Here is a 57,198-nt window from a genome sequence, read left to right as displayed (position 1 = left end):
ATGGGGTCGAGCGCGGCGCGCGCGGTCTGGATGAGCTCTTCCTGCCCCTTGTGGTTGGGCTTGACCACGCCCTTGGCGATGCCGTCGACGACGACCGACTGGAGCTGGTCGGGCTTGAGCAGCGGGTTGGACTTGGCCAGCGTGTCCACGTTGAGCAGCGAGGAACGGGCAGGCGGGAAGAACTGCGCGAGCTTCGCCGAATTCGCCGAGTTCGTGAAATATCCGAGGAAGTCGGTGGCGAGGTCGGCCTGCGGCGACTTCTTCACCACACCGATCCCCGCCTGGCCGATCACGGAGTACTCGCCGGCGGGGCCGTTCGGCAGCGGCATCAGCGTCCAGTCGAATGTGGCGTCCTTCAGCAGGCCGGCGCGGGAGATCTGGGTGATGACCATCGCCGCGTCGCCCGCGTAGAAGTCGACCGTCGTGCCGGGGCCTGGCAGCGCCTTGTCCGTGAAGATCGACTTGTGCAGGAACGTCATCGCCTCAACCATGGCCGGCTGGTTGAACCCGCAGGTCACGCCGTCGTCGCTCCACGCCTTGGCGCCCCAGCCGTTCCACAGGCTGGCCAGGTTGGTCCAGTTCTTGTAGTCCCAGTCGCCGACGACCAGCCCGGCCTTGCCCTTCTTGGCCACCGCCGAGGCCGCGGTCATGGCCTCCTGCCAGGTCCAGCCCTTCTCGGGGACCTTCTGCCCGGCCTCGCGCAGCAGGTCGGTGTTGACGAACACGCCGAACGGCGAGGTGGAGAACGGGTAGGCGTACAACTCGCCGTCCTTCTCCCACAGCCTGGTCGCGGCGGGCACGAGCTCGCCGGTGTTCTCGATCTTGCTCTTGAGCGGCGCGAGCGCGCCGGAGGACACGAAGTCGGGCGCCGAGCCCTCCAGGATCCAGGCCAGGTCGGGCGCCTTGCCACCGGCGATCTGCGTGGTGAGCGTGGTGGTGTAGCTCTCGATCGGGATCGACTCGAAGGTGACCTTGGCCTTGGTGTAGCCGGAGGCGATCTCGTTGAACAGCTTCAGGTGGTCCTCGTTGGCGGTCCAGATCGACATGCGCAGCGTCGCGGGACCGGACGGCTGCGCCGCTTGCTGTCCGCCGCCCCCGCAGGCGGTGACAAGGGTCAACAGGGCAACAGTGGGGATCAATGCCCTCATGGTGAATCTCCCTAATAACCGGTGACGTCGGGCCAGCGCAGCTCGACGCCATCTCGGGTGAGTCTGTGCTGGAAGTCGGCGAGAAGGGACTCGCTCTCTCGTACGGCGTGCGGCGTGGTCTCACGGTCCAGGCAGAACGCCGCCAGGGCGCCCACGGCCTCGCCGATGTTCCACTCGACCGGGTGCAACCGGTAGGCGCCGTTGGTGATGTGGGTGGTGCCGATGTTCTTGGAGGCGGGCAGCAGGTTGGTCGCGCGGCGCGGGATCAGCGCGCCCAGCGGGATCTCGAACGGCGAGCTGGCCACGTCGATGTAGTTGTCGCCGCCGGTCGAGGGGTGCAGGTCGATGCGGTACATGCCGACGCCGACCGAGTCGGGGTAGCTGACCGCGCCCTTGTCGCCGCGGACGGCGAGCGACAGGTCCTGCTCCACCACCGTGTAGAGGGCCTTGATGCGCCGCGACTCGCGGATGTAGGGGGCCTGGGCGAGCCCGTCGGCGCTCCCGGTGACGTCGCCCCGCAGCCGCAGCCCGGGGAACCCGGCCTCGGTCTGCATCCAGTACAGCACCGAGCGGGACAGCTCGCGCGCCGCCTTGAGGTGCCGCTCGGCGTCGGGCACGTCGATGACCGGCCCCTCCAGGTAGTCGATCATCGGCCAGTTCACCAGCGTGATGTCGCTGGCGTAGGCGCCCTCGGTGAAGTTCCTGCGGGCGGCGATCCGCCGGAAGGTCCACAGGTTGCCGTCGCCCGGGTTGACCCGCTGGTCCGCCTCGACGAGCAGGGGGTCGTCGTCGGGGTTGGGGGTGAAGGCGCGTTCCATGATCTCCAGCGTGCGCGGGTGCGGGCAGCGCCACGACAGCAGCCGGTCGCCCCAGAACGGCGGCTGGTACTCACGCCAGAAGTCGTAGGTCTCCGGCTTGTCGATGGTGTGGTCGCCGTCGACGTGGTCGATCGCGAAACAGACCGAGACCGCCTGCATGTTGAGCGGCTGCGCCTCGGCGGGGGCGCTGGGCTCGTCGGTGTCGGCCTGCGACTCGAACCCGGTGACGTACTCGGTGCCGGTCAGCGGCAGCAGTTCGCCGGTCTCGGTGGCGTCCAGGATGAACGGGGCGCTCGCCCACACCTCCCGGCCCTCGCCGCTGAGCAGCACCGCGCTGACCCGGTCGCCGTCGCAGGAGGCGGCGATCGGCCGGTAGGGCTGCAGCACGCGCAGCCGCCCCGAGCCCCGGTAGGGCGCCAGCATCGACTCGATCACCGCGACCGCGACGCGGGGCTCGTGGCAGAGCCTGCTGACGTGCCCGCCGCCCGGGTTCAGCTCCCGTTTGGCCCTGGCCGCCGCGGTGAGCGGGTAGTGGTCGCGGTAGTACTGGCGGATGCCGTCGCGCAGCGCCCGGTAGCTCGCCGTGACGCCGAACCGTTCCACCCATGAGTGCTCGTCCGGGGGCACCGCCTGGCTGGTCAACTGGCCTCCCAGCCAGGGGTGCTCCTCCGACAGGAGCACGGTGCGGCCGGCCCGCAGCAGGGCCAGCGCGGCGGCCACGCCGCCCAGCCCGCCGCCGACGACGACCGCGTCGGCCTTCATCTCAACCACGTGGGAGTTACCTTCCGATCAGTGTGGAGCCCTCGATCAGCTCACAGGGCAGCAGTTCCTGAGGTGTCCCGCCGGTCTCCAGCACCGTGGTCAGCAGCTCGACGGCCCTTCGGCCCATCTCGCGCCGCGGGATGACGAAGCCGGCGAAGTCGATGTCGGAGTGCACCGGCCGGGTGGCCGAGCCGAGCGTGACCACGGACAGGTCGCCGGGGATCGCCACTGCGCGCTCCGCCGCCGCCTGCACGAAGACGACCGCGTCCGCCTGCTCCTCGAAGAAGGCGACCGTGGCCCCGGTCGCGCGGACGGCGTCGAGGCTCGCCTGACGGCCGACCTGGAGCCCCTCGACGCCCAGGTCGGCCACCGCCGCGCGGAAGCCGCTGTGGCGATCGGCCCAGGACTCGGCGCCCTCCCCCGCGCCGACGTAGACGAGCCTGCGGTGCCCGAGCCGCACGGCCCGCTCCACCAGCACGCGCGTGACCGACGGATAGTCGGCGCCCACGTAGGGGACCGGCCCGCCCGCGTCGTCGCGGCGGCCCACCGACACGAACGGGATCTGGTCGGCGATGAGCCTGGCCAGGTCGTCGCGGTCGACCGTGCGGCCCAGCAGCACGCACCCGTCGGCCAGGCGGACGCGGCTGTCCTCGTTGAAGATCCGCCGCTTGTTGCCCGAGGCCCGCGCGCTGGTGAACAGCAGCAGGTCGCACCCGACCTCCTCGGCGCACTCCTCGATGCCGACCAGGAACGGGTGGTAGAAGTCGGCGCTGGTGGCGGGGAAGACCGCCTCGTAGGTGAAGACGCCGAGGATGCGGTTGCGGCCCTCGGCCAGCCTGCGGGCGGCGGGATCGGCGATGTAGCCGGTCTCCCTGATCACCCGCAGCACCCGCTGCCGGGTCTCGGGTGAGATGCGCACCTCGCTGTCCGCGCGGTTGTTGAGCACCAGCGACACAGTCGTCTGGCTCACTCCCGCCATGCGGGCGATGTCCTGCTGGGTTAGGCGTCTTGCCACGATCCGTCTCCTCGGATAATGCGCATTAGCGACGAGTGTGGAACCTCACCGAGCGCGGCGTCAAGAGGTGATAGCCCAGTAATAATTCGCATTACCAGGAAAACGACCGGCTAACCGCCCTTGGTGAAGTGCAGCGACCAGTGGGGGTTGTCGGCGGTGTCGAGCTGGGCGAGCAGGCGCGCGGGACGGCCGGCCTGGTCGATGATCGTGACCCGGTCGTCCTGGTAGATCAGCAGGTGGTCCTCGTTGAACCAGCCCCACAGCACCGACCCGGCGGGCAGCGGCACGCGGGCCTGGCGGGCGCCGGTGGCGGTGTCGAGCAGGCAGGCGGCCGCGGCCTTGCCGGGGCAGATCGCGGCCAAGCGCCGCCCCGACGGCGAGAACCACTGGTCGGTGTTGTCGGGCGCGACGGCCTCCCGGTAGGTGCGCAGGAGCGCGCCGTTCAGCCCGTACGCCCCGACCTCCGTCTTTCCCGCCCGCCTGGCCACGCCGGTGCCGTCGGGAAGCCACACGTAGGAGGAGTTCGTGCCGGTATCGGGGGTCTCGACGCGGGTGAGCGTGCTGCGCCGGGCGGCGACGTCCACGACGACCAGGCCCACGACCTCGTCCTCGGTGGAGGCGGTCAGCAGCAGCCGCCTGCCGTCCCTCGACCACTCGGGCGACTTCACCAGCAGCGGCGGGTTCACGGTGGGGACGGAGAAGCGGGTGCCGTTCACCCGGTCGGTGAACTTCACCTCGTTCGGATTGTCCGGCGCGTACTGCGGATAGGCGTAGACGGCGGCGAGCAGGCGCCCGTCGGGCGACAGGACCGGGTCGCGGTACTCGTCGAGCCGCTGGAAACCGGTGCTCCCCCTGTCGCGGACGTACGCGGGCCTGCCGATCTTGCCCTTCTCCTCGAAGGCGAACGAGGTGATCCTGATCGGGTCGGAGGGGTGCTCGTGCAGCGTCGCGGGCAGCCCGGGAACGGTGAACGTGCTGGTGGCGGCCGGGGGCGGGCCGTTCAGACGGGCGGCCACCGGGGTGGGTGAGGGCGTGGGCCCCGGGGGCGGCTGCGCGGCAAGGTTGCGGGCCACCACGACCATCGCCAGCGCGAACGCCACGGCGCCGGCCCCGGCGAGCAGGCGCCGTCCGCGTCGCCGCGCGGGGGCGGGCGCGGCGGCGGCGCTGCCCTCCGACAGCAGCCGTTCCGACGAGGGCTGCCCGGCCGGCCTGCCGAGCAGCCGGAGCAGCACCTCGCTGGCCCTCGGCCTGACCGCGGCGTCCTTGGCCAGGCAGGCGGCGGCGATCTCGCGCAGCTCCCCGTCCAGCGCGCCGAGGTCGGGGTCCTGGTGCAGCACCCGGTTGACGATCGCGGCCAGCGACTCCGAGCCGAACGGCGGCTGCCCGGTGGCCGCGAAGACCATGGTCGCGCCCCAGGCGAACAGGTCGGTGGCCGGGCCGACGCCGGCGTCGTCGAACTGCTCGGGCGCCATGTACGCCGGCGTCCCGATCGGCCCGCCCGCGGTCGCCTCGCCGCCCACCACGCGGGCGATGCCGAAGTCGATGACCCTCGGCCCGTCGCCGGCCAGCAGCACGTTGCCGGGTTTGAAGTCGCGGTGCACCACCCCGGCCCGGTGGATGGCGGCCAGCGCGGTGATCGTGCCGATGGCCAGCCGGTGCAGCTCACGGCCGCGTACCGGCCCCCGCTCGCGCACCGCCACCTGCAGCGAGGGGCCCTCGATGTACTCGCTGACGATGTACGGCACGCCGTCCGAGGTGCCCGTGCGCAGGATCTGGGCGGTGCAGAAGGAAGCCACCTGGGGCAGCACCTCGGCCTCGCGCCGGAACCTGGCCGCCGCCTCGGCGTCGGGCACGGCACGCAGCACCTTGATCGCGACCTGCTCGTCGCCGTCCCCTTCTGCCAGGAAGACCACGCCCTGGCCGCCCTCGCCGAGCCTGCCCCTGATCCGGTAGCCGCCGAGGTTGCCGGGGTCGCCGGGCAGCAGCGCCGTGGCCTGCGGCATCCCGGTTCAGCCCTTCGTGAAGGACAGGGTCGGCAGCAATCGTTCGTCGCTCCTGAGGTCGGCGAGCACGCGGGTCTGTTTCCCCTTGAGGTCGACGACGCTCAGGCGCAGGGTGTTCTTTCCCGTCCAGACTCCGTTGACGAGGTGGGTGTCGTCCCACCAGCCGATCATGTACTGCTTGGCTGGCCCGGGGACGGTGGCCCGGCGCTGCCCCGTGGCGGTGTCCCACACGCAGATCGGGGCGCGCGGGCAGGAGGTGGTGACGAACATCCGGCCGGACGGCGAGAACCACTCCTCCCCCACCACGTGGCCGACCCAGTGCATGCTGCGGGTCACCTGGCCGGTCAGGTCCCTGAACCGCAGGCCGAGCTGGGATTCCGGGGTGGTGTAGAAGCCGGCCACGCCGGTGCCGTCCGGGGTCCACTTGTAGGTCGGCGCACTGGGGTTGTCCTTGGTCTGCTCGGGCTCCGAGGTCGGCACGAACGTCGAGGTCCTGGCCTCGACGTCGAGCATCACGAAGCCCTGGGTGAAGGGGATGCGCTGTTTCAAGTCGCTTCTTATGACGCTGAGGAGCAGTTTGCGGCTGTCGCGCGACCATTGGGGGAACTGGGCGACGTCGGGCGCGGCGGCCACAGGAAGGGAGAACCGGGCGCCGGTGCGCCGGTCGGTGAAGGCGACCTCCTGCCGGTCCGACACGCTGAAGTACAACTCGTTCACCACCGCCAGCCACCGGCCGTCGGGAGAGATCTCGGCGCCGACGTTGGGCCCGCCGGCGCGTTCGAAGGTGTCCGAGCCCGGGACGCGGGCGTAGACGGCAGACCGTTTGTCCGCCTCGCCGATCCGGAAGGTAGCCAGCTTGACCGGGTCCGCCGGGTGCTCGTACAGCGTGCCGCCGTTGGGGAGGGCGATCCGCCTGGTGGTCTGCGGCACGGTCACCGAGGCCGACGGGCTGGGCGCGGCCCCGGTCGTGGACAGGGCGGCCGGCGACGCGGCGGGCGCGGGGCGCGGCTCGGGCCGGTCCTGGGTGATCAGGTACGTGGTGCCGCCGGAAACCAGCGCGACGGCCAGGCCCGCGGCGACGAGAGCGGCGATCCTGGGCCTGATCCGCCGGGTCGGCCGATCGGGCGGCGGCTCGGACGGAAGCGCCAAGTCCAGCGCCCCGGAGTAGCCGATCAGCCGCAGCAGGGCGTCCTCGGCGGTGGGCCGCTCGGCCGGCTCGGCCGCCAGGCAGTCGGCCACCAGGTCGCGCAGCATCCCCTCCAGCGGGCCGAGGTCGGCCGCGCCGTGCAGCAGGCGGTTCACCCGGGCGGTGGTCGAGCCGCCGTCGCCGAAGGGCGAGGAGCCCGTCGCGGCGAAGGCCATGGTGGCCGCCCAGCCGAACAGGTCGCCCGGCCGCTGCGCGGGCAGGCCCTTCAACTCCTCCGGGGTGCTCCACGTCAGCGTGCCCGCGTCCACGGTGGCCTCGTCGAGGGGCTCGTGGCGGTCCGTTCCCGTGGCGGGATGGCGCAGCCGGGGACCGTTGGGGCCGAGCAGGACGGTGTCCGGGCGCACCGCGCCGTGCACGATCCCGGCCCGGTGCAGCGCGGCCAGCCCGGTCATCGTGGCGATGGACAGCCGTTGCAGCGCGGCGCCTGTCAGCGGGCCGTGTGCGCCGACCTCCGTCTCCAGGTCGGGCCAGTCGACGTCGTCGCCCACGACGTAGCCGAGGCCGATGATCTCCTCAAGGGGTGTGTCCGGCATCGCGCTCACCTCCTGGCCCAACTCACGCGTAGGTCCTGGTACTGCTTGCGGGCGACGGTGAGCAGGAGCCGCTGCGGCCGGCCGCGCAGGTCCATGGCGACCAGCCGGACCGGCTCCGCGCTCGGGTCGAGCACCATCAGGTGGTTCTCGTCGTACCAGCCCCAGAACTCCGGGTTCTGGTAGAAGACCGCGACGCTGGCGCGGCGGCCGCCCTCGGCCATGTCCCACACGCACATGGTCCCGCCGCTGGGGCAGGACGTCTCGAACAGGGTCCCGCTCGGGGAGAACATGCGCGCACCGCCGGTGAAGCCCACCCAGTTCAGCGTGCGCGTCTCGCGTCCCGCCAGGTCGCGGAGCCGCATCCCGAAGCCCGCGTCCGTCTGGTAGGTGATCGCGACGCCTTCGCCATCGGGGAGCCAGGCGTACTGGCCCCGGCCCTGGTGGGTCTCCTCGTCGGTGTCGAGCGCCGTGGCCTTCCTGGCGGCGAGGTCGAGGATCGTGAACCCGGTGGGCACCGGCGCCCCGTCGGAGTCCTTGCCCGCTCCCTGGGCGGTGGTGAGCAGCAGCCGGCGGCCGTCTCTCGCCCAGGTGGGGCGCCGGGCAGGGCCGACGTCGACGGTGAACCGGTCACCGCCGGTCCTGCTGATCATGGTGACCTTGCCGGAGTCGAGCAGGGCCAGCCAGTCGCCCTCGGGGGAGACGGCGATCTCCTCGGCCTTGTCCTTGAGCGCCTGGAAGCGGTTCGAGCCGGGGGTCCGGACGTAGACGGTGTCGTCGTAGCGGTAGGCGGCGACGCGCAGCGCGTCGGCGGGGTCCTCGAACAGGGTGGCCTTCATGCCGGGTAAGGCGACCCCCGCGGACGGCGAGGGCGGCGGCGACGGGGTGGGCTGCGCCGACAGCGTCACCACCGACGGCGGGCGGGTGGTGGACGCGGCGGCGACGGCGGTGGTGGCCGGGGACGGACGGGTGCGTAAGGCGTACACCGTGCCGGCCGTGGCGACGGCGACGACGAGCCCGCCCGCGACGGCCAGCGCCGCGAACCGCCACGATCGCCGCTGTGGCCGGGGCGGTTCGGAGATCTCCGCCAGTTCGGCGGGCGCGGCCGTCAGCAGGGAGTGCCCGACCAGCCGGAGCAGGACGTCGGCCGCCGGCGGGCGGGAGGCGGGGTCCTTGGCCAGGCAGTCCGCGACGACGCCGCGTAAGTGATCGTCCAGCATGGTCAGGTCGGGCTCGTCGCGCAGGATGCGGTTCGTGGTCGCCGACATCGAGCCGCCCTCGAAGGGGGCCTGGCCTGTCGCGGCGAACACCACGGTCGCCGCCCAGGCGAACACGTCGGCGGCGGCCGCGGGCGCGTCTCCGTCGAACAGCTCCGGCGCCATGAAGGCCAGCGTGCCCACGGCGCGGGTCGCGCCGCCCTCGGTGGCGGCCAGCGCCTGGGCGAGCCCTGCGTTGATCATCCGGGGGCCGTCGGAGCCCATCATGACCTCGCCTGGCCCGAACGCGCCGTGCACCGTGCCGGACTGGTGCAGCGCCACCAGCGCGGTCATCGTCGCGATGGCCAGCCGGTGCAGCGCCGCGCCGCGCAGCGGTCCCGTTTCGGCGATCACGCCTCGCAGGGTGTCGCCGTCCACGTACTCCATGACGGCGAACGGCAGGCCGTCGGCCACCCCCGCGTCCAGGATCCGCACGGTGTGGTAGGCGTCCGGCAGCCGGATGCGACGGAGCTCGTCCGCGAGTCCGGCCGGCTCGGACCGGAACACCTTGATCGCCACGCGCTCGCCGGAGGCCGATCTGGCCGCGTACACGCCGGTTTCGGACAGGAGGCCGTCGAGCGGGTAGGTTCCCAGCCGCGTCGGATCCTCCGCACGTAAGGACGCCATTTCTGGCATTACCACCTCCAGTCCAGACAACCGTAGATGAGTCGCCCACCCCTGCAAAAGACGGATGGACGTGTCGCTGCGGGAAACAATCTTCGCGGGAGATGTCACAGGGCGCGGGGGTGCCTTGTCTTAGCTTGCGACCTGGCGGCCGACGAGGCCGCCGGCGGACGGAAGGCGTGTCATGAAGATCGTGATCATAGGCGGAACGGGGCTGATCGGCTCGAAGCTCGTGGCCAAGCTCAGCGAACGCGGCCACGAAGCGGTGGCGGCGGCGCCGAAGACGGGGGTGAACACCCTCACCGGAGAAGGGCTCGCCGACGCGCTGGCCGGCGCGTCCGCGGTGGTCGACGTGTCGAACTCGCCGTCCTTCGAGAGCCAGGCGGCGCTGGAGTTCTTCCAGACATCCACGGGCAACCTGCTCGCGGCGGAGGCGGCGGCGGGCGTCGGCCACCACGTCGCGCTGTCGGTGGTGGGCACAGAACGGCTGATCAGCAATGGCTACTTCCGCGCGAAGATCGCCCAGGAGAAGCTGATCGAGGGCTCGTCGATCCCGTACTCGATCGTGCACGCCACGCAGTTCTTCGAGTTCGTGCGCGGCATCGCCGACGACGCCACCGACGGCGGCGTGGTGCGGATGGCGCCGGTCCGCTTCCAGCCCATCGCGGGCGACGACGTGGCAGAGGCGCTCGCCGGGGTCGTGCTGGGCGCGCCGCTGAACGGGCGGGTCGAGGTCGGCGGGCCCGACCAGGTCAGGATGGACACCTTCTTCCGCGAGGCGCTGGCCGTGTGGGACGACCCGCGCGAAGTGGTGACGGACCCGCACGCACGCTACTTCGGCAGCGAGTTGGAGGAGCGGTCCCTGGTGCCGGGCGACGACGCGCGCCTCGGCAGGACCCGCTACAGCGACTGGCCCGGCAGCAAGTGACGAGAGGTCTCCGTGGCTGACGACGCCCAGGACCCGTGGACGATGGACCTGCGGGAGGCGGAGGCGGCGTTCCGCGCCGCCCGGCCGCGCCTGTTCGGGATCGCCTACCGGATTCTGGGCAGCGTCAGCGAGGCCGACGACGTGCTGCAGGAGGTCTGGATCCGCTGGCAGACCTACGACCGTTCCGGCGTGCGCAACGCGGAGGCGTTTCTGGCGACCACGACGACCAGGCTCGCGATCAACGTCCTGCAGTCGGCGCGGGTCCGCCGCGAGTCCTATGTCGGCCCGTGGCTGCCCGAACCCGTGGACACCAGCGCCGACCCGGCGCTGGGCGCAGAACGCGGGGAGGCGCTGGAGGTCGCGACGCTGATGCTGCTGGAGCGGCTCACCCCCACCGAGCGGGCGTCGTACGTGCTGCGCGAGGCGTTCGACTATCCCTACGACGAGATCGCCGAGATCATCGGCCACTCGCCGGCGAGCGTGCGCCAACTGGTGAGCCGGGCACGAAGACATCTGGCCGACGAACGACGCGCGAGCGTCGCGACCGCCGAGCACAAGCGGTTCCTGACCGCGTTCGTGGCGGCGGCGGTTCGAGAGGATGAGTCTCGCATGGGCCAGGACGAGCACCACCTCGTCGTCACCGCGTTCGGGACGGCCTGGGAGAGCGGCGACGCCGGAGCGCTGTCGGCGCTGCTCGATCCGGACGTCACGGCGCTCAGCGACGGCGGCGGCAACGTGCGCACCGCCCGGCGCCCGGTCCGCGGGGCGAGCAGGACCGCGCGTTTCCTGATCGGCGTGGTGGCGCGGCGGCCCGGCGTGGAGATGAGGTCGCACGCCGTGAACGGCAGGACCGGGCTGGTGCTCCGGCAGGAGGAGGTCGTCGTCGGGGTGATGAGCTGCGGCGTGCGGGACGGAAGGATCACCGACGTGTGGCTGGTGCTCAACCCCGACAAACTTCGCGGCTGGAACGACTAGGGCTCGATGCCCTTGCGCAGAAGCAGCCAGGCCCGCTCGGCGGTCTCGCGCCGGAGCTCCGCCGGGATCTTGGCGAGCAGCCCCGCGATCATGCCGACGGCCGTCACCAGGTCCTCGGTGGTGACGTGGTCGCGCACCCGCCCGGCCGCGCGCGCCTCGGCCAGCCCGCTCTCCAGCAGCGCCGCCACCTGGTCGCGCAGGGCCATGATGCGCCCGTCCTTGGCGCTGACCATGTCGATGAACGCCGTCGAGGCGATGGCCTGCTCGGTCATCAGCGCCATCATGTCGTCGAGGGTCATGCCGGGCTCGGCGGCCCGCGCCTCCAGCGCCCTGATGCCGTCGTCGAACACCGCCAGCGCGAGGCTGACCCGGTCGGGGAAGTGCCGGTAAAGGCTGCCCTGGCCGACGCCGGCCGCCCGCGCGATCGAGGTGAGCGGCGCGTCGTATCCGTCGGTGGCGAACAGCTCGCGGGCCGCAGCGATGAGCGCCGCGCGGTTCTGGGCGGCGGCGCTGGGGCCTCTGTTGGGGCGACGCGCGTGGGGCATGGCAGATACCGTAGCAACCGGACGCAAATGTCCGGTTGACTGGCGAGTCCACTCGACATCGGTGGTGGGCGGGGTTACGGTGACAACCGGACGATGCAGTCCGGTTTGCTGCTGCCGCACGTCACGCGTTGAGGAGATACCGAATGAGCCAGAGCCCGCCGGTCCTGAGCTATCCGATCCCGAGCAGGGCGCCGCTGGAGCCGCCCAACGAGTGGGCGGAGCTGCGCCAGGGATGCCCGGTCGCGCGGGTCACGTTGCCGAGCGGTGACGAGGCCACGCTGCTGACCCGCTACGACGACGTCAAGCAGGTGCTGGCCGACCCGCGCTTCACCCGCCTGCTCACCGCCCCCGACGCGGCCCGGTTGTCCGACAGCGAGGACGGCGGGCTGTTCAACAGCGAGATGGCGGCGATCATCCCCGACAGCGGCGAAGGCCACCAGCGGTGGCGGCGCCTGGTCGGCAAGTACTTCACCGCCAAGCGCATGGCCGCGCTGCGACCCGCCATGGCGGAGATCGCCGAGCAGCTCATCGACGACATGGTCAAGCGCGGCCGGCCGGGCGACCTGCGGGCGGCCCTGGGTTTCCCGCTGCCCGTGTACGTCATCTGCGACCTGCTCGGCGTCCCCGCGGCCGACCGGGACCGGTTCGCCTACTGGTCGGACACCCTGCTCAACCTGACCAAGTTCGGCAACGCCGAGATCGACGCCGCACAGGCCGAGTTCATCCAGTACATGTCCGAGCACGTGGCCGCCAAGCGGGCCGAGCCGAGCGACGACCTGCTCAGCGAGCTGATCAAGGAGAGCGCCGCCGAAGGCGAGGGCCTGACGGACCTGGAACTGCTGGCCACCGGGATGGGCCTGCTCGTCGCCGGGCACGAGACCACCGCCAACATGATCGGCAAGATGGTCGGCATGCTGCTGGCCGACCGCACCCGGTGGGAGCGGCTGCTGGCCGACCCGTCCCTGGTGCGCTCCGCCGTGGAGGAGTCGCTGCGCTTCGACGCCAACTCCGGCTTCGGACTGCCGCGTTACCTCAAGGAGGAGACCGAGGTCAGCGGCACGGTACTGCCCCGCGGCACGACGGTCATCTGCAGCATGGCCGCCGCCAACCGCGACGAGGACGTCTTCGACGGCGCCACCGACATGGACCTGAGCCGCAGCCCCAACCCGCACCTGGCCTTCGGCTCCGGCGCCCACTCCTGCCTCGGGCAGTCCCTGGCCCGCACCGAACTGCAGGTCGTCCTGGAGGTGCTGCTGCGCAAGCTGCCGACCCTGGAGCTGGCCGTGCCGGTGGAGGAGCTGAACCGGGTGGAGGGCCTCGTGGTCGGCGGGCTGAGCGACGTTCCGGTGCGCTGGTAACGCCGGGCTCACAGAGAGGGGAACCATGATGAAGGTCACCGTGGACGAAGCCAAGTGCTGCGGCGCCGGGCAGTGCGTGCTGCTCGCGCCCGAGGTGTTCGACCAGCGCGAGGACGACGGCATCGTCGTCCTGCTGGAGGCCGAACCGGCCGAGGGCCTGCACGCCGCGGTCCGCGAGGCCGCCGCCGTCTGCCCGGCGGGCGCCATCGAGGCCGCCGAAAACGCCTGACCACCACCACCGGCCGCCGGCACGCTCGTGCCGGCGGCTTTCCCATGCGGTGGCGTGACCACCATCACATCGCCATGCCGTCCTGAGCGTTGCCCGCCGCCGGACAGAGGCGTACCTTTCGTAAAGTACGTACTTTACGAAGCTCGCGGAGTTGGCGTAGATCCACCCGCGGATCGTACGTCGCGGACCGGATGGGGGCTGGTCATGAAGCGTTTGGGCGGGACGCGAAGCCTCCGGAAGATCTGCGCCCCAACGAAGCCGCCACGATCTTCCAGGCACTGATCCACTGGATCAAGAAGGAGGGGCGATGTCCGTCATCGCCGAGCGGTACAACATCCCCGAACAGCACTTCTGGCTGCACGGGCCCCGATCGGGCCAGCCGGTCGAGTTCGACGCCAGTGCCGGGATGTGGAACGTCTACGGTTACCCCGAGCTGCACGAGGTCCTCATGGACCCGGCGACGTTCTCCTCCAACACCATGCGCGTGGTCCCGAAGGAGATGCTGCCCAAGGAAGGCTTCTCGCTGGAGGGCTTCATCACCCAGCTCGACCCGCCGGAGCACGGCAAGCTCCGCAAGCTGGTCAGCAGCGCCTTCACCCGCAAGGTCGTCGCCGACCTGGAGCCGAGGATCGCCGCTCTGACCCACGAACTGCTCGACGAGGCGCGCGATCGCGGCCGGTTCGAGCTCGTGACCGATCTGGCCTATCCGCTCCCGGTCATCGTCATCGCGGAGCTGCTCGGCGTGCCGAGCAGCGACCGGGCCCTGTTCAAGAAGTGGGCCGACGCACTCTTCCAGCGCGACGCCAAGCCCACCCTCGAACGGCGGGCGGAGGACCTCGACGCCGTGATGAAGCCGTGGCGGGAGATGAGCGACTATCTCGCCGACCACGCCGCGGAACGCAAACTCCGGCCACGCGCCGACCTGCTCACCCGGCTGGTCGAGGCCGAGGTCGACGGCGAACGCCTGCCGGACGACCAGGTGGTCAACTTCGCGATCATCCTCCTGCTCGCCGGGCACATCACCACGACGATGCTGCTCGGCAACACGGTCCTCTGCCTGGACGCCTTCCCTGACCAGCAGGACAAGGCACGGGCCGACCGCTCGACGATCCCGGACGTCATCGAGGAGTCCCTGCGCTTCCTCACCCCGTTCGCCGCCGTGGGCCGCGCCACCACCCGCGAGGTCGAGCTCGGCGGCGTGACGATCCCGGCCGACCAGGTCGTCATGGGATGGCTCGCGGTGGCCAACCGCGACCCTCGGCAGTTCCCCAACCCCGACGTCTTCGATCCCGGCCGCGACCCCAACCCGCATGTGGGCTTCGGCCGAGGCATCCACTTCTGCCTGGGCGCCCCCTTGGCGCGGCTTGAGGGGCGGGTCGCGCTGAACATCCTGCTCGACCGCCTCAACCCCCTCCGCACCAATCCGGACGACCCCGCGGAGCTCATGCCCACGCCCACCATGACGGGGGTACGCCGCCTCCCGCTGCTCTGAACCGGACGCCGCCCACGCCCCCTGCGTGGGCGGCGCTCTGCGGCTCTTCTCAGGCAGCGCGCCACTCAGCCGGACGTCCTTGCCGCAGGACGCGCCCCGACCGGCATGATCGGCCCGCTTGCGTGGGAACGATGACGGCGACGTCCCACGATCGGAGAGCCGATGACCCCCCGCCGTGAAGCCGCGAACGATCGACCATCCGAGGCGTTATCCACCGAACCCGCATCGGCAGGATCCACACCCACCGATTGGCGGCGCATCGCCCTCGTCTACTGCTGCGGCGTCGTGGCGGCGCTGAGCCTGGGCAAGCTCGCGACGGTCGGCCCGCAGATGACCGCCGACCTCGGGCTGTCCCTTTCGCAACTCGGCTGGGCCATCTCCGCCGTCGTCGGCGTCAGCGCCGCGGCGGGTCTGCCGGCCAGCCTGTTCATCCGCCGGCTCGGCGCGGGCCGGGCGTTCGTCGCGGGCCTGCTCATGGTGTCGGTCGCGGGCGCGCTGACGGCGGCGGCCACGGGCCTGGTCACGCTGATCTCCATCCGCGTGTTCGAAGGGGTCGGCTACCTGCTGGTGACCATCGCGGGCCCCACGCTGATCGCCCATCTGGCCGGCGAGCGGGACCGTCCGACCGCGCTCGCGATCTGGGGCACCTTCGTCCCGGTCGGGATCGGGGTGAGCACGATGGCCGGCGGGCTGCTCGGCCCGCAACTGGGCTGGCGCGGCTGGCTTGGCGTCGCGGCCGTCCTGCCGCTGCTGCTGACCGTACTGACCTGGTTGTGGCTGCGGCCGAACGCGTCGCGGACGCCGTCAGGGGCGTTCCCCCGTCCGGGCGCGCTGGCGGGCCCGGCCCTGCTGTCGACGGCCTTCTGCGTGCTCGCGCTGCTCACCCTCTCGGCGATGGTGCTGCTGCCCACCTTCCTGGCGGACGGGCGCGGCCAGGACGCCGCCGGCGCGGGCGCTCTGACCTCGGTCATCTCCCTCATCGGCGTGCCCGGCGGCTTACTGGCGGCGATGTTGTTGCGGCGCGGCCTGTCCCCGGTCCTGCTGGCCATGAGCGGGGCTTTCATGATCCCCGCGGCCTGGCTCACGTTCATGGACGACGGCTCGGCCGCGGGTTCGGTGATCGGCGCCGGGGTCGTCTCCCTGGAGAACGGCATCCTGGCGGCGGTCGTCTTCGCCGGCCTGCCGCTGGTCGTGCACAGCCTCGACGACCTCGACGTGGGCAACGGCCTGGTCGCCCAGCTCGGCAGCCTGGGCTCCCTGGTCGGGCCGCCGCTCTTCGGCCTGGTCGCCGAGCGGCTGGGGTGGTCGGCGCTGGTGTGGGTGTTCTGCGCCGGGGTCGCCTCGGGTGTCGGGCTGCTGGGGTACGTTCTGAGCCGGCGGCGGTCAGGGTGAGGAGGACGCGCCCGGCGAGCCGCGCCGGCTCCAGCTCACATGCCGGGCGTCTACTGAGGCGGATGTGTTTCGTCGGCGGCGGCTGACGGCCTCTGGGCGGTGCGCAGGCGCACGGGGCCGAACAGGCCGGTGCTGCGCTGGCCGGGGAAGACGAAGTGCGTGGGGCTGACCTCGTCGAGGTATGGTCCCAGGGTCCCGAGCACGAGGATCTCCACCGTGTTGTCGCCGTCGTCCAGGCGCACGTCGAACGTGTACGGCGAGCACACCCGGACCCCGCACGGCCGCCCGTTCACCGTCACCTCCGCCGTGCCCCTGACCCGGCCCAGGTCAAGCACGCCCGGCCCGGCTCCGGCCGTGACCGTGGTGCGGTAGCGGACGCCGCCGCTGTAACCAGCCAGGCCCCGGTCCTCCCAGTCCCCGAGCCGCATCCGGCCGGGGCCGCAGACGAACCGGACCGGACCGCCGAACGCCGCCCCCGCCTGCGCTCCCGGCGCCGTGACCAGGCGCAACTCGACGGCACCGCCCGCCCGCGCCCCCTCCGGCAACCCGACGACCCGGCCACCCGACCCCGCCGAACCCCTGTCCCGTAGTCCGACGCCTTGGTGGCCCTGACCCGCCGAACCACCGCCCGACGGGCCGACACCCCGATCGCCCTGGTCTTCTGAGACGTCGCCGGAAAGGCTGTTGATCCGAGCAGCTGAGCCGTCGTCCGGGAGGGCGATGGCGAACCCGGGCGCGTCCGGGGGGACGGGCAGCTCGATGTGCGTCGCGCCCGGTGGCAGGTCCAGCAGGAAGCGTTCGGTGCGCGGGCGGGCGCCCGGCACCGCGAAGGTGGCGGGCAGGGCGGCCGGGAGGCCGTCGAGCCAACCGGCCTCAGGCAACGGATGCGGGCGGGGACGCAGGTAGAGGGCGGCCGGGTCGCCGTGCTGGCGGCGGCGTACCCGGGGCCGGGGCGACCAGTGCGCCCCTGAGACGGCCAGGCCGTCCACCAGGACCCAGCCGTCCGACTCGATCGTGACCGTGTTGTCGCCCTCTCGCAGCAGGTGGGACACCTCGTAGCGGCGCACCCTCGGGATGTCGGCCTCGGCGTAGGGGTCGAACCCGCCCTGCCGACCGGCCTCCGCGCCATTGACCAGCACCCGGCAGGACCCGGTCGAGGCCACCTGCAAAACAGACTCCCCCGCCGCACGCACGGTCGTTTCCAGCGGTGTCCCGGCGATCCACTCGGGCCGGACGGCGTCTGCCGGGTCGGCCACCAGGCAGACGTACGCCCGCAGGTCGAGCGCCTCGTCCGGCACGAGCAGCAGCTCCAGCAGGTGTTCGCCGGCCGCGACGGGTGAGAGCGAGACGGCGGCGTACCCGGCGTCGTCCAGCGGCACCGCGGCCCCGTCGAGCCACAACGTCTTCGCCGCCCCGGCTCCGACGGCCAGCCAGGCGGGCGTTTCCACGGTGAGGACGGCGCGGAAGCGGGCCTCGGCGCCCGCCTCGACGTGCCCGAACGCCAGGAACTCCGCCGGCACGTGCCCCTTGGGCCCGAGTGTCTGCCGGTGCACGGGGTCCTTGCGCAGCCCTCGGGAGGCCGACCACACCGAGGGCGTCCACGGGCCGTCGCCGACGCGCTGCTCTCCCCCGGGCCCGAACGTCACGTCCACCGGCTCGCCGTCGGGGGTCCGCAGCGTCCAGCATTCGAGGGCCGCGCCGCCGCCGAAGTCCGACCAGGTGTCGTCGAGCGTGGGGACGAGCTCGATGTCCCATTCGTCCCCGAGGTCCCTCTCGGTTGGGTACGCGGGCGGTGCGGTGGGTTCGGCCTGCGTACCGTCGAAAACCAGCAGCGCGGCCGGGCCGTCGTCAAAGGGCACGACGAGCTCCACCGTGTCCCCGTCGCGCGTGTGCGGCAGCGCCCTCGGCTCGCCCCCGTCGAAGAGGCGGGCCAGCAGCGGCGTGCCCGCGACGCCGCGGACGGTGATCCGCATGTCGCGGGCGTACCTGCCGGGGTCGAAGTCGATGACGGCGTCCAGCCAGCCGAGGTCCACGCCGCGCTGCTCGGGCCGCCCCACGCCGATCCTGCTGGCCATGGGGAACGCCGCGGTCAGGAACACCAGCGTGGTGTCCCCGACCTCGCGGACGAGGACGGGCACCGGCGCCTCGACCCGCCGGGGCAGTTCGGCCAGCGCGGAGCCCAGGTCGGAGGCCGACTCGATGTGAAGGACCCGGTCGGCGTCGAGGGCGTCGGGGAGCGCGCCGACGGCGACGAGCAGCCCGCCGTCCGCGGCGAACTCGTCGAGCCTGGCGGCGACGTCCGCGTCCAGGGTCGTGACGGCGGGCAGGATGATCGCGCGGTAGGCCTCGGTGGAGACCGTCAGGCGCCCGTCCACGACGGCGGCGCGGCGCACGGAGTCCTCGTCGATCACGTCGGTGTCGAGGCGGAGCCGGTCGAGCGCGCCGGGCACGGTGGCGAACCAGGCCATGTCGCCGACGATCTCGCGGTAGACGTCCTCGGCCCTCGACGCGGCGGAATCGGCGCCGTCCGGCGCCGTGCCCCCGTCCAGGCTTGTGCCCGCCTGCGCGGTGGCCGTGGGCAGCAGGACGGCGACGTCGCAAACGTGGCGGCCCTGCGACAGGACGGCGCACAGGCGGGTGACGGCGTCGGCGAAGACGCGATGGTGCCGCCAGTACGGCTGGCGCCAGTCGGTGGACGGCGGCGCCCACTCCCACCAGCCGCGCTTGGTCGTGTAGTAGACCGCGTGCGGGTTGTACAGGGTCGCCCCGGCGCGCAGCCAGGGCAGCAGCCAGTCGAGGGTCTCCTCCAGGGTGCCGCCCCACCCGCTGGAGTGGAACGCCTCGATCCAGGTGCGTGACCGGCCGTACAGGTGGGCCAGGGAGGCGTGCAGGCGGGCGTCGCCGTGGTGGTCGGAGCCGGGTGCGCCGAACCAGCGGTGGGTGCGGGCGTAGTCGGCGTACAGCCGGACGCCCGCCACGGGGTGCCCGGCGCGGGCGGGGTCCTGCTGGTCGCAGCCGTTGAGCAGGCCGTGGCGTTCGTGCCAGCGCGCCAGCGGGCGGAAGAACGCCTCCTCGGCCAGTTCGGCGCGGGTGCGCTGGTAGGCCGTCCAGTCGGGGGCGGCGAGCGAGAACTCCGCGCCCCTGCGGGCCAGGTGCTCGGCGGCGAAGCGGGCCGACCAGGTCGGCAGGGTCGGCAGCTCGTCCTGGAACGACCCGGCGATCACCCGGCCGAACCAGTGCCCGACCCGCCGTTCGAACTCGCCGTGGACCCGGTCGAGCAGCACCGCGCACGCCTCGGGCGACAGGTAGTCGAAGCCGCGCAGCGAGAGCGTGCCGTCGGGGACAAGCCACTGGCCGGCGAACTCCGGGTGTTCGACCACCAGGCGGGCCTGCAGGTCGGCGCCGGAGAAGCCGAGCTGGTCGTAGAACCACAGGTACGCGCCCAGCTCGAAGGCGTCGGCGCACACCCCGTCCAGCAGCTCCCACCACGCCTCGGACAGGAACGGCGGGTCGTCGGCGTCGGCACCGAAGGTCGGCCCCGAGGGCGCGAGGTTCAGGATGACCAGGTTGTGCACTCCCCCGGCCACCAGGCGCTCCATCTGCCAGCGCAGCCGGTCCCTGCGCAGCGGCTCGCCGCTCCACCACCAGATGGCCGCGGGCGAGTAGGCGCGGGGCGGCTGCTTGAGCAGGTCGAAGACGTTCATCCTTTGAGCCCGCTGGCGAAGCCCTTGATGACGTAACGCTGCAGCGCCAGGAAGACCAACACGATCGGCAGCGCGCCGAGCACCAGGCCGGCGAAGACGAGGCCGTGCTGGGAGACGTACTGGCCGACGTAGGCGAAGACGCTGACGGGGACGGTCTCGTAGCCGGAGCCGCCGAGGTAGACCAGCGGGGTGAAGAAGTCGTTCCAGATGAAGACGGCGTTGAGGATGAGCACGGTGCCGGTGATGGGCCGCAGCAGCGGGAAGACCACGCGGGTGAAGGCCACCAGGTGGGTGGCCCCGTCGATCTGGGCGGCGCTGGCGTACTCCCGGGGCAACGCCCTGATGAACCCGGTGTAGAGGAAGACGGTGAAGGGAAGTTGGATGCCGGTGTAGAAGAGGATCATTCCGGCGTGCGTGCCGATCAGCCCGAGGTCCGTCACGAGCTGGTAGAGCGGGATCATGCCGAGCTGGAACGGCAGCACGATGCCCAGCAGGAACAGGATGTACAGGCCGTAGCCGAGCCGGCTCTGGGCGCGGGCCAGGAAGTAGGCGGCGAACGAGCCGAGCGCGATGAGCGCGGCCAGGCTGACCGCGGTGATGACCGTGCTGTTGACCAGGGACGGGCCGAGCGCCGCGGCCGACCAGGCGCTGGTGACGTTGTCGAGCGTGGGCGGGTTCGGCGGGGCCAGGGGCGAGCGGGAGATCTGCCCGGGGTCCTTCAGCGCCAGCGAGATCAGGACGTAGACGGGGAACATGAACGCCACCGCCACCACGATCATGACGATTTCCAGCAGGAAGGTCCTTCTCACGCGGTCACCTCGCGGCTGCGCAGGTAGTACACCTGGACGAACGAGACGGCGGCCACGAACAGGGCGAGCACCAGGGCGATGGCCGTGCTGTAGCCGAACTTGCCGAACACGAACGCCTGCTTGTACAGCACCGTGGACAGGGTCTCGGTGGCGTAGCCGGGGCCGCCGTTCGTGGCGGCGAAAACCTGGTCGAAGAGCTTGAGCCCGCCGATCGTGGAGAGCATCAGGTTGATCGTCACGGCCGGGGCGAGCAGCGGCCAGGTGACGTAGCGGAAGCGCTGCCAGGTGCCCGCGCCGTCGATCATGGCGGCCTCGTGCAGGTCTCTGGGCACGCCCTCCAGCCCGGCCAGGAAGATGACCATAGAGTAGCCGGCGTACTGCCACACGACCATGCCGGCGATCGACCACAGCGCCACCGACGGGTCGCCCAGCCAGTCCACCTCCAGGCCGAGCAGGCCGTTCAGCCCGGCCGACGGGTCGGGGTTGTAGATGTACTTCCACAGGAAGGCGACCATGACCGGGCTGACCACCACCGGCGCGAAGAAGATCACGCGCAGCAGCGCGCGGCTCTTCAGCTTCGCGTGCACGCCCAGGGCCAGCAGCAGGCCGACGCCGTTCTGGACGACCACGGTCGCCACGGTCAGCAGCAGCGTGTTGCCGATCGAGCCCATGGCCTGCTCGTCGCCCAGCAGCGCGGCGAAGTTGGCCAGGCCCACGAAGGACATGTCCTGGCCGATCCCGCTCCAGTCGGTGAAGGCGTAGACGACCCCGCTGACCGCGGGGTAGAGCACCACCAGCGCGTACACGACCAGGGCGGGCGCGGCGAACAGCCACGACGGGCTCGTGGCGGTGAAGCGCCGCCGTGCCGCGTGGGCGGGCCTGGTCCGCAAGGCGGTCAGCGGGGTCACTTCCGGTACGCCTCGTCCATCTTCTTCAGCGCGTCGTCGACCGTGGACTTTCCTGCCAGCAGTTCCTGGATCACCGCGAAGTGCACGGGCTGCACCTCGGCGTTGGGCCAGCGCTGGTCCATGAACGGCACCGCGCGGTCTTTGGCGAACGGCAGGAAGGACTGGACGGCGGGGTCGATGCTGGAGGAGGCGTCCTGGGTGAGCGGGATGGCGGCGATGGACTTGGCCCAGGCGTTGATGTTCTCCTGCTTGCCGAGGAAGTCGATGAACGCCTTGGCCTCCTCGACGTTGCCGCCCTTGGCGCCCGCGCCGAGGCCGACGACGACGCCCGCCGGGATCCACACCGAGGCCGCGTCGTCGGCGCCGGGCACCGGGAACATCGACAGGTCGTCGGGCGAGGTGGCGGCCTTGCGGAAGTCCGGGAGCACGGCCGAGACCTGGACGGCCATGGCGGCCTTGCCGGTGGCCACCATCGAGGTCTGCTGCTCGAAGGTGGTGCCGTTGGGTTTGTCGTTGAAGAAGCCGCGTTTCTGCAGCTCCAGGTACATCTCCATGGCCTGGCGCCAGCCGGACTGGGCGAAGCTGGTCTGCCCGGCGAGCTGCTTGTCGTCGAAGGTCGGGTCCTTGGCGTAGACGATCGAGGGCACCAGCGCGTAGGTGATGAGCTGGGTGACCCACGGCGTCTGCGCGCCGAGCGCGATCGGCACGATCCCGGCCTTCTTGAGCTTGTCGCAGACGGCCAGGAACTCGCTCCACGTGGTCGGCGGCGCCTCGACGCCCGCCTGTTCGAAGGCCTTCTTGTTGTAGATCGCGCCGATGACCGAGGAGCCCGCCGAGTAGATGTAGGTTTTGCCGTCGAGCTGGAAGGCGGGTTTGAAGCCCTCGGGGATGGTCCGCGTCCACGCCTGGGCCGACAGGTCCGCCAGCAGGCCGGCCTTGGCGATCTGGGACATCGACATCGCGCTTCCGTTGCCCGGGTACACCACGTGCAGGTCGGGGGCGTTGCCGGCGCCGAGCTGGGTGCGTACGGAGGTCTGCACCTGGTCGGTGGGCGCGTAGGAGGCGGTGAGCCGCACCGCGGGCTTGACCTTCTGGTAGGCGGCGATCAGCGTGTCCATCGGCGCCTTCTGGTCGGCGACGCCGATGAACTTCAGCTCGGTCGCGGCCTGGCCGCCCGTCGTCGCGGTGGTCTCGGGCCGGGTGGAGCAGGCGGTGGCGGCCGCGGCCGCGGCCAGGCCGCCCATCATGCGCAGGAACTGGCCGCGGCTCACCCTGGCCTCGTGCAGCAGGTCGGTCATGCGATCTCTCCTCTGTGCTCCCCCGAGAGAACCTCTATGCGAACGTTTTAATGACGGAGGTGTTTGTGAACTTAACATCCATGTTTGTTAAAAGTGATAGCTGCCGGGAGAGTATGAGTCGCCCAAGTTGGGTGTCAAGAGTAAGATCCACAGCCGTCCGAGAGGGTGGAGACTCAGGTGAATCCTCGGCAGCACACCTCCAGCAGGTCAGCGCGATGGCACGACATGGCCGAGCACATCGTGCGGCAGGGCTCCGCCTCGGTGACCGAGCTCGCCGAGAGCTTCGGCGTGAGCGTGATGACCGTCCACCGCGACCTCGACGAGCTGGAGCGCCAGGGCATGGTGCGCAAGGTCCGCGGCGGTGCCACCGCCCAGGCCAGCAACGTCTGGGAGAGCAACATCGCCTACCGGCTCAAGGCGCACACGGCGGAGAAGGACGCCATCGCCCGGCTGGTGGCGGGGCTGATCGAGCCGGGCAGCTCGGTCATGCTCGACGACTCGACGACGGCGCTGGCCGTGGCCCGCCACCTGGGCGAGCTGGCCCCGCTGACCGTGGTGACCAACTTCCTGGAGGCGATCAGGTTGCTGGCCGGCACCCCCGACATCAGGCTCATCGCGCTGGGCGGCGAGTACCACGCCAGCCACGACTCCTTCCTCGGCCTCGGCTGCGTGGACGCGGTCGAGTCGGTCAGCACGGACGTGGTCGTGGTCTCCACCTCCGCCATCTCCGAGACCTACGCCTTCCACCAGGAGCAGGAGATCGTGCTGGTCAAGCGGGCGATGCTGCGCTCAGGCGCCCGGCGCATCCTGGCCGTCGACGGCTCCAAGCTGGCCCGGGTGGCACTGCACCGGGTGGCCCCGCTCGACGACTTCGACATCGTCGTGGTCGACGCGGGCGCCCCGGCCGAGCTGCTCCAACGGCTGCGCGACCACCATGCGAACGTTCAGGTCGCGCAGTTGTAACGCAATCGCGCGTGATTTTTAACTCGCATCTTGTTAAGAGCTTGCCTGCTTGCTACAAAGTGAGGGCTTTCGCCCCCAGCTTTGGCACCCCAGCTTAGGAAGCAGCATGGGACGTCCCTCGCGACGATCGTTCCTCGGGCTCGGCAGCGCCGCGCTCACCTTGGCCTTCACCACCGACCTTGCCAACCCGTGGACCGCGCGGGCCGGCGTCAAAGGCGCCGACTATCCCTTCCAGCTCGGCGTCGCCTCCGGCGATCCGCTGCCCGACCGGGTGATCCTCTGGACGCGACTGGCGGCCAGGCCGCTGGAGCCGCTCGGCGGGCTGCCGTACAACAAGATCAGGGTTGACTGGGAGATCGCCGAGGACGAGGCGTTCACCCGGCGCGCCCGCCAGGGCTCGGCCTGGGCGCACCCCGAGTACGGCCACTCCGTCCACGTGGACGCCACCGGCCTGCGCCCCGGCCGCGAGTACTTCTACCGCTTCCGCGCCGGCGGCGAGCTCAGCCCGGTCGGCCGCACCAAGACCGCGCCCGCCCCCAGGAGCAGCCCCGAGGCGCTGCGGCTCGCCTTCGCCTCGTGCGCGCTGTGGCAGGACGGCCACTACAGCGCCTACCGCCACCTCGCCGAGGAGGAGCCCGACGTGGTCTTCCACCTCGGCGACTACATCTACGAGTACGGCATCGTGCCGACCGGAGGCCTGCGGAACACGCCCGTGCCCGAGCAGTTCCGGGTGCAGTGCGACACCCTCGACCGCTTCCGCATCCAGTACGGCCTCTACAAGAGCGACCCCGACCTGCAGGCCGCGCACCACCGCGCGCCGTGGATCGTCACCTGGGACGACCACGAGGTGCTGGACAACTGGGCGGGCCCGCACGGCCCCGGCGGCGAGGTGAGCGAGCAGGACTACCTGGTCATCCGCGCCAACGCCTTCCGCGCCTACTGGGAGAACATGCCGGTCAGGGTGCCCGCCGTGCAGGGCCCCGACGCCCGGATCTACCGCAGGTTCGCCTTCGGCGACCTGGCCGAGTTCAACGTGCTCGACACCCGGCAGTACCGCGACGACCAGGTCTGCGGCGACGGCCAGCAGGTCGACTGCGCAGAACGGCTCGACCCGGCCCGGCACCTGCTCGGCGCCGAGCAGGAACGGTGGCTGCTCGACGGCCTGGCCGCCTCCCGCGCCCGATGGAACGTGCTGGCCCAGCAGATCGCCATGATGCGGCTCGACTTCGACCCGGGCCCGGCCGAACGGCTCAGCATGGACCTGTGGGACGGGTACCAGGCCGCCAAGGACCGCGTGCTCGACGGCATGGTCGAACGCCGGGTGCGCAACCCCGTGGTGCTGACCGGCGACCTCCACTACAACCTGGCGGGCGAGCTCAAGGCCGACTACGCCGACCCGGCCTCGCGCACCGTCGGCGTGGAGTTCGTCGGCACCTCGGTCAGCAGCGGCGGCAACGGCAACACCACCGGCCTGCCGCCGGGCGGCAACGATCCGGTCAATCCCCATGTCAGGTTCTCCAGCTACCAGCGCGGCTACGTCTCGTGCGAGGTCACCAAGGAGCGGTGGCGGGCCGACTTCAAGGTCGTCCCGTACGTGGACCGGCCCGGCGCCCCGATCTCCACCAGGGCCAGCCTGGTCACCCTCGACGGCGTCCCCGGCCTGCAGGCGCTCTAGGAAGGAACGATCATGCGTCATCTCACCGCCGCGCTCGCCGTCGCCGCCCTCACGCTCACGACCACCGCCGCCGCATGGAGCCCTGCGAAGGACGCCGTCACCCCGATCGCCGGCGCCGACCGGCTGGTCGCGCCGCTCGGCGTGGACCCCGCCTGCCCCGCCAAGATCGAGATCGGCATGCGCAGCGACGCGAAGAAGCCCATGTACGCCACCACGAACGTGGAGATCGACCGGCCGCTCGGCGCCTCCCGCACCATGCTGTCCAGCTACCTGCCGCCCGGCTACGAACTCGGCGCGAAACTCCTGGTCGCCGTCCCGCCCGGCACCGCGGAAGGCGAGTACGGCCTGCGCCTGCGCACCCCGGCGAGAACGTTGTCCGTACCGGTCGAGGTCGTGCCCGTGGACCGGCTCGACAACGGCGGCAACCTCGCGCTGCGCCGCCCCGTCACGGCCTCCTCCCAGCACGTCAACGCCAACTACCCGCCGTGCAGCATCGCCGACGGCGACCGCTCGTCCAACGGCTGGGCCGGCGGCAACGGCTGGAACGACGCCACCGGCCGGGTCTGGCCGGACACCGTCTCCATCGCGCTCGGCGGCGCCAAGCAGGTCTCGCGGGTGGAGTTGTTCACCCTCGACACCGAACGCTATCCGGCCGCGTCGTTCGGGCTGCGCGACTGGGACGTCCAGGCGCAGGTGGGCGGCCAGTGGCAGACGGTCGCGCAGGTGCGCGGCAACACCGCCGGCAGCGCCCGCTCCGACTTCGCGCCCGTCAGCGCGGAGGCGGTCCGCATCGTGGCGCTTGCCTCGAACGGCGCCAACGACTACACCCGCATCGTGGAGGTCGAAGTCCGCTGACCGCCAGATGAGGCCGATCGAAGGGAGACCCAGTTGAGCACGTTCACCCGCATCACGCCGCCCAAGATCAAGGTGGGGCTGGTCGCAGGAGGGCTGGGGGCGTACTGGCCGCAGTTCCCCGACCTGCTCCCCCAGCTCCAGCGCTCGGCCGCGCGGGTCTCCGAGCGGATGCGGGGCCTGGACGCGGAGATCGTGGACGTCGGGTTCATCTCCGACGCCCAGGAGGGGGCCGCGGCGGCCGAGAAGCTGCGGGCCGAGGGCTGCGACCTCATCGTCGGGTTCCTGACCACGTACATGACGGCCACCATGCTCGTGCCGATCGCGCAGCGCAGCGGCGCGCCGGTGCTGCTGATCAACCTGCAGCCGACCGAGTCGATGGACCACGCCACCTTCGACACCGGCCAGTGGCTGGCCTACTGCGGCGCCTGCCCGCTGCCCGAGATGGCCAACGCCTTCACCCGCCTCGGCATCCCGTTCCGCTCGGTGTCGGGCTACCTGGAGGACGAGCGCGCGTGGGACAAGATCGGCCGGTGGGTCCGCGCGGCGGGCGTGCGCGCCGCGCTGCGCCGGGGCCGGCACGGCCTGATGGGCCACCTCTACCCGGGCATGCTGGACGTGGCCACCGACCTCACCCTCGTTTCGGCGAACTTCGGCGGCCACGTCGAGGTGCTGGAGTTCGACGACCTGCGGGTGCGCGTGGAGAAGGTCTCCGACGCCGACGCCGCCCAGCGGATCGAGCTGGCCCGCGAGGTGTTCGAGCTGGCCGACTCGGTGAACGAGGACGACCTGGCGTGGGCGGCCCGCGTGTCGGTCGGCCTGGACCGGCTGGTCGAGGAGTTCGAGCTGGACAGCCTCGCCTACTATCACCGGGGGCTGGACGGCGAGATCCACGAACGGCTCGGCGCCGGCATGATCCTCGGCGCGTCCCTGCTCACCGCCCGCGGCGTCCCCGCCGCCGGCGAGTACGAACTGCGCACCAGCCTGGCCATGCTCATCATGGACCGCCTCGGCGCGGGCGGCTCGTTCACCGAGTTGCAGGCGCTCGACTTCCACCGAGGCCACGTCGAGATGGGCCACGACGGGCCGGCCCACCTGGCCATCAGCTCCCGCCGCCCGCTGCTGCGCGGCCTGGGCGTCTACCACGGCAAACGCGGCTGGGGCGTGTCGGTCGAGTTCGACGTGACGCGGGGGCCCGTCACCACGTTCGGGCTGCGGCAGTCCAGGGACGGCCGCTACGGGTTCGTCGTCTCGGAGGGCGAGGTCGTGGAGGGGCCGCTGCTGCGGATCGGCAACACCACCTCGCGGGTGGACTTCGGCTGCGACCCCGGCGAGTGGACCGACGCCTGGAGCGCCAGCGGCATCTCGCACCACTGGGCGCTCGGCACCGGCCACCGCGCCGCCGACCTGCGCGCGACCGCCGACCTGCTGGGGGCGGAGGTGACACACATCCAGCCGTAGTCCCCACCTTTCAAGCTTCCAGAACGGTCGTTTCCACAATCGGATGAGGTTTCGGGGGCATTTCGCCGCCGCACGGCGTCCTGAATCGCCCCGGCCGCGGCGAATTCCCCATCGCCGTGAGATCCGTCCGGCGCAGGAATGCGTGGACTCGCGGAGATCGGCGGGTTAAACTCGGCGAGAATTTGCCGACCCGCCGACTTTCGAGCTGCCACCGGGGATGCCGATGCATCGCGCTTTGTCCCGCCTTTCACGCGGCACGGGTTATTTGACAGAGCGGTCCGACAGGCTCCGGCAGGCCACGCCGACGTCGGCGAGAATCCGCTGATTATCGCCCCTGCAGTTTTTGACGACCGAGCTGACAGGCTATTCGGGATTAACGAAAGGGCCGCGTGGACAAGAAAATCTTCGAAACGCCCGCGGAACAACCGGAGGCCGAGAGATATCTCGGCAGGGTTTCCCGGTACGAGCCGATGCGCGCGCTGCGGGCCACCGCGCTGGAGCTGCTGCCGGTCCCGCCCGGCGGCCGGGCGCTGGACATGGGGTGCGGCCTCGGCGACATGGCCAGGGTGCTGGCGGGCCTGGTGGGCCCCGGCGGATCGGTGACCGCCGTGGACCTGAGCCCCGCCATGGTGGCCGCCGCCCAGGGCAAACACCTCGACGCGCCGGGGGCCGCGACGGTGACGTACCAGGTCGGAGACGTTTCCACGCTCGAGCGGCCGCAGGAGTTCGACGTGGTCTGGTGTGAGCGGGTCCTGCAGCACGTGCCCGATCCCGACGCGGCCATGCTGAACCTGACGCGCGCGCTCGCCCCTGGAGGGCGCCTGTGCGTCGTCGACGTCGACTGGGGCGCGCTGGTGGTCGACGGGGTGGAGGAGGCGCTGACGTCCCGTGTGCTGACCGCGTTCCAGCGGAAAGTGGCGCAGCCGACCATCGGCCGCACATTGCGGCGCCGGTTCGCGCGGGCGGGGCTGGCCGATCCGGCGCTGCGCGCGGTCACCGTGATTTCCACCGTCCTGGCCGACGCGGCGGCCGTTACTCCGGTTCTGGACCGGCGCCTGTCGGCGCACATCCCGGAGGCCGACAGACAGGCATGGTTCGCCGCTTTGTCGGCGGCCGACGAACGCGCGGAATTCATGGCGGCGATGCCGATATATGTGGCGGCGGCGGGCCGTGACCGATAACCAGGTGCGCGAGAGGTCGCCGCTGCGGGAGTTACATCTGGAGATTTACCCGCCGACCGACGGTCCGGATTCGTTCGATCGCTATCCGTGGCAGCGGGAAATCAGATCCTTCCGCGGCGAGGTGATATATCAGAACGGCCGTTTTCCGCATTTCAGACTGGCGGACGGGGCGTTCGACGACGCCGACGAGCACGACGTACACGCCTATCATCTGATGGTCAGGTCGCGTTCGACCGGCGCGATAGTGGCGACGGCGCGCGCCGCGCCGCTCGAACGGCTGCCGGTCAGCCGGGTGATGGCGCTGGACGAGCCGACGGCGACCCGGCTGATGAGCTCACGCGGGCTGCGCCGGTCCGACGTGTTCGAGGGCGCGCGCTGGGTCGTCGACCCACGCCATCGCGGCCGGCGCATCGGACAACTCCTCATCGTGGCGGGCGCGCTCCTGACCCGGCGGGCCCACAGGAAGCTGATCTGGGTGCTCGCCGGCACGGCCACCGGGCAGGACGCGCTGCTTCGCCAGTTCGGCTTCCAGGAGGTCTCGGCGACGCCCCATCCGATGCCGGACGTGGGCGACACCGTCAAACTGCTGGCCTGCGCGCCCGAACAGCTCCTCGACCATCGTCCAGAGTTCGTCGAGGAGATCGCCCCGGCGGTGAGCGCGGCGCTGCGCCGACATTGACCTGGAGTGCACTCCAGCCGACAATCTGTCCCTATGCACAATGCCATGAGAACCCGCACCATCGGAGGCCGCCCCGTCGGAGCCGTCGGGCTCGGCGCCATGCCCATGTCGGTCGCGGGGCACATGCCGGACGAGGGCCAATCGATCCGTACGATTCTCGCGGCCCTGGACGCCGGCGTCACCCTGATCGACACGGCCGACGCCTACACCCCGTCGCACGAGGAGGTCGGCCACAACGAACGCCTGGTCGCCCGCGCCATCGCCCTGTGGGCGGGCGACGCCGCCACGGTGCTCGTCGCCACCAAGGGCGGGGCCGTCCGCACGCCCGGCGGCGGCTGGGAGCACGACGGCCGCCCGTCGTACATCAAGCAGGCCTGCGACCGCTCGCTGAAGGCCCTCGGCGTGGACAGCATCGACCTCTACCAGCACCACCGGCCCGACCCGAAGGTGCCCTACGAGGAGACCATGGGCGCGCTGAAGGACCTGCACGACGCCGGCAAGATCCAGATGGCGGGCATCTCGAACGCCGACCCGGAGCAGATCAGGCAGGCCCACGGCATCCTCGGCGACCGCCTGGTGAGCGTGCAGAACGAGTACTCCCCGCGCTTTCGCACCAGCGAGCCCGAGATCGACGTCTGCGCCGAGCTCGGCCTGGCCTTCCTTCCGTGGTCGCCGCTCGGCGGCATCGGCCGTACCGAGGACCTGCGAGAGCGGCACGCCGCCTTCGCCGAGATCGCCGAAGCGCGCGGCGTCTCCCCGCAGCGGGTCTGCCTGGCCTGGGAACTGGCCCGCAGCCCCGTCGTGATCCCCATCCCCGGCGCCAGCCGTCCCGAGACCATCCTCGACAGCATCGGCGCCGATGCCCTGGAGCTCAGCGAGGAGGAGCTGGCCCGGCTCGGCTGATCCTGGCGCGGCCTGACCCGACAGCTTGGCCTGGTCTCGGTTCAGGCTGCCCGGTCGACGAAGCCGAGGCGGCGGTTCATGGCGATGGCCGAGGCGTTGCGCGGATGGTGGAAGGTCACCATCCGCGCGAAGCCTGCGGCCCGGACGAAACGGATGGCCAGCAGCTTCAACGCCAGCGACAGTCCCCGCCCCCGGTGGGGGGCGAGCACGCCGGTCATCTCGCTGAACGCCTGGCCGTCTGACGGGTGCAGCGACGTCGCGGTCATCCCGATCCACTCGCCCGCGCGGGTGGCCAGCACGACGCCCGCAGGATCGTAGGACGGCACGTCGAAGCGGTGCGCGACATAGGCCGCGTAGGTGAAGAACTCGCCGCGTTCGGGGATGTCGGCCGAGCACGCCCTGTTGAGCTCGTAGAGCGCGCGACGCTGCTCGGGCCCGTCGCCGGCCTCGGCCATGGTCGTGAACCCGATGCCGGACTCGCGGGCCCTCACCAGGTAGGGCTCGTACGCGGCGTCGTCGAAGGCGTCCACGTCCAGCTCAAGATGCACCCAGTTGACCATGATCGAACCCTATCCATCCGCTTTCACGGCTTCTCGACCGGTATAGGCCTCGATGAAGACTCTGCGGCAACCATTGGATATTTCCCGCCATTGCCCGTGAGATCACGTTCGTTCCGCCGCGGAAATCGCGTCAGTGATCGGCGGGTTCCCACCACGCCAGATTGGCCGACGCCTGCGCCACCGGCTCGATGATCTCCCACGCTTCGGCGAACGAGAGCTGCGGCTGTTCTCGACCACCACCACGTTCGGCACCCCGATGGACATCACCCTGGACGAGGTCGCGATCGAGTCGTACTAGCCGGCGGACGCGGCGAGCGCCGCCTACTTCACGAAGTCCGGCACGTAGCCACCCGCCCCTGATCAAGGGGCAGGGTGGCGCGGCTCAGCTTCGGGACTCCTGTCGCGGCCCGAGCGAAGAGCAGGACAGTGGAGACGTTCCCGAAGCCGGCCTGAAACTACGCGACCTGGCGCGGTCAGACGGTACCCCCTACTCAAAGACCCTCAAGCGGAACCGAGACCGAACCGTTCGGCGAAGGCCGACATCTCATCGCGCTGCTGCTCCAGTTCCCCGGCGGCCAGGCTTATGACGGTCCGGGTGACGCCCTGTTCGGCCAGCTCCCCGACCTGTTCTGGGGACATGTCGCCCGTCCCCCACCGCGTGTACTCCAACGCCTGCGGATCACGTCCGGCCTCGATGGCGGCCGTGCGGGCGATGTCCAGTTGGGCCGCGCGTTCCTCAAGGTCGAGCATGCCGCCGGGGAAGTACCCGTCGCCGCGTCGCCCGGCGCGGCGCGCGGCCGCCCTGCTCGACCCGCCGACGTGGATCGGCAGGTGCGTGACCCCGGCGGGCTTCGGGAACTGGCACAGGTCGTCGAAGGCGAAGAACTCCCCCTTGTGGGTGACGCCGTCCTCGCCCCCGCCCCAGAGCAGGCGCAGCACGTCGATGGCTTCGTCGGCGCGGCGGCCTCGGACGGCGAAGTCGACTCCCGCCGCCTTGGCCTCGCCGGGCAGGGAGCCGAGCCCCACGGTCAGCAGCCGCATCCGTCCCTTGGACAGCACGTCGACGGTCGCCAGGCGCTTGGCCAGGATCACCGGGTGGTGGTACGGCAGCAGCAGCACGCCCGTCCCGAGCGTGATCCGCTGTGTGGCGGCGGCGACGAAGCCCAGGAGGTCGATCGGGTCGGCGTAGGGCAGCGTCGGCGGGAGTTCGTACGGGCCGACCGCGGCACCGGGATACAGCGCGATGTGCTCGGGCACGTACAGGGACTCGAAACCGCAGCCCTCGGCATGCCTGGCGAAAGCCGCGATCTTATCGGGGTCGACCCCCCAGAAGGCGGTGTTGTAGCTGATCCCGAATTTCATCTCACTCCTCCGGGCGGCGGACACGTGATCACGGCCACGTTAGAACCTTGACGCCGGTGTCAGGCAAACCGCTGCCCGGAAGTCCGGCAGCGACCGCTATGCTCCACGAAAGCGCTGGTAGAAAGGGTGTGGAAGGCTCCGATAAGCCACACACCCCAGAAAGGTCCCCATGCCGCTCTCCCCCGGCCCTTTCACCGGCCGTACCGTCTCCGGCCTCGCCCAGGACCTGCGCGAAGGGCGGACCAGCGCGGCCGAGCTGGCCAAGCAGGCGCTCGACGCCGTCGCCGAGCTCGATCCGCACCTGAACGCGTTCGTCACCGTGGACCCCGAAGGGGCGCTCGCCGCGGCGCTGCGGGCGGATGAGGAGCTGGCCGGAGGGACCGACCGCGGGCCGCTGCACGGCATCCCCGTCGGGGTGAAGGATCTCATCGACGTCGCGAGCCTGCCGGCGAGCATGGGGTCGCGGCACTTCGCCGGCCACGTCCCGGCGGCCGACGCCGAGTGCGTGACGCGGCTGCGTCGCGCCGGGGCGGTCGTCGTGGGCAAGACCACGACGCACGAGTTCGCGTACGGGCCCACCGGCGACCGCTCGGCGGGCGGCCCGTCACGCAACCCCCACGACCCGGCGCGCATGTCGGGCGGCTCCAGCGGCGGCAGCGCGGCGGCCGTGGCGGCGGGCATGGTGCCGCTGGCGCTCGGCACGGACACGGGCGGCTCCGTCCGCATCCCTGCTGCTCTGTGCGGGATCGCCGGGTTCAAGCCCGCTTTCGGGGCGATCCCCACGGGCGGCGTCTTCCCGCTGTCGCGCAGCTTCGACCACGTCGGCGTCCTGGCGGCCGACGAACGGGACTGCCTGGCCGCCTACGGGTGCCTGGCCTCGACCCGGCCGTTCGAGGGCGAGCGCCAGGTGCGGGTGGCCTGGCTCGACCCGGCCGAGCTGTTCGCGGGCGATCCGCGCGTGGTGGACGCCGTGCGCGGGGTGTCGGGCGCCCAGGACGAGGTAAGGCTGCCGTCCGGCGTCGCCGAGGCGCTGCAGGAGACGTACACCGTGATCCAGAGCTGCGAGGCGGCGGCCGTGCACGCCTCCCGAATGGTGCACGCGCCCGAGCTGTTCGACCCCGAGGTGCGCGAGCGGCTGCGCGTGGCCGGCGAGCTGCCCGGCTGGAGGTACGTCCAGGCGGTGGAGCGGCGGGTGGAGCTCGGCTCGGTGGTCGCCGCGCTGTTCGCGCACCATGACGTCGTCGCCCTGCCGACCGTGCCGATCACCGCTCCCCCGCTCCAGCAGCGCGAAGGCGAGCTGGACGGCCGGGCCTTCCTCGTGCGCGCCGCCCTGCTCGCGCTGACCAGTCCGTGGAACGTGGCCGGTCTGCCCGCCCTGACCGTGCCCGCGGGCACGGTGGACGGCCTGCCGGTCGGCCTGCAGCTCGTCTGCCGCCCGGGGCAGGAGCCCCTGCTCTTCGAGGCCGCCGCCCTGCGGGCTACCAGCGCCGCTTGACGCTCCAGACGCGGTCTGGCCTGTTGGTCATGATGCCGTCCACGCCGTACGCGATCAGCCGCCGGATGAGGGGCCGCCGGTTCGCCGTAGAGGTATAGACCCGCATGCCCCGATCGTGGACCTTGGAGATGTAGTCGGGGGTGAGCCCGGAATGCGGGAGGGTGATGCCCTTGGCGTACCCGGACAGCTCGTCGAGCTGCCCGAGGCCCGGCTTGCCGATCACCACGACGGGCACCTCCGGCAACATCCGGTGCAGCGCGCGCACCGCCTTCCAGTCGAACGCCTGCAGGACCAGCCGCTTGCCGCCCCACAGGGAACGGTTCTCCTGCAGCTCGGTGGCCACCCGCCGGTCGATGCCCGGGTTCAGCGGTGAGTGCTTGATCTCCAGCAGCAGTCCTGGCCCGCCCCCGCCCATGTTGTCCAGGGCCTGCTTGAGCGTGGGCACGCCCTCGCCTTGGTAACGCGAGGAGAACCATGAGCCCGCGTCCAGCCGTCTGATCTCCTCCAGCGTGAAGTCGGCGACCCGCCACGGGGCCCGCTCCGGGTAGACGTCCTCGACGTTGGTGGTGCGGTTCAGCGTCTGGTCGTGGATCAGGACGAGTTCGCCGTCGTTGGTCTGCTGGACGTCGAACTCGCACATGTTCGCCCCCTGCTTCCCGGACAGGACGCAGGCGGCGATGGTGTTCTCGGGCCCGTACCCGGCGCCGCCCCGGTGCGCGATGTTGTCGACGTTCGGCGCGGCCTGAGCGGGCCTCGTCATGAGGATCAGGGCGACGGTGATGACGACGCCGAGCAAGCGGTACATGTTCTTTCCTCCGGATTGGCCGCGTATCTGCAACCCGAACCCGACAAGTACGTCTATGTCGAGTTACGAAGAAAAGTGCCCACTAATACCCGCAACGACTGACCCGGACCGGCGTGTCGATCGCGTTCACACGAACTCTTTGTCACCTGCAAAGAGCCGCTTGAGCAGGGCCTCCGCCCCGCCCGCCGCGATCCCCGACAAGCCCGGCCGGTCCGTGGCCCCGCCGCGGGCGCGGCCACGGACCGGCTGTCACCGGACATCGCCTTGGTGATGTGCGTGTCGTAGGGGAAGCAGCGTCAGGCCGACGGCCGCAGCTTGTAGCGGATGGGCAGGTGCTTGATGCCGCCGACGAACGTCGTGGCGGTCCACTCGGGCTCGCCCGCGAGCTCGACGCTCTCCAGCCTCGGCAGCAGCTCGGCGAACAGCGCCTTCAGCTCCATCTTGGCCAGCGCCGCCCCCAGGCAGTAGTGCACGCCGAAGCCGAAGGCGAGGTGGCGGTTGGGGTCGCGGCCGATGTCGAAGGCGAACGGGTCGGTGAACACCTCCTCGTCGCGGTTGGCCGAGGGGTAGGACAGCAGCACCGACTCGCCCTTCTTGATCGGCACGTCGTGCAGGATGGTGTCGGCCGACGCCGTCCGCATGAACTCCTTGACGGGCGTGACCCAGCGGATCATCTCGTCGACCGCGAGCGGCAGCAGGCCGGGGTCCTCGCGCAGCCGGGCGAGCTGGGCGGGGTGCTCGATGAGGGCGTGGAGCCCGCCCGCGACCGTGGAGCTGGTGGTGTCGTGGCCGGCGCTGGCGATGATGACGTAGTAGGAGGCCGTGTCGATGTCGCTGAGCGGTTCGCCGTCCACCCGGGCGTTGGCGATGGCGGAGGCCAGGTCCTCGGTGGGGTGGGCGCGGCGGGCGGCGGTGAGGTCCTGGAAGTAGGCGAAGAAGTCCAGCAGCACGGCGAACTGGTCTTCCGCGCTCTCGCCGCGCCGGGTCTCGGCGTCCGCGCCGCCGAACAGCTCCTGGGTGAGCTTGAGCATGCGGGGGAAGTCGGACTCGGGCAGGCCGAGCAGCGAGAGGATCACATACAGCGGGTAGTGCACGGCGACCTGGGTCGCGAAGTCGCACTCGCCGCCGAACTCGGCCATCCGGTCGACGTAACGGCGGGCGAGCTCCTGGACGCGGCCCTCCAGGTCGCGCATGGCCTTGGGACGGAACCAGTCGGCGCCGATCGCCCTGATCACCCGGTGCTGCGGGTCGTCCATGTGCACCAGCGTCTTCAGCGCGATGCCCTGCGCCGCCTGTTCCCTGGCGAGCTTCTCGAAGGCCGCCTTGCCCAGGATCGGGCGCGGCTCGTTGAGCCACAGGGTGTGGTCGCGTTCGATCGCCATGATGTCGGCGTGCCGGGTGACGGCGTAGAAGGGATCGTATTCCGGTGCCTGCACGAGGTGGACCGGCGCCTGCCGGCGCAGCAGGGTGAGCGCGTCGTGCAGCCGCCTCTCGTCGGTGTAGGAGACGGCGTCGGCGAGCATGCGCCCCGCCTGCTCGATGGTCATGTTCATAAGGCCCCCCGGTTGTGGATGGTCATGACGGCAGCAGAATGGGCTTGATGGTCGTGCCGTTCGCGGAGTCGCGTTCGGCGTCGTTGATCTCGTCCAGCGGGTACGTGCGGATCAGGCGGTCGAACGGGAACCGGCCCTGCCGCCACAGCCCGATCAGGTGCGGGATGAACTGCTGGGGCACGGCGTCGCCTTCGAAGATGTAGCGGAGGCTGCGGCCGGCCAGCGCCATGGGCGGCACCGTGATGTCGCCGCCCACGCCGACCAGCCCGCAGGTGCCGCGCGGGCGCAGCACGGAGATCGCGGTACGCACCACGTCGGGCACGCCGGTGGTGTCGAAGGAGTGGTCGACCTGGCCGACGACGGCGGCCAGGGCGGGATCGGCGCCGTCGACGGCCCTGGTGGCGCCCAGTTCCATGGCCAGCTCGCGCCGGCCCGCGTGCAGGTCGACCGCGACGATCTCGGCGGCGCCCGCGACCTTGGCCGCCATGACCGCCGCCAGCCCGACGGGCCCGACGCCGAACACCGCGAGGCTGGACCCGGCGCGCACGTTCAGCGCGATCAGCACCGAGCCCGCCCCGGTCTGCAGGCCGCAGCCGAGCGGGCCGAGCAGTTCGAGCGGCAGCGACGGATCGACGGTGACGAGGTTGCGTTCGGTGGCGACGGCGTGGGCGGCGAAGGAGGACTGGCCGAACCAGCGGGCCGCGACCGGCCCGCCGTCCGCGTCGGTGGCCCCGGTCGAGCCGTCGGCGCGCACCCCGCTCAGGTTGCGCGCCATGAACTCGTCACAGTACGGGGCCGCGCCCGCCATGCACTGGCCGCACCAACCGCACGAGTCGTAGCTCATCACGACATGGTCGCCGGGCGCGACCCTCGTCACGCCCGGACCCACGGCCTCGACCACGCCCGACCCCTCGTGCCCGAACACCATCGGCGCCGGCAGTTCGGGCAGCTCGCGGAAGATCACGTCGGTGTGGCACATCCCCGCGCCGGCGATGCGGACCAGCGCCTCTCCAGGGCCGGGTTCGCCGAGTTCGACGTCCTCGACGGCGAAGGGCTTGCCGGGGTGGCGCAGGACCGCCGCTCGCGTTCGCATCTCAGTGCTCCGTTTCTGGGGCGTAGCCGACGGCGGACAGCACGAAGTCCACGGTCTCCTCGGCGTACTTGTGTTTGCGCTCGGCGAGGGCGGGCATCCGGCTGGCCGGGGTCGACAGGACGTGGTTGGTGAGGATGCCGGCGACCGCGTCGAGGACGAGCGCGGGCGACGTCCCCGCCGGGAGTTCGCCGCGTTCGATGGCGCCGACCACGATCGCGCGGCCGGCCACGATCCGCTCGCGCTGGAGCTCCTCCAGCGCCTGCCCGAACAGCTCGGGATAGACCTTCGCCTCGACCTGGGCGCGCAGCAGGACCAGGCCGTGGCGGTCGAAGTAGCCGTCGAGGATGGCGGTGGCCATCCTGACCAGGTCTTCGCGCAGCGGCCCCGGCCACTCCACCAAGGGCTGCCTCGGCCGCCAGCCCGACAGGGCGTCGACGATCAGCCGCTCCTTGCTGCCCCACCTGCCGTACAGCGCCGCCTTGCCCACCCGGGCCCTGCGGGCCACCACGTCGAGGCTGAACCCGGCCCAGCCGACCTCGGCATACAGTTCGAGCGCCGCGGCGTGGACCCGTGCTTCGAGGTCGGGGTCCGGCGGGCGACCTCGTCCTGTCATGAACGTCAGTTTGCCAGACGCCGGGACCCTGTCATGATCGTTGGGCGCCGGACGTCCGCGGTCATTCCGACAGGGCGCCGCGGAGCTGGGTGAGCACGGCGCGCAGGATGCGGGAGACGTGCATCTGCGAGATGCCGAACTCCTGGGCGATCTCCGACTGGGTCATGTTCCCGTAGAAGCGCATCAGCAGGATGTTCCGCTCCCGGCTCGGCAGCGCGTCGATGAGGGGCTTGACCGCGTGCCTGTCGAGCAGGTGGTTGAGCGAGTCGTCCTGGGCGGGCAGGAAGTCGCCGAGCTCGGCGGGGTCGTCGTCGCCGCTGTTGACGGGGGCGTCCAGCGACAGCGCGGTGTAGGCGGTGGACGCCTCCATGGTGAGCAGGACGTCCTCTTCCGACAGGCCCATCTTGGCGGACAGCTCGGCGACGGTCGGCGAGTGGCCGAGGGTCTGGGTCAGTTCGGCGGTGGCCTTGTTGAGCTCGATGCGGCGCTCCTGGTAGACGCGCGGCACCCGGATGGCCCACGTACGGTCGCGGAAGTGCCGCTTGACCTCGCCGACCATGGTGATCATGGCGTATCCCCTGAACTCGTGCCCGAGGCTGGGGTCGAAGCCGTTGACGGCCTTCATCAGCCCGACGTAGGCCGCCTGGCGCAGGTCCTCCAGGGGCTCACCGCGGTAGCGGTAGCGGCGGGCGACATCGGCGACCAGCCCCTCGTGCATCTCCACCAGGCGCTCGCGAATGCGCACGGCGTGCAGTTCCGAAGTACCGGGGTCGGCCAGCTCGACCAGGAGGTTCTCGGCGGTGAGCTGCTCGAATGCGAGATCCAGGACAGGCATGTGCTGCTCCAAACTGTGCAAGCGGCCCCTGCCCATGAAATAAAGCCCGTGCAGAGGCACGCCTCGTTCGCGTGAGGCGAAGCCCTCTGCTGGACTTCAATGATCAACAATGCCCGCTGATCGCCGTCCTTCACCATCCAGGAGGTAACAAAATTGTTACGGCCAGCTGGGCAGGCCCGCCGCGACGTGGACGGGCGCTCTCCCCCTACTTGATGACGCGCCCGACGAGCCGGCCGCCGTCGACCGGGACGGCCAGGCAGTACAGGGCCCTGAAGCGAGGCCAGTCGCTCTCCAACGGAATGAGCCCGTACACGGTGACCTCGTCCTTCCTCGACGGCACGTACCGCATCAGCGGCGTGCACTCCTCCCGGACCAGCCGGTCCAGCGTGACCGCGCCCGGGTACGGCCCCCTGGGCGCGATGTAGGTGGTGGCGAACTCCGCCGCGTGCGGCTGGTCACACGGCACGACCGTCACCGAGAAGTCCGTCGGCATCGGGTCGATGCAGTCGCCCGGCCGCAGGTCGGTCGCGTGATACCGCACCGCTCCCGGGTGGAGTGTGCCGGGCGGCGGCACGGCAGGCGATGCGACGGGCGGGGCGACGGACGGGGTGCCCGCGCAGCCCGCAAGGGCGATCGCCAGCACGGCGGTCGCCGGTAACGCTCTTTTCATGGCGCCGGATCGTGGCAGCCGCAGGTCACCGGATGGTCGCGACCAGTATGCGGCTCGGAACCGAGCGTCCCGACACCCCGGGGCCGGACCGACGCGGACCGGGTACGGCGGGATGAAAAGATCAGAGTCTGACATGAGTGAAAGGCACCTGAGATGGCTCCAAGCATCGCGACCGCGCGCCGCGTAGACCTGCCCGAACTGCTCGACTTCCTCCGCCCGAGGCACCACGGCCTGCTCTCGACCACCCGCAGGGACGGGCGGCCGCAGCTCTCGCCGGTCTCGTGCGGCGTCGACGAGGGCGGCAGGATCGTGGTCTCCACCTATCCCGACCGCGCCAAGGCACGCAACGCCCGGCGCGACGAGCGGGCCTCGATCTGCGTGCTGTCCGAGGAGTGGAACGGCCCGTACGTCCAGGTCGACGGGCGCGCCGAGGTGCTCGACATGCCCGAGGCCCTTGAGGCGCTGGTCGAGTACTACCGGTGCATCGCGGGCGAGCATCCCGATTGGGACGAGTACCGCGAAGCCATGCGCCGCCAGGACAAGTCGTTGATCCGCCTCCACATCGACCAGTGGGGCCCCATCGCGACCGGCGGTTTTCCCGCGCGCCTGGTCTCCGAGGAGTGACGAGGCCGGAAAGGCGTAACCCGCCGGGCCCGGGCGGGATCAGGGGATGACGTCAGCCACGATCTTGACGGAGTCCTTCCCGCACGTGGAGAGCCGTCCGGTGGTGCTCGCCTGGGCGGCCGAGTTGCTGGCGCACCGCCACCCCTTGACCGTCGCGATCCCGGCGCTGCCCTGCTTGGGGGTGTCGCTGCGGTAGTAGGCGCGAAAGACGCTCATCGCTTCCTTGCAGTCGACGCGACCGGCGCCAACCGCCACCACGGCCAGCGGGCCGTCGTTCAACGGCTGGACCTCGCCGCACACCGTTCGGGGCCCGGCCAGCGCAACCGACCTGCTCGGCGACGAACTGGGCGACGCGGAAGCGGGCGGGTCGCTCGGTTCCTGGCTGGGAGAGACCGGGGCCGGCGGGTCGCTCGGCTCCTGGCTGGGTGTCGCCGGGGCGGGCGATGTGGGAGGGGGCGAGGCGGCAGACACCGGGCCGCCGCCGCATGCGGCCGAGGAGAACAGCAGTGACAGTACGCAGGCGGCAACGCGGAAACGCACGAGAAAACCTTACAAGCTCGACATTCTGACCCGGCGCAGTCTCTCACGTGGCGGCACAGCCCATGCGCACGCGCCCCGTCGGCTTCCGTCGCGGAATCGATTCGCGTGAAGAGGATCGCGGCCTTCGGGCAATCAGCGCTGATCGTTTCTCGAGAAAGGCGCTCCATGCATGATCCCGCACCTGCGAATGGTTGATGAGACGACGGACGCGTCGGTCATCGCCAGGTCACGTCACGACCCCGAGTCGTTCTCCGTGATCTTCGATCGGTACTACGGCGCGATCCACCGGTACGTGGCCGCCCGGCTCGGGACCGCCGCGGCCGACGACGTCGCCGCCGAGACGTTCCTGGCCGCCTTCGACCAGCGCGACCGCTACGACCCGGCCTGGCCGCAGGCCAGGGCCTGGCTGTACGGCATCGCCACCAACCTGATCGGCCGCCACCGCCGCGACGAGATCCGGCTCTACCGGGCCATGAGCCGCTCCGCGGGCCGCGAGGAGGAGGCGGGCCACGCCGACCGGGTCGCCGACCGCGTGTCCGCCGAACGGCTCAGCCCGGAACTGGCGCGCGGCCTGACGGCGCTGGCCAAGGGCGATCGGGACGCGCTGCTGCTCGTCTCGTGCGCCCAGCTCAGTTACGCCGAGGTCGCGCACGCCCTCGGCATCCCGGCCGGCACGGTCGGCTCGCGTATCAACCGGGCCAGGCGCAAGCTGCGCACGGCCTTGGGCCCCACGGCAGAGGAGGCAGTGAACCATGAATGAGCTGCGCGAGCGGCACGACGCGCTGCCGGAGCCGTCCCCGGAGAGCGTGGCCAAGGCCCGCGCCCGCCTGATCGCCCACATGGCCGAACCCGCCGCGCGCCCCCGCCGCGCAAGGGCCTTGCCCCGCTGGGGGTTCGGCCTGGCCGGGGCGGCGGCCGTCGCGGTGCTCGCGGTCGGCGTGCTGCGCCCCATGACGGCGACCGAGCCGCCGAATCAGCAGCCGGGCGCGTCGTCGTCGCGGACCCAGGAGTTGCGGCTGCGTACGGTGGCGAGCGCCCAGGACCTGGCCGACAACGCCGCGGCCCTGGCGGCGGCCGAGGACGACCCCGCGCCGTCCCCGCACCAGTGGGCCTACGTCAAGAGCCGCAACGTCCAGACCCGCGTGGACGGCGGCGAGTGGCTGACCGGCTCCCCCAAGACGACCTCGGTCCATGAGATGTGGCGCCGGGCGGACGACCGGCGGTGGGCCGCGATGGAGGACGGCAAGCTGAAGACGTACGACGAGTCGGAGTTCGAGGTGAGCTACCCGTTCCTGTTGTCCCTGCCCACCGACCCCGGCGCGCTGCTCGACCGGATCTATGAGGCGGTCGCGGAGGAGGGCGAAGGCCGCCCCGACGCCCCGGCGCCGAGCGCTGCCGCCGGCCCGGCGCCGAGCAACGACTACCGGCATACGCGGGCCTTCCAGCTCATCGCGCAGGGCATGCGCGATGCGGCGCTGCCCGCCAGGCTCCGTGCCGCCATGTACGGGGCGATGGCGCGGATCCCCGGCGTCGAGTACGAGGACCGCGCCTCCGACCTGGCCGGGCGCAAGGGCGTCACCCTCTACCGGATCCACCAGGGTTACCTGCGGGACGAGATCTTCATCGACCCCAAGTCCTACGCCTACCTGGGCTACCGCACGATCGTCGTCCGCGACCACGACGAGCGTTACGACGAGGCCAAGAAGGGCGAGATCAGGAACTGGGACGCCCTGCTGGAGGCGACCGTCGTGGACAAGGTGGGCCGGCGCTCCTGAGGTCGCCCTCCGCCGCGGGTCCGGTCACCAGGGCATGCGGTCCCGCGGCGGCGCAAGCGAATCAGCTCAGGCGGGGGGTGTCGGTGGGCAGGATGGTCTGGCCGGTGACGAAGTCGGTCCACAGGCCGAACTTGAGCTTCTCACCGGGCTTGGCGGTGGTCTCGGCGAAGCCGATCGTCCGCCCCTGGTGCCGGCGGGTCGCGCCGAAGCTGAGCTGGAAGCGGGTGGTGCCGGCGCGCTGCTCGGGCGGGGTGTCGTTGGGCGGCAGGATCTCGTCCAGCGCCCACGTGTAGTCCTTGCTGTAGGGGCGGGAGACCCGCTCAAGCGTCTGCTCCAGGATGACGCCGTTGCCGGGGATCACGACCAGCACGCCGGGCAGCTTGCCGATCTTGGTGTTGACGGCGAAGACCTCCTGCGGCTCGCCGGTCGGGAACTCGCCGCGCCCGCTGCCCACGTGCGAACCCTTGGGGCAGGCGTTCACGCCGTCCTTCTCCACCACGCTGCGCGCGCAGATGGGGAAGGCGCCGGGGTTGAAGCTCACGGAACGGTCGAAGAGAAAGACGAACCGGCGGGCGCCGGCCGGGATCTGGCCGGTTTCCGCGCGGCTGCGCCGGTCGAAGTCCACGGTGACGCTCCGGCCCTGCCCCTTGGCGGCGGTCACCGTCAGCGAGTCGATGTTGCGGGTGCCGTCGACGTCGGGCTCGTGTGGGCGCTGCGGTCCACCGGGTGCCGGGTCGACGGGCTCGGCGTCCGCCAGCGCGGCCGGGGCGAGCGCGGCCAGGGACAGGAACGCGGTGACTGCGGTCAGGGCGATCCGTACCTTCACAGTTGTCTCCACAGAGTTGATCAACGAGGTGCGGGACCAACCCAACCAACAGCCCCCGAAAAACCACGTAAAGGTGGGTGCGCGCCGCCGTGCTGGAGGCGCTCGCCCGGGTGCCGGCCCCATCCGCACCCGGGCGAGCACGCACCCCGGCCCCGCAGGCTCCCGTCACGGAGCTGTGAGGTCCACTTGGCCTCTCAGCGTTGGACGTTCGGCCTGGCGCGGATCAGGCGGGTCTCGCCGGGACGCAGGGTCGCGCTGTAGGAGGAGGCCACGGTCCCCTCCGAGGCGCCCGACCACAGATTCGTGACCGCGGCGGGGCCGCTGAAGCCCACCTGCGACCAGGTGACGCTCACCGCGGAGTTTCCCGACGTGCCGGTGTTGTAGAGCGCCACGATGTAGTCGCCGTTCGCCTCCCGCTTGCGCCAGACCTGCTTGACGCCGCTGTTGACGACCCGCTGCGCGGCGACGCCGTCCTGGTTGACCGCGATCAGCCGGTCGTTCTTCAGCATCGTCAGGTCCACCGAGGTGAGCGCGGTCAGGTCGGTGCCGAGCAGCAGCGGGCTGGCCGCCATCGCCCAGTGCGTCATGTGCGAGCGGCGCTGGTCGGCGGTGAGCCCGACCTGGTCGCCGTTGCCGATCTGCAGCGAGTCGTAGTCGTTCCAGCCGCCCGGCCCCGCGTACTGCTGCCAGGACGCGGCCGAGTTGAACCGGCTCGACACGTGCGACCAGTCGGTGAGCGGGAAGCCGCTGCCGTTCGGCCCGGAGCCGCAGTAGCACTCGACGTCCCCCTGGGTGCGCCAGCTGTTGGCCAGCCGCCGCCAGGTGGTGGCCTGCGCGATCGGCAGGTTGTTGGACAGCGCGAAGGTGATCGGCCGGCCGGTCTGGCGCAGCGCCCGGTCCCACGCCTCCACGTCGGCGACCGTGCTCGCGTCCGCACCGTCGATCTTGAGGTAGTCGACGCCCCAGGACGCCATCTGGTTCGCCCAGGAGTTGATGAACGCCTGCGCGCCCGGATGGGAGTACTTGAGCCGGTACATGTTCTTGCAGTTGTAGTTCTTGTGCGTCTGCGAGGTGTCCGCGATGTCCTGTGCCCGGTACGAGGTGCCCTCGACCGGCGTGTTGGCGGTGACGGCGTTCTTGGCGATGCCGGGGGTGACGTAGAAGCCGAACTTCAGGCCCTTGCCGTGCACGTAGTCGGCCAGCGCCTTGATCCCCGACGGGAACTTGGCCGCGTCGACCGCCCACCGGCCGTAGGAGTCGACCATGAAGCCGTCCGCATCGCACTTCTGGTAGAAGTCATCGAGGTTGACGTGGACGTAGCCCTTGCCGGCCAGGCCGCTGCTGACCAGCGCGTCCGCCTGGGCCTTCATCTTGGTCTCGTCGGGCCAGCGGCGCACGAAGCTCCAGCTGCTCCAGCCCATCGCGGGCCGGATCGACAGCCCGTTGTCCGAGGCGGCGGCCGGGCCCGAGGGCACGACCAGGCAGACGCAGCCGAGCAGCAGCGCCGCCGCGAGTGACGCTCTCATGACATGCCTCCTGTCTCGACACCGTCGAGGTTCGGGGTGGCGCTCGCGTACTGGCCGCCGACCCACGCCTCGTCCACCCGCCAGCGGGCCACACCGTGGTGACCGGTCTTGGTGAGGCGGACGTACCGGGCGGTTACAGCGGTCAGGTCGATGAACTGCACGCCGCGCGCGTTCGGCACGGTGCCGGTCTTGACCGCGCTCCCCCAGTTCGACCCGTCGTCGCTGACGTGCACCTGGTAGCCGGAGATCCGCGCCGAACCGGACGACGGGTAGACGGTGGAGTCCTCGCGCTGGTTGACCGCCAGGTACTGGATGCGCTTGGCCGAGCCCAGGTCGAAGGTCAGCCGTGCGGGCTCGGCCGCGTTGCTGTCCCAGTAGGTGAGGTAGTCGCCGTCACCGGCGGCCGAGGCGCCGTGGCCGCTGGTGGAGGAGCCGGCCGAGAGGGTGACGCCCGCGTGGATGCCCTGCCGGCCGCCCGAGATCACCTTGAAGACCGTGTCGTACTGGTCCCAGCTCGAAATGCCGCTGAGGGTCAGCGTCCCGCCCGACTGCGTGAACGTGACGGGCGCGCCGGTGCGCAGGTTCGTCACCGAGGTGATCCGGTAGCCGTTGTCCCGCAGCGAGAGCGTGCTGCCGGACGGCGGCGTGATGACGTGGACGTAGTGGCGGTTCGGGTTGTTCTTGGCGATGGTGGTCACGCCGTGGGCGCCGTCGTTCCAGAAGCCCGGTTTGAGGCCGCCGTACATGTAGCCGCCGCCTTCTGTGCCGCCGAGCGACTCCCAGATCGCGTCGAGGTAGGTGTTGGCGAAGTTGTTGAACGACTCCTGCGCCGGCGGCATCCGCCCGGCCTTCATCGGAGTCTCGGCCATCAGCGCCTTGACCGACGAACCCGCGTTGGTGATCAGGCGGCCGAGCGTGAGCTTGCGGTCCACGGCCTGGTCGGAGCCGCCGTACCACCAGGGTCCGCCGGTGGGGAGCTTGAAGTCGGCCTCAATGAGCCGGGGCGCCGCCGTGTAGAGCGCCTGCGGGTAGTCGTAACCGGGCGTCATGCCGGTCTTCTGCTCGTTGCTGATCATGTCCATGATCGGCGTGTCTTCGTTGTTGTTCGAAATCGTCATGTCGGGGCGCTGCTGGTAGATCTTGGCGTAGAGGTCGTTGCGCTCCCAGTAGGCGTTGTCGTTGTCGATCCAGAACCCGGCCAGCTTCGGGTAGCGCCTCATCTGCTCGAAGAACTGCAGGTAGCTGAACTCGCCGAACCCGTCGCGGGTGGTCAGGTCCACGGAGTGCCCGACGTAGTTCGAGAAGGCCGCGGAGTCGAGCCACGACCCCGACGACAACCCCTCGTTGTACCACTGCGGGTCGTCGGTTATGTAGTGGATGACCTTCAGCCCCTGGGCGTCCGCGGCGTCGATGAGCTCGCCGAGGAAGTCCCGCGTGGTGCGGCAGGAGCCGGGGATCTGCGACGGGTACGGGCGGGCGTACCCGAGCCGGCTGTGGAAGGTCGCCAGCACGATGTACTGGACGTGCAGCTTCTTGGCCTCGTTGACCCAGTAGCCGGGGGTCCAGCCGCCGCCGGTGACGGCGTTCTCCCATGAGCCGCAACTGGTGTGCGCGGGCGAGGTGCGCATGCCCCAGTGCAGGAAGAGGCCGCCGATGGAGGCGCGCAGGAAGGCCTGGCGCGGATGCTGCAGGTCGGCCCTGGCGGGCGCGGCGACCAGCAGGCCGACAACGAGGGTGAGCACGGCGATGAGCGCGGTGCGGGGTGCACGAAACATGTGCGGCCTCCTTACGGGCCGGTGACGGAGAAATGGTCCGGGTTCGGTCCGCCGTCGGTGGTGGGCGGCGGGCCGTCGTCCGGGGTGAAGACCGGGTCGCTGGAGATCGCCACCCGGTCCAGGCGGGCGCCGTCCTCGCGGTAGGCGAAGGTGACGGTGTGGACGCCCGCGCTCAGGTCGTAGGTGACGGGGACCTGCGCCCAGTGCCAGGCCGTGCCGAGCGGGATGTTGTTCCAGTTCGTCCACGTGCCGCCGTCGGAGCGGACCCAGAAGGAGTCGTCGCCGTCGGTGGCGGCGATCACCCTGGCCCAGACCTTGAAGGTGCCCGGGCGGGCGACGTCGAAGGACAGGGTGGCGTGGCCGGTGGAGGGGGCCGACGACTTGCTGTCGTTGCCGGAGGCCACGCTGACGTACGCGCCGCCGGACGCGACCGGGTCCTGGAGGACCCGCATCGGCGCCGTCACCGTGCCCGACTCGGCCTCGCCGTACAGGCTGACCGGCCGGCCGGGGACGGGCGTGGAGTTCGTGGCGCGCACGCGCAGCGCGCCACCCGAGGTGGTGGCGCCGGTCACCGAGTAGCCGGTGATGCCGCTGACGCCCACGTCGTAGGCGCTGCCGGAGCCGCGCTGGGCGGTGACGTCGAGGGTGACGTTCGAGCCGTCGTCCACGATGAACGCCGGCCGGTCGTCGTTGTCCTCGAAGCGCACGGCGGAGCCGTTGCCGACGCTCAGCCCCTGGACGTGCCTGGCCCAGAGGCCGAACGCCGGGCGGGTGCCGTAGTCGCGCGGCGGGTAGGTGGTGAGGAACTCGCCGGGCACCCGGTTCGCGTCAGAAGCGGGGTGGTCGCCGGGCACGGTCAGCCTGACGTTGTCGAGCGTGATGTCCGGGCCGATGTCGACCGCGGGCGTGCCGGTGATGGTGCTGGTCAGCTCGGACCCGCCGGTCGTGCCCGACGGCTCGGGCGCGGTCAGGTTCACGCCGGTGACGTCGGTGAGGTGGATGTTCCTGATCCGTCCCGCGGGCGGCGAGCCCGGGCAGCGGCGGCGCTCGCCGATCTTCATGAAGATGGGCGTCGTCGTCTTGGTCAGCGAGATGCCGGTGTAGTGGACGTCCTCGATGATCGCGCCGTCCATGGAGACGATGCCGATTCCGGCCTTGCCGCCGCCCAGCACCGTGATGTCGTCGAAGCGGATGTCGCGGAAGCTGCCGCAGGTCTCCGAGCCGAACTGCAGGGCGTTGTTCTCATGGGAGTAGACCGTGGTGTCGCGGACGCGGATGTTCTGGCTGGTGTAGGTGTGGCCGAGGGCGTAGTCGCTCTTCAGCACGATGCTGTCGTCGCTGGACTCGATGCGGCTGTTCTGGACGGTGACGTTCCAACTGTTGATCAGGTTGATGCCGTCGCGTACGCCCTCGTCGGCGTAGTACGTCTTGAGGTTGTCGATCATGACGTCGTGGCAGCCGTTGAGCAGGGCCATGAAGTGGCCGCCGCGGCGGATCGAGATGCCGGTGAGGCTGACGTTCGCGCACTCGATGAGGGCGATGGCCTTGTTGGCCGCGCCGGACGGCGGCGAGTTGCTTGTGGACAGGTTGCCGTCGCCGTCGATGGTGCCCGAGCCGGTGAAGTGCACGTTGGAGACGCCGCGGCCGACGAACAGCGAGTTGTTGAAGTGGCTGTGGCCGAAGTCCTGGTAGTCGTCGTACTGGTTGGACTCGGGGGCGTCCATGCCGCTGCCCGCCGCGCGCACGGTGGCGCCGGAGTCGAGGCGGATCGTGACGTCGCTCTTCAGGTGGATGGTGCGGGAGCGGTAGGTGCCCGAGGGGAAGACGACGACGCCGCCCTTGGCCGTGCCGGCGGCGTTGATGGCCCGGTCGATCGCGTCGTCGTCGTTGGTGGAGCCGTTGCCCGTGGCGCCGTAGTCGCGCACGTTGAACTCCGCCTGCGCGCTCGCGACCGGCGCGGCGAGCGCAGAGGCGGGGACGGCGGGAGCAGGGGCGGCGAGTGCGGGGGCGGGAACGGCGAGGGTCAGCGCGAACGCCCAGGCGGCGAGACGGGCGCGGGCCGTGGCGGGCGCCGGCGGCAGCACGGCGCCCGCCCGCATGGGGGCGATCAGAGCGCCTTTGAGCACGGCCCTTCGAGAAGGAGGCATGGGGAGCTCCAAGGGGGGGATCCGGCGCGTGCGCGCCTGCCTGGCCGCCGGCGGCAGGGGGTGGCTACTGGATGGCGGAGCGGCGGATCGTGTCGGCGGAGCCGTCGCCGTTGTTGTCGGAGTTGGTGGAGCCGAACCAGATGGCGTTGGCGCCCGGCACCTTCTCGACCGCGCGGAGCCGGCCATAGGTGCCGTTGAAGTAGGAGTTGACCGTCGAGACGTTCTCACCGTTCAGCACGATGCGCCACAGGCGCTGGCCGCGCAGCGCGCCCATGAAGATCGTGTTGCCGACGATCGCGATGCCGCTCGGCGAGGCCTCGGAGACGCTCCAGGTCTGCTTCGGGTTCGTCATCCCCGACGTGCTGCAGGTGCCCTCGCATGTGGGCCAGCCGTAGTTCTTGCCCGGCTGGATGAGGTTGAGCTCATCACGCGAGGAGTTGCCCAGCTCCGACGACCACAGGCGGCCGGCCGAGTCCCACGCCAGGCCCTGCGGGTTGCGGTGGCCGTAGCTGTAGACGCGGGTGCCGAACGGGTTGCCCGGGGCGGCCGCGCCGGTCTTGGTGATGCGCAGGATCTTGCCGTTGAGCGAGTCCAGGTCGGGGGCGTTGCCGGAGGACTGGGCGTCGCCGGTGGTGAGGTACAGGTAGCCGTCGGGGCCGAACCTGATGCGGCCGCCGTTGTGGTACCTGTTCTTGTCGATGCCCTGCAGGATGCTCGCGTAGCCGCTGAGCGCGGTGCCGTTGAAGCTCATCTTGGCGACGCGGTTGCCCTCCGAGGCGGTGTGCATGAAGAACACCTCCTGGTCGGTCGTGCCGTTCCAGGTGGGCGAGAAGTCCAGGCCCATCAGGCCGCCCTCGCCGCCGGTGGTCTGCACGTTGGGCACGGTGCCGACCTGCGTCTTGGTGCCCGACGGGGTCACCTTGAACACCCGGAAGGTGTCGCGCTCGGTCACCAGCGCGTACGTGCCGTCGGGCGCCCAGGAGATGTCCCACGGAATGTCCCAGCCGCCGGCGACGTTTGCCGGCGTCTGCGGCACGCTCCCGCAGGCCGACGTGGTGAACGACGCGGACGGCGAGCTCGGCGTGGAGAGCTGGTTGACCGTGTCGCGCGCCACGACGTGCACCTGGTACGTGCGCGCGCACTCCAGCGGCACACTGGCCGTGGTCGCGGGCGGGGTGCCGGTGACCGTGGCGAGCACGGCGCCCGTGGCGTGGTCGCGGACGAGGTAGGCGCGCACGCCGTTGTCGTCGGTGGAGGCGCCCCAGGTCACGGTGGCCGAGGTGGCCTGCACGCCGCTGACGGTGGGCTGTCCCGGCTGCGACGGCGGGTCGTCGGCGGGCGCGGGCAGCGTGCGGCAGTTCGCCTCGGGGCTGCTCAGCGACACGTTGCCGGAGGCGTCGCGGGCGAACACGGAGAGCTGGTAGGCGAAGTCGGGGTTCAGCCCGCTCAGCCGGTACGGCGACGCGGTCGCGGTCGCGATCTGCTGCCCCTGGTGGTAGATGTCGTAGCCGACCACGCCGATGTTGTCGGTGGACGGCGACCAGTCCAGGGTCAGGGCGTTGTGCGCGAGGTCGGAGCACGTCGGCTGGCCCGGCGCGGTCGGCTTGTCGGTGTCGCCGGGGCCGCTGACCCGCAGCCGGTCGAGGTTCGGCCCGCCGCCCTCGGTGGTGGAGGTGGCCCTGACCGTGTTGCCGCCCGCGTCGAGCGTGGCGTTGAGGCTGACCTCGCGCCAGGTGGTCCATGCGCCGGTGCCGGGGAAGGACACGGTGATGGTGGTCCCGTTGACGTCGATGGTCATGGGCCGGTCGGCGGTGGTGCCGTTGGCGTAGCGGAAGGTCAGGCTCTGGACGCCGGCGCCGGCGGCGCTGACGGCGAACTCGACGGAGGAGCCGACGACGTTGTCGTAGTTGACGAACCCGGAGCCGGTGAAGCCGGCGTGGTTCGACTCGACGACGCCCTGCGAGATCGTCGCGGACTCCGCCTGGTAGTCGGTGAAGCTCGTGGACTGCACGTCGGCTTCGAGGTAGTCCCAGTTCGGGTTGCCGCCCTCGCCTGTGGCGGTGGCCCTGACCGTGTTGGCGCCCGCGACGACCTGCGCGGTCAGCGTGACCGTGGTCCAGGCGGTCCAGGTGCTGGTGGCGGGGAAGGAACGGGCGGGGGCGACCGTGGCGCCGTTGACCGCGATGTCGCTGGGCCGGTCGGCGCTCGTGCCGTTGGCGTAGCGGAAGGCCAGCGTCGCGGTGCCCGCGCCGGGGGCGTTGATCGTCCACTCGACGTACGAGCCGGCGACGTTGTCCCCGTTGACGAAGCCGGTGCCGGAGTAGCCGGCGTGGTTGGACTCCACGGCTCCTTGGGAGATCGTGGCGGTCTCGGCCTCGTACCGGGTGGGTGCCGCGTTCGCCGGGACGGCTGTCATTCCCAGGGCGAGTAAGCAGGCGATGGCGCAGGCCCGGAACTTGCTGAAGATCATCGGGCGCTCCTGGCTGAGAGTGATGCCTTGAGTAAGAAAAGTGGAGCTTCCAAACGTTTGTCATAAACCCGGATGGGCGTCAATAGTTGGAACGATCCATATTTTAGGAAACTTTCCTAACCTGTTGTGGTCGATACATCGGATGAAATCGACCCGTAGAAAGGGCTGAGCCAGGAAACACGCCGGAATAGCGCAAAGAAGATCGGACCCATGAGCCGCCGGTCGTGCTCGTCCGAACCGGCGGCGCGTCATCACAGCTCGTCAGACCCGGGGTGATACATGGGGCGGGCCGCTGATTCTACAACCGGTTGCCGCCCGCTCAGCCCTTCGTCGCACCCCCGGTGAGGCCCTTGACGAACTGCTTCTGCAGCAGCAGGTAGAACACCAGGATCGGCAGGGTGGCCAGGAACATGAGGGCGAACATGCCGCCGAAGTCGGCCGCGTACTGGCCGAGCGACTTGTACACGCCGGTCATGATCGTGGTGCCCTCGCGAGGTCCGTAGATGATCAGCGGGTTGATGAAGTCGTTCCAGATCCACACGCCGAGGAAGATCATCACACTCGCGGTGGCGGGCCGCAGCAGCGGGAAGACGATCCGCCAGAAGGTCTGCCACCGCGTGGCCCCGTCGATCGCCGCTGCCTCCTCCAGCTCGCGCGGCACGCCCTTCATGAACCCGGAGAAGACGAACACCCCGAACGGGACGTAGTAGCCGACGTTGAACAGCACCAGACCCTGCAGGGTCGACATCATCCCGAACGACTTCAGCACCTGGGTGACCGGGATCAGGATGACCTGCGGCGGGATCATCAGCCCGCACAGCAGCAGCACCATGATGGCCCTCGGCCACCAGCCGCCGTGCCTGGCCAGGTAGTGGCCGAGCATGGCCGACAACACCGTCAGGATGATGATCGACAGGGACGTGACCAGGACGCTGGTCCGCAGCGACGACCAGAAGAGGCTGTCGGGGCCCGTCAGCACGCGAACGAGGTTGTCCATGGTCGGGGGCGAGGGCAGCGACATGACGCCGCCGGCGACCTGCCCGCTCTGTTTGAAGACGTTGATCAACGCGATGTAGAGCGGAATGGCGAAGATCGCGCCCGCTGCCAGGGCCACCAGCGGACGCAGCCACGGCACGCTGGAACGGCTCACAGTTGCACCTCCCTGCGCTGCAGGATCCGGAGCGTGATCACCGACAGGGCGGCGATGACGATGAGCATGACGACGGCCTCGGCGGAGGCGTAGCCGATCCTGTTCTCGACGAAGCCCTCCTGCAGCACGACGAAGGCCACGCTCGCGGTCGTGCCGGTGCCCGGCCCGCCGTTCGTGATGACCTTGACGTGGTCGAAGAGCTTGAAGGCGGAGATCAGCAACACGACGGTGTTGATGGTCAGCGCGGGGGCCAGCAGCGGCCACGTGACGTTCAGGAAGCGCCGCACCGGACCGGCGCCGTCGATCGCGGCCGCCTCCGCCAGCTCCTGCGGCACACCCTGGAGCCCTGCCAGGTAGACCACCACGCAGAAGCCGAGCATCTGCCAGCAGACGATGGACGCCAGTGAGTACAGCGCGATGTCCGGGTCCGACAACCACCCCGGCGGCTCACGCACGCCCAGGGCCCTGAGCGCCTGGTTGATCGGGCCGTCGTCGGCCAGGATGCGCGTCCAGATGACGCTGATGACCACCGAGCTGATCACCATCGGGGTGAAGAAGACGCTGCGCAACGCGTTGTAGAGCCAGCCGCGCCGGTCGAGCAGGGCCGCGATGGCCACGCCGAGCACGTTCGGGACGATGACCACGATCAGCGTCAGGATCGTGGTGACCCGCAGTGAGTTCAGGAACGTCTCGTCCCGCAGCAGCAGCTCGTAGTTGCGCAGCCCGACGAACTCGGTCTTCGGCCGCAGCAGCGCCTGGTTGGTGAGGCTGTAGCCGACGCTCAGCACGATGGGCGCCAGCACCAGGCAGAGGTAGACGAGCGTGCCCGGCGCGGCGAAGGTCAGGAAGTGCCACAGGCCCGGCCACCTCCGTCGCCTGGCGCGGCTCCCTCGCGCCGCGGCGCCGGCGTGGCCGGGTCTGCGTTCTGTGGTGCCGACGGCCATCAGCCGCTCTTCTCCCATTCCGTGTCGAGGAACGAGAGCACCTGGTCGACGTTCTTCTTGCCGCTGACGAGGTCCTGCGCGGACGACCAGAACTTGCCCTGCATGCCGGGCAGCATGGCCGCGTCGCCCGCCTCCCAGCCGAAGGCGGGCACGGTCGCCTGCCGGTCGAGCGCCTGCTGCCACAGCTCGTACACGCTCTTGAAGACCGGGCCGGTGTCGGACGGCGGCGTGTACCCCTTGATCGCGGGGAAGAGCGCGTCGGCCTTGACCGAGGCGTCCAGGTTCTCCTTGGTGAGCTGGAAGGCCAGGGCGAACTCCTTGGCCGCCGCCATGTTCGCGGCCGTGGCGCTGACGGACAGGCCGCCGCCGGTGAACGCCGGCAGGCGCAGGCTGCCGTCGTCGCCGGGCCAGGCGAACACCCCGATGTCGGCCTTCATGTCCGAGGCGTCGGCGGCGGCCGCGAACCAGCTCCCCATCGGGTACATCGCGCCCTTGCCGCTCAGGAACGCCTCCTGGGTCTTGGGGTAGTCCTGGCCGATCTGCCGCCTGTCGAGGTAGCCCTTGGCGGCCAGGTCGGCGAACTTCTGGGTGGCCGCCTTCATCTCCGGGGACGTCGCGAACCTCACCTCGCCCTTGCGCCGCCTGCTCATCCAGTCCGGCGCCTTGGCGTACAGGTCGGTGGCCAGGGCGGCGGTCCAGGGCTGTGAGGTGACGAACGCGCCGCCGCTCACGAACGGCGTGATCCCCGCGGCCTTGAGCTTGTCGGCGGCGGCCAGCAGTTCGGCGTACGTCTTGGGCGGCGCGGCGATGCCCGCCTTGGCGAAGAGCTTCTTGTTGTAGTAGACGTTCGGGATCGTCTGCGTGTTGGCGGGGAGCTGCACCACCTTGCCGTTGACCGCGCCGCAGGCCGGGCAGAGGAAGTCCTTGAGCTCCTGTTCGGTCCACGCGGCCAGGCTCGGCTCCAGGGCGGTCAGGTCCTGCATGCCGATCTGCACGTCGGGGAGCTGCCCGGACGCGGCGAGCTGCTTGGCGTAGTCGTTGCGCTCCGACTCCGAGGGGGCGGCGACGAGCTCCACCTCCAGGTTGGGGTGCGCCTTGGTGACCAGGTCGACCTGGCCCTTCCAGTACGACTCCGGCAGGTTCGGCGACGGGAACACCAGGAACGAGACCTTCTGCTTGCCCCCTTCCGAGGCGGGCGTGCTCGGTGAGCCGCCGGCGCAGCCGCTCGCCACGAGGACGACGGCCAGCGCCGTCGCTCCCCTCTTCACGAACATCCGATCATTGCTGGGCCGCCGATAGAGGGCGGGCCGATTCGCGCGTGTGCTCATGTCCCATCTAAAGGTAGGAGGATTGTGGTCTCAGGTGCCGCCTGTCGTGAGCTGGACGACGTTCGACGGGGTCCCGTAGCGGAAGGCGCGCACCCGGTAGGCGGCGCGCCGCTCCTCTGGCAGGGTGATCAGGCCGAAGGCGTTGACGTCGGGGTCGAGGGCGGCCACCACGCGGAAATCCCTCCGGCCCTCCGGCCGGTTCTCCAGGAGGAAGCCCTCCTCGTCGCCGGTGCGGTCGGTCCAGGTGAAGGCCACGCCGTCGGCCTGTTTCACGGTGGCCTTGAGCTCGGCAGGGGCCGCACGGCCGCTCCCGGTGGGCAGCGTGCCCGGTGGCCCCGTCCTGATCGTGCGCGGCTGCGACCAGCCCGGCCCCGGCGGCGGGTGCGGGCCGTCGCCGAGCGTCACCTCGACCGGCGCCGAGGCCCGGCCGTAGTAGGGGCGCAGGCGGTAGTGGAAGGTGGTCTGCGGGATGAGGTCGGGGTGGGTGTAGGCCGTCTCCCCCGGCGGGAGGAAGGCCAGGATCGTGTAGGGGCCCTGGGGTGCGGTGGCGAACTCCAGCACGTGGCCGGCGGCGGCCGGGTCGCGGCCGGTCCAGCGCAGCGCGATGTCGGTCGGGGACGTGAGCGCGGCCTCCAGCCGGACGGCCCCGCTCGGGGCAGCCGCGTTCGGGGGCTGCGGCCCCGCGGCGGGAGCGCCCGAGGCTCCCGTCCCGGGGGCAGCCGCGTTCGGGGGTGCCGTTCCGAGGGGAACCGGGTGAGGGGCCGAGCAGCCTGCGGCGAGCGCCAGCGCCAGCAGCGGGGGCAGGACCCGGATCATCGCCACCAGACCACCCCACCCCTCATCGGCGCGCGCTACTTCCGCCAGAACTGGACGCCGCTCCACTGGACCGTCGCGGGCCCCTGCCCGCTGCTGGTCCGGTAGGCGCCGAACTTGTCGTAGAAGTCCCCGCTCTCGCTGGACACCGTGTGCTTGAGCGAGCCGTTGATGTAGGTCCGATGGGTGCTGCCCACCACGTGGACGGTGTTCACCCGGACCGTGGTGCCGACGGTCGCGCCGGTGGCGATCGTGGTGCCGCCGTGCACGGCGTACAGCCGTCCGCCGCGTTCGACGGCGAGCATGAAGAACGGGCCGGTCGTCTTGAACGTCTGCTTCAGGCTGATCCGGCTGCCCTCCAGGCTGGTGATCCTGAAGCTGCCCTGGAACTGGCGGGTGCCGCTGGAGTAGGTGGCGTAGCGCCGTTCGGCCCGCTGGTCGCCGCTGTCGGTGGAGCAGGTCAGCGTGAACGTCAGATCGTTGACGTCGCCGCAGCCGCGTTCCTGCACGTTGAACGTCGGCGAGTACGACGTCCACGGGCCGGACTCCACGGGATCGGCCGCGGCGGGCAGGGCGGGGGCGAGCGCCAGCAGCCCGGCTGCCGACGCGCCCGCGAGGCGTAATCGCATCAGTCCTCCCGAATTAGTAAAGTTCTTTCTTATTCGGATTCATAGGACCACTCTGGCTCACCGCTCGTCAAGGGATCCAGTGAAGGAGCCCCTTGACGGCACCCTTCAGCTGCGATAGTCGTCGGATGTCTGAGGAAGTCGTCCTGCTGACCACCCCCGCCGAGGGAGCGATCCTGTGAGACTTCGAGCCCGAACCGCCGCCGTGACCCTGATCCTGGCGATGATCGCCGGCCTGATCACGGCTCCCGCCGTCAGCGCCGAGGTCGAGCATCCGCGCCAGCAGTGGTTACGAGACTCCACCGCGGGCCTGTTCCTGCACTGGGGCATGTTCACCGCACCCCGCCACCTCGACTGCGCGGCCTGGGAGCGTGACGTCACCGAGGGCGGCTGGAGCGCCGACTACTGGGTCGACGAGGCGCGCAAGCTCGGCGCCTCGTACATCGTCCTGGCCACCTTCCACAGCAGGCTCGGTTACGCGCGCCCGTGGCCGTCCGCGATCCCCGGGAGCTGCGCCACGAAACGGGATCTTCTCGGCGAGTTGGTGAAGGCCGGGCAGGCGAAGGACGTCCGGATCATCCTCTACATGACCGACGACCCGCAGTGGCACAACGAGCAGGGCGTCGAGACGCTCGACTCGGCCGCGTACTCGGCCTACAAGGGACGTCAGGTCGACCTGACCACCCGTCCGGGCTTTGGCATGTATAGCTATGACCTGTTCTTCGAGGTTATGGAGAAATATCCGGACCTGGCCGGGTTCTGGATCGACAACGACAACGAGTACTGGGAGCAGAACCGCCTCTACGAGCAGATCAGGGAGCGGCGGCCGTCCTGGTTGCTGAGCAACAACAACGAGGACACCCCGATCATGGACACGGTCAGCAACGAGCAGAAGACCGGCATGACCCCCTCCTACGACTACCCGCAAGCCGCATGGACCCCGATGCCCCGCC

49 protein-coding genes (1 of these 49 only partly in view) are annotated in these 57,198 nt (G+C 70.8%); 19 read left to right on the top strand and 30 right to left on the bottom strand.

What is annotated here, in order from left to right; genetic code table 11:
* From ACFOY2_RS49645 to ACFOY2_RS49620, 6 genes are all read right to left on the bottom strand, one after another.
* Positions 1 to 1,148, bottom strand: partial view of an ABC transporter substrate-binding protein gene (locus ACFOY2_RS49645; RefSeq protein WP_379535170.1) — the 5' portion only. 76 nt of this gene lie to the left of the window's left edge; only the first 1,148 of its 1,224 coding nucleotides appear in the window; it begins with the start codon at positions 1,146 to 1,148; the stop codon falls past the left edge of the window.
* An 11-nt stretch (positions 1,149 to 1,159) separates the two neighbouring features.
* Entirely contained in the window at positions 1,160 to 2,728 is a 1,569-nt protein-coding gene (locus ACFOY2_RS49640; protein WP_379535190.1) for an FAD-dependent oxidoreductase, read from the bottom strand.
* Positions 2,729 to 2,744: 16 nt separating this feature from the next.
* Entirely contained in the window at positions 2,745 to 3,743 is a 999-nt protein-coding gene (locus ACFOY2_RS49635; protein WP_379535169.1) for a LacI family DNA-binding transcriptional regulator, read from the bottom strand.
* Between the two features lie 110 nt (positions 3,744 to 3,853).
* A complete protein-coding gene (locus ACFOY2_RS49630) occupies positions 3,854 to 5,746 on the bottom strand; it encodes a protein kinase domain-containing protein (RefSeq protein WP_379535168.1) in 1,893 nt (630 codons plus the stop codon).
* A gap of 6 nt (positions 5,747 to 5,752) precedes the next feature.
* Positions 5,753 to 7,486, bottom strand: a complete 1,734-nt coding sequence (locus ACFOY2_RS49625) for a protein kinase domain-containing protein (RefSeq protein ID WP_379535167.1) — start codon at positions 7,484 to 7,486, stop codon at positions 5,753 to 5,755.
* A gap of 5 nt (positions 7,487 to 7,491) precedes the next feature.
* Complete coding sequence (locus ACFOY2_RS49620) at positions 7,492 to 9,366, bottom strand: serine/threonine protein kinase (protein ID WP_379535166.1); 1,875 nt, start codon at positions 9,364 to 9,366, stop codon at positions 7,492 to 7,494.
* Between the two features lie 181 nt (positions 9,367 to 9,547).
* Between ACFOY2_RS49620 and ACFOY2_RS49615 the strand changes: the two genes are divergently transcribed.
* Both ACFOY2_RS49615 and ACFOY2_RS49610 read left to right on the top strand, forming a co-directional pair.
* The gene (locus ACFOY2_RS49615; protein ID WP_379535165.1) at positions 9,548 to 10,291 is read left to right on the top strand and encodes an SDR family oxidoreductase; all 744 of its coding nucleotides are present in this window, start codon (positions 9,548 to 9,550) and stop codon (positions 10,289 to 10,291) included.
* Between the two features lie 12 nt (positions 10,292 to 10,303).
* Complete coding sequence (locus ACFOY2_RS49610) at positions 10,304 to 11,266, top strand: sigma-70 family RNA polymerase sigma factor (protein WP_379535164.1); 963 nt, start codon at positions 10,304 to 10,306, stop codon at positions 11,264 to 11,266.
* Here ACFOY2_RS49610 and ACFOY2_RS49605 read toward each other — a convergent pair.
* Positions 11,263 to 11,811, bottom strand: coding sequence for a TetR family transcriptional regulator (locus tag ACFOY2_RS49605; RefSeq protein WP_379535163.1), 549 nt, complete (start codon positions 11,809 to 11,811; stop codon positions 11,263 to 11,265). The genes ACFOY2_RS49610 and ACFOY2_RS49605 overlap by 4 nt on opposite strands.
* A gap of 143 nt (positions 11,812 to 11,954) precedes the next feature.
* Here ACFOY2_RS49605 and ACFOY2_RS49600 point away from each other — a divergent pair, with 143 nt between their 5' ends.
* The 4 genes from ACFOY2_RS49600 (at position 11,955) to ACFOY2_RS49585 (ending at position 16,282) form a co-directional block, all read left to right on the top strand.
* Positions 11,955 to 13,169 carry a cytochrome P450 gene (locus ACFOY2_RS49600; protein ID WP_379535162.1) on the top strand — a complete coding sequence of 405 codons (1,215 nt, stop codon included), beginning with the start codon at positions 11,955 to 11,957 and terminating at the stop codon, positions 13,167 to 13,169.
* A gap of 28 nt (positions 13,170 to 13,197) precedes the next feature.
* Entirely contained in the window at positions 13,198 to 13,398 is a 201-nt protein-coding gene (locus tag ACFOY2_RS49595) for a ferredoxin (RefSeq protein WP_357815724.1), read from the top strand.
* Positions 13,399 to 13,705: 307 nt separating this feature from the next.
* A complete protein-coding gene (locus ACFOY2_RS49590) occupies positions 13,706 to 14,890 on the top strand; it encodes a cytochrome P450 (protein ID WP_379535161.1) in 1,185 nt (394 codons plus the stop codon).
* A gap of 162 nt (positions 14,891 to 15,052) precedes the next feature.
* On the top strand, positions 15,053 to 16,282 hold the full coding sequence (locus ACFOY2_RS49585) for an MFS transporter (RefSeq protein WP_379535160.1): 1,230 nt from the start codon (positions 15,053 to 15,055) through the stop codon (positions 16,280 to 16,282).
* 50 nt (positions 16,283 to 16,332) lie between these two features.
* Here the strand turns inward: ACFOY2_RS49585 and ACFOY2_RS49580 are convergent, their stop codons facing one another.
* From ACFOY2_RS49580 to ACFOY2_RS49565, 4 genes are read right to left on the bottom strand one after another with little or no spacing between them, the layout of a single operon-like run.
* A complete protein-coding gene (locus ACFOY2_RS49580; RefSeq protein WP_379535159.1) occupies positions 16,333 to 19,986 on the bottom strand; it encodes a hypothetical protein in 3,654 nt (1,217 codons plus the stop codon).
* Positions 19,983 to 20,795, bottom strand: a complete 813-nt coding sequence (locus ACFOY2_RS49575) for a carbohydrate ABC transporter permease (protein WP_379535158.1) — start codon at positions 20,793 to 20,795, stop codon at positions 19,983 to 19,985. Before ACFOY2_RS49575 ends, ACFOY2_RS49580 begins: the two co-directional genes overlap by 4 nt.
* Positions 20,792 to 21,703, bottom strand: coding sequence for a carbohydrate ABC transporter permease (locus tag ACFOY2_RS49570; protein WP_379535157.1), 912 nt, complete (start codon positions 21,701 to 21,703; stop codon positions 20,792 to 20,794). Before ACFOY2_RS49570 ends, ACFOY2_RS49575 begins: the two co-directional genes overlap by 4 nt.
* Positions 21,700 to 23,001: an extracellular solute-binding protein gene (locus ACFOY2_RS49565; RefSeq protein WP_379535156.1), complete on the bottom strand. Its 1,302-nt coding sequence runs from the start codon at positions 22,999 to 23,001 to the stop codon at positions 21,700 to 21,702. The genes ACFOY2_RS49570 and ACFOY2_RS49565 overlap by 4 nt, the downstream gene beginning before the upstream one ends.
* A gap of 177 nt (positions 23,002 to 23,178) precedes the next feature.
* Between ACFOY2_RS49565 and ACFOY2_RS49560 the strand changes: the two genes are divergently transcribed.
* From ACFOY2_RS49560 to ACFOY2_RS49530, 7 genes are all read left to right on the top strand, one after another.
* Positions 23,179 to 23,964 (top strand): DeoR/GlpR family DNA-binding transcription regulator, encoded by a 786-nt coding sequence (locus ACFOY2_RS49560; protein WP_379535155.1) that lies wholly within the window; start codon positions 23,179 to 23,181, stop codon positions 23,962 to 23,964.
* Between the two features lie 106 nt (positions 23,965 to 24,070).
* Positions 24,071 to 25,639: an alkaline phosphatase D family protein gene (locus tag ACFOY2_RS49555; protein ID WP_379535154.1), complete on the top strand. Its 1,569-nt coding sequence runs from the start codon at positions 24,071 to 24,073 to the stop codon at positions 25,637 to 25,639.
* A 12-nt stretch (positions 25,640 to 25,651) separates the two neighbouring features.
* Positions 25,652 to 26,494 (top strand): discoidin domain-containing protein, encoded by an 843-nt coding sequence (locus tag ACFOY2_RS49550; protein ID WP_379535153.1) that lies wholly within the window; start codon positions 25,652 to 25,654, stop codon positions 26,492 to 26,494.
* A 33-nt stretch (positions 26,495 to 26,527) separates the two neighbouring features.
* Positions 26,528 to 27,952: an arabinose isomerase gene (locus ACFOY2_RS49545; RefSeq protein ID WP_379535152.1), complete on the top strand. Its 1,425-nt coding sequence runs from the start codon at positions 26,528 to 26,530 to the stop codon at positions 27,950 to 27,952.
* A 389-nt stretch (positions 27,953 to 28,341) separates the two neighbouring features.
* The gene (locus tag ACFOY2_RS49540) at positions 28,342 to 29,133 is read left to right on the top strand and encodes a methyltransferase domain-containing protein (RefSeq protein ID WP_379535151.1); all 792 of its coding nucleotides are present in this window, start codon (positions 28,342 to 28,344) and stop codon (positions 29,131 to 29,133) included.
* Complete coding sequence (locus tag ACFOY2_RS49535; RefSeq protein ID WP_379535150.1) at positions 29,123 to 29,812, top strand: GNAT family N-acyltransferase; 690 nt, start codon at positions 29,123 to 29,125, stop codon at positions 29,810 to 29,812. Before ACFOY2_RS49540 ends, ACFOY2_RS49535 begins: the two co-directional genes overlap by 11 nt.
* A 45-nt stretch (positions 29,813 to 29,857) precedes the next feature.
* Positions 29,858 to 30,715 carry an aldo/keto reductase gene (locus ACFOY2_RS49530; protein ID WP_379535149.1) on the top strand — a complete coding sequence of 286 codons (858 nt, stop codon included), beginning with the start codon at positions 29,858 to 29,860 and terminating at the stop codon, positions 30,713 to 30,715.
* Positions 30,716 to 30,756: 41 nt separating this feature from the next.
* Here the strand turns inward: ACFOY2_RS49530 and ACFOY2_RS49525 are convergent, their stop codons facing one another.
* Entirely contained in the window at positions 30,757 to 31,275 is a 519-nt protein-coding gene (locus ACFOY2_RS49525) for a GNAT family N-acetyltransferase (protein WP_379535148.1), read from the bottom strand.
* Between the two features lie 133 nt (positions 31,276 to 31,408).
* Between ACFOY2_RS49525 and ACFOY2_RS49520 the strand changes: the two genes are divergently transcribed.
* A complete protein-coding gene (locus tag ACFOY2_RS49520) occupies positions 31,409 to 31,573 on the top strand; it encodes a hypothetical protein (RefSeq protein ID WP_379535147.1) in 165 nt (54 codons plus the stop codon).
* 203 nt (positions 31,574 to 31,776) lie between these two features.
* Here the strand turns inward: ACFOY2_RS49520 and ACFOY2_RS49515 are convergent, their stop codons facing one another.
* On the bottom strand, positions 31,777 to 32,637 hold the full coding sequence (locus tag ACFOY2_RS49515; protein WP_379535146.1) for a TIGR03619 family F420-dependent LLM class oxidoreductase: 861 nt from the start codon (positions 32,635 to 32,637) through the stop codon (positions 31,777 to 31,779).
* A gap of 169 nt (positions 32,638 to 32,806) precedes the next feature.
* Here ACFOY2_RS49515 and ACFOY2_RS49510 point away from each other — a divergent pair, with 169 nt between their 5' ends.
* Positions 32,807 to 34,132, top strand: a complete 1,326-nt coding sequence (locus tag ACFOY2_RS49510) for an amidase (RefSeq protein WP_379535145.1) — start codon at positions 32,807 to 32,809, stop codon at positions 34,130 to 34,132.
* On the opposite strand, the gene ACFOY2_RS49505 is transcribed toward ACFOY2_RS49510, so the two are convergent.
* The 6 genes from ACFOY2_RS49505 to ACFOY2_RS49480 form a co-directional block, all read right to left on the bottom strand.
* Entirely contained in the window at positions 34,116 to 34,937 is an 822-nt protein-coding gene (locus ACFOY2_RS49505) for a glycerophosphodiester phosphodiesterase (RefSeq protein ID WP_379535144.1), read from the bottom strand. The two genes, ACFOY2_RS49510 and ACFOY2_RS49505, sit on opposite strands and share 17 nt — an antisense overlap.
* 296 nt (positions 34,938 to 35,233) lie before the next feature.
* Entirely contained in the window at positions 35,234 to 36,490 is a 1,257-nt protein-coding gene (locus ACFOY2_RS49500; protein WP_379535143.1) for a cytochrome P450, read from the bottom strand.
* A 22-nt stretch (positions 36,491 to 36,512) separates the two neighbouring features.
* Positions 36,513 to 37,583 carry an NAD(P)-dependent alcohol dehydrogenase gene (locus tag ACFOY2_RS49495; RefSeq protein WP_379535142.1) on the bottom strand — a complete coding sequence of 357 codons (1,071 nt, stop codon included), beginning with the start codon at positions 37,581 to 37,583 and terminating at the stop codon, positions 36,513 to 36,515.
* A gap of 1 nt (position 37,584) precedes the next feature.
* A complete protein-coding gene (locus tag ACFOY2_RS49490; protein WP_379535141.1) occupies positions 37,585 to 38,196 on the bottom strand; it encodes a TetR/AcrR family transcriptional regulator in 612 nt (203 codons plus the stop codon).
* A gap of 61 nt (positions 38,197 to 38,257) precedes the next feature.
* A complete protein-coding gene (locus ACFOY2_RS49485) occupies positions 38,258 to 39,031 on the bottom strand; it encodes an RNA polymerase sigma factor SigF (RefSeq protein WP_379535140.1) in 774 nt (257 codons plus the stop codon).
* A 205-nt stretch (positions 39,032 to 39,236) separates the two neighbouring features.
* Complete coding sequence (locus ACFOY2_RS49480; RefSeq protein WP_379535139.1) at positions 39,237 to 39,701, bottom strand: hypothetical protein; 465 nt, start codon at positions 39,699 to 39,701, stop codon at positions 39,237 to 39,239.
* 153 nt (positions 39,702 to 39,854) lie between these two features.
* On the opposite strand from ACFOY2_RS49480, the gene ACFOY2_RS49475 reads away from it, so the two are divergent.
* Complete coding sequence (locus ACFOY2_RS49475; RefSeq protein WP_379535138.1) at positions 39,855 to 40,325, top strand: PPOX class F420-dependent oxidoreductase; 471 nt, start codon at positions 39,855 to 39,857, stop codon at positions 40,323 to 40,325.
* A 39-nt stretch (positions 40,326 to 40,364) separates the two neighbouring features.
* On the opposite strand, the gene ACFOY2_RS49470 is transcribed toward ACFOY2_RS49475, so the two are convergent.
* Positions 40,365 to 40,865, bottom strand: coding sequence for a hypothetical protein (locus ACFOY2_RS49470; RefSeq protein WP_379535137.1), 501 nt, complete (start codon positions 40,863 to 40,865; stop codon positions 40,365 to 40,367).
* A 169-nt stretch (positions 40,866 to 41,034) separates the two neighbouring features.
* On the opposite strand from ACFOY2_RS49470, the gene ACFOY2_RS49465 reads away from it, so the two are divergent.
* On the top strand, positions 41,035 to 41,625 hold the full coding sequence (locus ACFOY2_RS49465; RefSeq protein WP_379535136.1) for an RNA polymerase sigma factor: 591 nt from the start codon (positions 41,035 to 41,037) through the stop codon (positions 41,623 to 41,625).
* Positions 41,618 to 42,640: a CU044_5270 family protein gene (locus ACFOY2_RS49460; protein WP_379535135.1), complete on the top strand. Its 1,023-nt coding sequence runs from the start codon at positions 41,618 to 41,620 to the stop codon at positions 42,638 to 42,640. Before ACFOY2_RS49465 ends, ACFOY2_RS49460 begins: the two co-directional genes overlap by 8 nt.
* A 61-nt stretch (positions 42,641 to 42,701) precedes the next feature.
* On the opposite strand, the gene ACFOY2_RS49455 is transcribed toward ACFOY2_RS49460, so the two are convergent.
* The 10 genes from ACFOY2_RS49455 to ACFOY2_RS49410 form a co-directional block, all read right to left on the bottom strand.
* Positions 42,702 to 43,466 carry a hypothetical protein gene (locus ACFOY2_RS49455; protein ID WP_379535134.1) on the bottom strand — a complete coding sequence of 255 codons (765 nt, stop codon included), beginning with the start codon at positions 43,464 to 43,466 and terminating at the stop codon, positions 42,702 to 42,704.
* A gap of 194 nt (positions 43,467 to 43,660) precedes the next feature.
* Positions 43,661 to 44,992, bottom strand: coding sequence for a glycoside hydrolase family 27 protein (locus tag ACFOY2_RS49450; RefSeq protein ID WP_379535133.1), 1,332 nt, complete (start codon positions 44,990 to 44,992; stop codon positions 43,661 to 43,663).
* Positions 44,989 to 46,767: a discoidin domain-containing protein gene (locus ACFOY2_RS49445; RefSeq protein ID WP_379535132.1), complete on the bottom strand. Its 1,779-nt coding sequence runs from the start codon at positions 46,765 to 46,767 to the stop codon at positions 44,989 to 44,991. The genes ACFOY2_RS49450 and ACFOY2_RS49445 overlap by 4 nt, the downstream gene beginning before the upstream one ends.
* Before the next feature lie 11 nt (positions 46,768 to 46,778).
* Positions 46,779 to 48,914, bottom strand: a complete 2,136-nt coding sequence (locus tag ACFOY2_RS49440) for a glycoside hydrolase family 28 protein (protein WP_379535131.1) — start codon at positions 48,912 to 48,914, stop codon at positions 46,779 to 46,781.
* A 64-nt stretch (positions 48,915 to 48,978) separates the two neighbouring features.
* The gene (locus ACFOY2_RS49435; RefSeq protein WP_379535130.1) at positions 48,979 to 51,384 is read right to left on the bottom strand and encodes a PQQ-dependent sugar dehydrogenase; all 2,406 of its coding nucleotides are present in this window, start codon (positions 51,382 to 51,384) and stop codon (positions 48,979 to 48,981) included.
* 319 nt (positions 51,385 to 51,703) lie between these two features.
* The gene (locus tag ACFOY2_RS49430; RefSeq protein ID WP_379535129.1) at positions 51,704 to 52,534 is read right to left on the bottom strand and encodes a carbohydrate ABC transporter permease; all 831 of its coding nucleotides are present in this window, start codon (positions 52,532 to 52,534) and stop codon (positions 51,704 to 51,706) included.
* Positions 52,531 to 53,478 (bottom strand): carbohydrate ABC transporter permease, encoded by a 948-nt coding sequence (locus ACFOY2_RS49425; RefSeq protein ID WP_379535128.1) that lies wholly within the window; start codon positions 53,476 to 53,478, stop codon positions 52,531 to 52,533. The genes ACFOY2_RS49430 and ACFOY2_RS49425 overlap by 4 nt, the downstream gene beginning before the upstream one ends.
* Positions 53,478 to 54,746 (bottom strand): ABC transporter substrate-binding protein, encoded by a 1,269-nt coding sequence (locus ACFOY2_RS49420; RefSeq protein WP_379535127.1) that lies wholly within the window; start codon positions 54,744 to 54,746, stop codon positions 53,478 to 53,480. The genes ACFOY2_RS49425 and ACFOY2_RS49420 overlap by 1 nt, the downstream gene beginning before the upstream one ends.
* A gap of 90 nt (positions 54,747 to 54,836) precedes the next feature.
* Complete coding sequence (locus tag ACFOY2_RS49415) at positions 54,837 to 55,628, bottom strand: fibronectin type III domain-containing protein (RefSeq protein ID WP_379535126.1); 792 nt, start codon at positions 55,626 to 55,628, stop codon at positions 54,837 to 54,839.
* Positions 55,629 to 55,657: 29 nt separating this feature from the next.
* Positions 55,658 to 56,248 (bottom strand): hypothetical protein, encoded by a 591-nt coding sequence (locus ACFOY2_RS49410; protein WP_379535125.1) that lies wholly within the window; start codon positions 56,246 to 56,248, stop codon positions 55,658 to 55,660.
* Positions 56,249 to 56,423: 175 nt separating this feature from the next.
* Here ACFOY2_RS49410 and ACFOY2_RS49405 point away from each other — a divergent pair.
* Positions 56,424 to 57,198: alpha-L-fucosidase (locus ACFOY2_RS49405; RefSeq protein ID WP_379535124.1), on the top strand; the 775-nt coding region annotated here is incomplete at its 3' end.

Source organism: Nonomuraea purpurea (assembly GCF_042650645.1).
GTDB classification, from domain to species: Bacteria; Actinomycetota; Actinomycetes; order Streptosporangiales; family Streptosporangiaceae; genus Nonomuraea; species Nonomuraea purpurea.
Note: the sequence above shows the minus strand (reverse complement) of the source record. Positions and strands in the feature narration are given on the sequence as shown.

Bases quoted from the DNA above. Each gene is read 5' to 3' on its own strand.
- ACFOY2_RS49485 (WP_379535140.1), bottom strand. From the start codon at position 39,031: ATGCCTGTCCTGGATCTCGCATTCGAGCAGCTCACCGCCGAGAACCTC.
- ACFOY2_RS49510 (WP_379535145.1), top strand. From the start codon at position 32,807: ATGCCGCTCTCCCCCGGCCCTTTCACCGGCCGTACCGTCTCCGGCCTC.
- ACFOY2_RS49565 (WP_379535156.1), bottom strand. From the start codon at position 23,001: ATGACCGACCTGCTGCACGAGGCCAGGGTGAGCCGCGGCCAGTTCCTG.
- ACFOY2_RS49615 (WP_379535165.1), top strand. From the start codon at position 9,548: ATGAAGATCGTGATCATAGGCGGAACGGGGCTGATCGGCTCGAAGCTC.
- ACFOY2_RS49445 (WP_379535132.1), bottom strand. From the start codon at position 46,767: ATGTTTCGTGCACCCCGCACCGCGCTCATCGCCGTGCTCACCCTCGTT.
- ACFOY2_RS49495 (WP_379535142.1), bottom strand. From the start codon at position 37,583: ATGCGAACGCGAGCGGCGGTCCTGCGCCACCCCGGCAAGCCCTTCGCC.
- ACFOY2_RS49525 (WP_379535148.1), bottom strand. From the start codon at position 31,275: ATGGTCAACTGGGTGCATCTTGAGCTGGACGTGGACGCCTTCGACGAC.
- ACFOY2_RS49550 (WP_379535153.1), top strand. From the start codon at position 25,652: ATGCGTCATCTCACCGCCGCGCTCGCCGTCGCCGCCCTCACGCTCACG.
- ACFOY2_RS49605 (WP_379535163.1), bottom strand. From the start codon at position 11,811: ATGCCCCACGCGCGTCGCCCCAACAGAGGCCCCAGCGCCGCCGCCCAG.
- ACFOY2_RS49595 (WP_357815724.1), top strand. From the start codon at position 13,198: ATGAAGGTCACCGTGGACGAAGCCAAGTGCTGCGGCGCCGGGCAGTGC.
- ACFOY2_RS49555 (WP_379535154.1), top strand. From the start codon at position 24,071: ATGGGACGTCCCTCGCGACGATCGTTCCTCGGGCTCGGCAGCGCCGCG.
- ACFOY2_RS49580 (WP_379535159.1), bottom strand. From the start codon at position 19,986: ATGAACGTCTTCGACCTGCTCAAGCAGCCGCCCCGCGCCTACTCGCCC.
- ACFOY2_RS49630 (WP_379535168.1), bottom strand. From the start codon at position 5,746: ATGCCGCAGGCCACGGCGCTGCTGCCCGGCGACCCCGGCAACCTCGGC.
- ACFOY2_RS49585 (WP_379535160.1), top strand. From the start codon at position 15,053: ATGACCCCCCGCCGTGAAGCCGCGAACGATCGACCATCCGAGGCGTTA.
- ACFOY2_RS49460 (WP_379535135.1), top strand. From the start codon at position 41,618: ATGAATGAGCTGCGCGAGCGGCACGACGCGCTGCCGGAGCCGTCCCCG.
- ACFOY2_RS49640 (WP_379535190.1), bottom strand. From the start codon at position 2,728: ATGAAGGCCGACGCGGTCGTCGTCGGCGGCGGGCTGGGCGGCGTGGCC.
- ACFOY2_RS49600 (WP_379535162.1), top strand. From the start codon at position 11,955: ATGAGCCAGAGCCCGCCGGTCCTGAGCTATCCGATCCCGAGCAGGGCG.
- ACFOY2_RS49440 (WP_379535131.1), bottom strand. From the start codon at position 48,914: ATGCCTCCTTCTCGAAGGGCCGTGCTCAAAGGCGCTCTGATCGCCCCC.
- ACFOY2_RS49505 (WP_379535144.1), bottom strand. From the start codon at position 34,937: ATGTACCGCTTGCTCGGCGTCGTCATCACCGTCGCCCTGATCCTCATG.
- ACFOY2_RS49425 (WP_379535128.1), bottom strand. From the start codon at position 53,478: ATGGCCGTCGGCACCACAGAACGCAGACCCGGCCACGCCGGCGCCGCG.
- ACFOY2_RS49465 (WP_379535136.1), top strand. From the start codon at position 41,035: ATGATCCCGCACCTGCGAATGGTTGATGAGACGACGGACGCGTCGGTC.
- ACFOY2_RS49515 (WP_379535146.1), bottom strand. From the start codon at position 32,637: ATGAAATTCGGGATCAGCTACAACACCGCCTTCTGGGGGGTCGACCCC.
- ACFOY2_RS49435 (WP_379535130.1), bottom strand. From the start codon at position 51,384: ATGATCTTCAGCAAGTTCCGGGCCTGCGCCATCGCCTGCTTACTCGCC.
- ACFOY2_RS49590 (WP_379535161.1), top strand. From the start codon at position 13,706: ATGTCCGTCATCGCCGAGCGGTACAACATCCCCGAACAGCACTTCTGG.
- ACFOY2_RS49475 (WP_379535138.1), top strand. From the start codon at position 39,855: ATGGCTCCAAGCATCGCGACCGCGCGCCGCGTAGACCTGCCCGAACTG.
- ACFOY2_RS49410 (WP_379535125.1), bottom strand. From the start codon at position 56,248: ATGCGATTACGCCTCGCGGGCGCGTCGGCAGCCGGGCTGCTGGCGCTC.
- ACFOY2_RS49530 (WP_379535149.1), top strand. From the start codon at position 29,858: ATGAGAACCCGCACCATCGGAGGCCGCCCCGTCGGAGCCGTCGGGCTC.
- ACFOY2_RS49490 (WP_379535141.1), bottom strand. From the start codon at position 38,196: ATGACAGGACGAGGTCGCCCGCCGGACCCCGACCTCGAAGCACGGGTC.
- ACFOY2_RS49620 (WP_379535166.1), bottom strand. From the start codon at position 9,366: ATGGCGTCCTTACGTGCGGAGGATCCGACGCGGCTGGGAACCTACCCG.
- ACFOY2_RS49450 (WP_379535133.1), bottom strand. From the start codon at position 44,992: ATGAGAGCGTCACTCGCGGCGGCGCTGCTGCTCGGCTGCGTCTGCCTG.
- ACFOY2_RS49480 (WP_379535139.1), bottom strand. From the start codon at position 39,701: ATGAAAAGAGCGTTACCGGCGACCGCCGTGCTGGCGATCGCCCTTGCG.
- ACFOY2_RS49625 (WP_379535167.1), bottom strand. From the start codon at position 7,486: ATGCCGGACACACCCCTTGAGGAGATCATCGGCCTCGGCTACGTCGTG.
- ACFOY2_RS49500 (WP_379535143.1), bottom strand. From the start codon at position 36,490: ATGAACATGACCATCGAGCAGGCGGGGCGCATGCTCGCCGACGCCGTC.